This is a genomic window from Pseudomonas sp. P4_C8, from assembly GCF_056401975.1.
In genome coordinates this window covers 1-43,051 of record NZ_JBFUIH010000046.1, presented here as the reverse complement: position 1 = coordinate 43,051, position 43,051 = coordinate 1, and the positions used below count along the sequence as shown (strand labels likewise).

Annotated in this window: 38 protein-coding genes; 10 read left to right on the top strand and 28 right to left on the bottom strand. The window is 60.3% G+C overall.

Annotated features, from left to right (window positions below):
• Positions 1-102: 102 nt before the first annotated feature.
• Together AC1DWM_RS24315 and AC1DWM_RS24310 are read right to left on the bottom strand one after the other, a co-directional pair.
• Entirely contained in the window at positions 103-1,050 is a 948-nt protein-coding gene (locus AC1DWM_RS24315; protein WP_223514406.1) for a choline ABC transporter substrate-binding protein, read from the bottom strand.
• 24 nt (positions 1,051-1,074) lie between these two features.
• Positions 1,075-2,541, bottom strand: coding sequence for an aldehyde dehydrogenase family protein (locus AC1DWM_RS24310; RefSeq protein WP_477796334.1), 1,467 nt, complete (start codon positions 2,539-2,541; stop codon positions 1,075-1,077).
• Between the two features lie 203 nt (positions 2,542-2,744).
• Here AC1DWM_RS24310 and AC1DWM_RS24305 point away from each other — a divergent pair, with 203 nt between their 5' ends.
• Complete coding sequence (locus tag AC1DWM_RS24305) at positions 2,745-3,473, top strand: class II aldolase and adducin N-terminal domain-containing protein (protein WP_477796333.1); 729 nt, start codon at positions 2,745-2,747, stop codon at positions 3,471-3,473.
• 2 nt (positions 3,474-3,475) lie between these two features.
• Here the strand turns inward: AC1DWM_RS24305 and AC1DWM_RS24300 are convergent, their stop codons facing one another.
• From AC1DWM_RS24300 to AC1DWM_RS24280, 5 genes are all read right to left on the bottom strand, one after another.
• Complete coding sequence (locus AC1DWM_RS24300; protein ID WP_223514415.1) at positions 3,476-4,549, bottom strand: GlxA family transcriptional regulator; 1,074 nt, start codon at positions 4,547-4,549, stop codon at positions 3,476-3,478.
• A gap of 22 nt (positions 4,550-4,571) precedes the next feature.
• Positions 4,572-6,233, bottom strand: a complete 1,662-nt coding sequence (locus AC1DWM_RS24295) for a choline dehydrogenase (RefSeq protein ID WP_477796332.1) — start codon at positions 6,231-6,233, stop codon at positions 4,572-4,574.
• A gap of 148 nt (positions 6,234-6,381) precedes the next feature.
• Complete coding sequence (locus tag AC1DWM_RS24290; protein WP_223514419.1) at positions 6,382-7,551, bottom strand: aromatic ring-hydroxylating oxygenase subunit alpha; 1,170 nt, start codon at positions 7,549-7,551, stop codon at positions 6,382-6,384.
• Between the two features lie 162 nt (positions 7,552-7,713).
• A complete protein-coding gene (locus AC1DWM_RS24285) occupies positions 7,714-8,895 on the bottom strand; it encodes an acetyl-CoA C-acyltransferase family protein (protein WP_150778139.1) in 1,182 nt (393 codons plus the stop codon).
• The gene (locus tag AC1DWM_RS24280) at positions 8,895-9,674 is read right to left on the bottom strand and encodes an enoyl-CoA hydratase-related protein (RefSeq protein ID WP_477796331.1); all 780 of its coding nucleotides are present in this window, start codon (positions 9,672-9,674) and stop codon (positions 8,895-8,897) included. The genes AC1DWM_RS24285 and AC1DWM_RS24280 overlap by 1 nt, the downstream gene beginning before the upstream one ends.
• A 229-nt stretch (positions 9,675-9,903) precedes the next feature.
• On the opposite strand from AC1DWM_RS24280, the gene AC1DWM_RS24275 reads away from it, so the two are divergent.
• The 3 genes from AC1DWM_RS24275 to AC1DWM_RS24265 are packed head-to-tail and all read left to right on the top strand — an operon-like array spanning position 9,904 to position 13,344.
• Positions 9,904-11,010 carry a polyamine ABC transporter substrate-binding protein gene (locus tag AC1DWM_RS24275; RefSeq protein ID WP_477796330.1) on the top strand — a complete coding sequence of 369 codons (1,107 nt, stop codon included), beginning with the start codon at positions 9,904-9,906 and terminating at the stop codon, positions 11,008-11,010.
• A 31-nt stretch (positions 11,011-11,041) separates the two neighbouring features.
• Complete coding sequence (locus tag AC1DWM_RS24270) at positions 11,042-12,460, top strand: aminotransferase (protein WP_477796329.1); 1,419 nt, start codon at positions 11,042-11,044, stop codon at positions 12,458-12,460.
• Positions 12,457-13,344: a helix-turn-helix transcriptional regulator gene (locus AC1DWM_RS24265; RefSeq protein WP_223514434.1), complete on the top strand. Its 888-nt coding sequence runs from the start codon at positions 12,457-12,459 to the stop codon at positions 13,342-13,344. Before AC1DWM_RS24270 ends, AC1DWM_RS24265 begins: the two co-directional genes overlap by 4 nt.
• Positions 13,345-13,467: 123 nt before the next feature.
• Here the strand turns inward: AC1DWM_RS24265 and paaZ are convergent, their stop codons facing one another.
• From paaZ to paaF, 15 genes are all read right to left on the bottom strand, one after another.
• Positions 13,468-15,522, bottom strand: a complete 2,055-nt coding sequence (gene paaZ, locus AC1DWM_RS24260) for a phenylacetic acid degradation bifunctional protein PaaZ (protein WP_223514436.1) — start codon at positions 15,520-15,522, stop codon at positions 13,468-13,470.
• A 73-nt stretch (positions 15,523-15,595) separates the two neighbouring features.
• Positions 15,596-16,849 carry an OprD family porin gene (locus AC1DWM_RS24255; protein WP_477796328.1) on the bottom strand — a complete coding sequence of 418 codons (1,254 nt, stop codon included), beginning with the start codon at positions 16,847-16,849 and terminating at the stop codon, positions 15,596-15,598.
• Positions 16,850-16,883: 34 nt separating this feature from the next.
• A complete protein-coding gene (locus AC1DWM_RS24250; protein WP_223514440.1) occupies positions 16,884-18,530 on the bottom strand; it encodes a cation acetate symporter in 1,647 nt (548 codons plus the stop codon).
• Positions 18,527-18,835 carry a DUF485 domain-containing protein gene (locus AC1DWM_RS24245; protein WP_223514443.1) on the bottom strand — a complete coding sequence of 103 codons (309 nt, stop codon included), beginning with the start codon at positions 18,833-18,835 and terminating at the stop codon, positions 18,527-18,529. Before AC1DWM_RS24245 ends, AC1DWM_RS24250 begins: the two co-directional genes overlap by 4 nt.
• Positions 18,836-18,983: 148 nt before the next feature.
• The gene (paaE, locus tag AC1DWM_RS24240) at positions 18,984-20,060 is read right to left on the bottom strand and encodes a 1,2-phenylacetyl-CoA epoxidase subunit PaaE (RefSeq protein WP_452625654.1); all 1,077 of its coding nucleotides are present in this window, start codon (positions 20,058-20,060) and stop codon (positions 18,984-18,986) included.
• Between the two features lie 33 nt (positions 20,061-20,093).
• Positions 20,094-20,627 carry a 1,2-phenylacetyl-CoA epoxidase subunit PaaD gene (paaD, locus tag AC1DWM_RS24235; protein WP_223514449.1) on the bottom strand — a complete coding sequence of 178 codons (534 nt, stop codon included), beginning with the start codon at positions 20,625-20,627 and terminating at the stop codon, positions 20,094-20,096.
• Positions 20,614-21,375 carry a 1,2-phenylacetyl-CoA epoxidase subunit PaaC gene (gene paaC, locus AC1DWM_RS24230; RefSeq protein WP_477796327.1) on the bottom strand — a complete coding sequence of 254 codons (762 nt, stop codon included), beginning with the start codon at positions 21,373-21,375 and terminating at the stop codon, positions 20,614-20,616. Before paaC ends, paaD begins: the two co-directional genes overlap by 14 nt.
• An 8-nt stretch (positions 21,376-21,383) precedes the next feature.
• A complete protein-coding gene (gene paaB / locus AC1DWM_RS24225) occupies positions 21,384-21,665 on the bottom strand; it encodes a 1,2-phenylacetyl-CoA epoxidase subunit PaaB (protein ID WP_223514454.1) in 282 nt (93 codons plus the stop codon).
• A 27-nt stretch (positions 21,666-21,692) separates the two neighbouring features.
• Entirely contained in the window at positions 21,693-22,682 is a 990-nt protein-coding gene (gene paaA / locus AC1DWM_RS24220) for a 1,2-phenylacetyl-CoA epoxidase subunit PaaA (RefSeq protein WP_223514457.1), read from the bottom strand.
• A gap of 1,103 nt (positions 22,683-23,785) precedes the next feature.
• On the bottom strand, positions 23,786-25,111 hold the full coding sequence (paaK, locus tag AC1DWM_RS24215; protein WP_223514460.1) for a phenylacetate--CoA ligase PaaK: 1,326 nt from the start codon (positions 25,109-25,111) through the stop codon (positions 23,786-23,788).
• A gap of 99 nt (positions 25,112-25,210) precedes the next feature.
• Positions 25,211-26,422, bottom strand: coding sequence for a 3-oxoadipyl-CoA thiolase (gene pcaF, locus AC1DWM_RS24210; RefSeq protein ID WP_223514463.1), 1,212 nt, complete (start codon positions 26,420-26,422; stop codon positions 25,211-25,213).
• The gene (paaI, locus tag AC1DWM_RS24205; RefSeq protein ID WP_223514466.1) at positions 26,415-26,864 is read right to left on the bottom strand and encodes a hydroxyphenylacetyl-CoA thioesterase PaaI; all 450 of its coding nucleotides are present in this window, start codon (positions 26,862-26,864) and stop codon (positions 26,415-26,417) included. Before paaI ends, pcaF begins: the two co-directional genes overlap by 8 nt.
• Positions 26,857-28,374, bottom strand: coding sequence for a 3-hydroxyacyl-CoA dehydrogenase PaaH (gene paaH / locus AC1DWM_RS24200; RefSeq protein ID WP_223514468.1), 1,518 nt, complete (start codon positions 28,372-28,374; stop codon positions 26,857-26,859). The genes paaI and paaH overlap by 8 nt, the downstream gene beginning before the upstream one ends.
• A 3-nt stretch (positions 28,375-28,377) precedes the next feature.
• Positions 28,378-29,169 (bottom strand): 2-(1,2-epoxy-1,2-dihydrophenyl)acetyl-CoA isomerase PaaG, encoded by a 792-nt coding sequence (paaG, locus tag AC1DWM_RS24195; protein WP_223514487.1) that lies wholly within the window; start codon positions 29,167-29,169, stop codon positions 28,378-28,380.
• A gap of 39 nt (positions 29,170-29,208) precedes the next feature.
• Complete coding sequence (gene paaF / locus AC1DWM_RS24190) at positions 29,209-29,982, bottom strand: 2,3-dehydroadipyl-CoA hydratase PaaF (protein ID WP_223514471.1); 774 nt, start codon at positions 29,980-29,982, stop codon at positions 29,209-29,211.
• A gap of 372 nt (positions 29,983-30,354) precedes the next feature.
• Between paaF and paaY the strand changes: the two genes are divergently transcribed.
• From paaY to feaR, 3 genes are all read left to right on the top strand, one after another.
• Positions 30,355-30,951, top strand: coding sequence for a phenylacetic acid degradation protein PaaY (gene paaY, locus AC1DWM_RS24185; protein ID WP_223514474.1), 597 nt, complete (start codon positions 30,355-30,357; stop codon positions 30,949-30,951).
• Positions 30,952-31,103: 152 nt separating this feature from the next.
• Positions 31,104-32,027 carry a phenylacetic acid degradation operon negative regulatory protein PaaX gene (gene paaX, locus AC1DWM_RS24180; RefSeq protein ID WP_150778157.1) on the top strand — a complete coding sequence of 308 codons (924 nt, stop codon included), beginning with the start codon at positions 31,104-31,106 and terminating at the stop codon, positions 32,025-32,027.
• 85 nt (positions 32,028-32,112) lie between these two features.
• The gene (gene feaR, locus AC1DWM_RS24175; protein ID WP_477796326.1) at positions 32,113-33,027 is read left to right on the top strand and encodes a transcriptional regulator FeaR; all 915 of its coding nucleotides are present in this window, start codon (positions 32,113-32,115) and stop codon (positions 33,025-33,027) included.
• A 125-nt stretch (positions 33,028-33,152) separates the two neighbouring features.
• On the opposite strand, the gene AC1DWM_RS24170 is transcribed toward feaR, so the two are convergent.
• Complete coding sequence (locus tag AC1DWM_RS24170; protein WP_223519552.1) at positions 33,153-33,890, bottom strand: anti-sigma factor family protein; 738 nt, start codon at positions 33,888-33,890, stop codon at positions 33,153-33,155.
• Entirely contained in the window at positions 33,883-34,395 is a 513-nt protein-coding gene (locus tag AC1DWM_RS24165) for a sigma-70 family RNA polymerase sigma factor (RefSeq protein ID WP_223519554.1), read from the bottom strand. Before AC1DWM_RS24165 ends, AC1DWM_RS24170 begins: the two co-directional genes overlap by 8 nt.
• A 296-nt stretch (positions 34,396-34,691) precedes the next feature.
• On the opposite strand from AC1DWM_RS24165, the gene AC1DWM_RS24160 reads away from it, so the two are divergent.
• Both AC1DWM_RS24160 and AC1DWM_RS24155 read left to right on the top strand, forming a co-directional pair.
• The gene (locus tag AC1DWM_RS24160; RefSeq protein WP_477796325.1) at positions 34,692-35,660 is read left to right on the top strand and encodes a metallophosphoesterase family protein; all 969 of its coding nucleotides are present in this window, start codon (positions 34,692-34,694) and stop codon (positions 35,658-35,660) included.
• A gap of 15 nt (positions 35,661-35,675) precedes the next feature.
• Entirely contained in the window at positions 35,676-35,984 is a 309-nt protein-coding gene (locus AC1DWM_RS24155) for a cupredoxin domain-containing protein (protein WP_223519558.1), read from the top strand.
• Positions 35,985-36,134: 150 nt separating this feature from the next.
• Here the strand turns inward: AC1DWM_RS24155 and tynA are convergent, their stop codons facing one another.
• Positions 36,135-38,423 carry a primary-amine oxidase gene (gene tynA / locus AC1DWM_RS24150; protein WP_477796324.1) on the bottom strand — a complete coding sequence of 763 codons (2,289 nt, stop codon included), beginning with the start codon at positions 38,421-38,423 and terminating at the stop codon, positions 36,135-36,137.
• Between the two features lie 234 nt (positions 38,424-38,657).
• On the opposite strand from tynA, the gene AC1DWM_RS24145 reads away from it, so the two are divergent.
• Complete coding sequence (locus tag AC1DWM_RS24145; RefSeq protein WP_477796323.1) at positions 38,658-39,671, top strand: GlxA family transcriptional regulator; 1,014 nt, start codon at positions 38,658-38,660, stop codon at positions 39,669-39,671.
• 42 nt (positions 39,672-39,713) lie between these two features.
• On the opposite strand, the gene AC1DWM_RS24140 is transcribed toward AC1DWM_RS24145, so the two are convergent.
• From AC1DWM_RS24140 to AC1DWM_RS24130, 3 genes are all read right to left on the bottom strand, one after another.
• The gene (locus AC1DWM_RS24140) at positions 39,714-41,390 is read right to left on the bottom strand and encodes an MFS transporter (protein ID WP_477796322.1); all 1,677 of its coding nucleotides are present in this window, start codon (positions 41,388-41,390) and stop codon (positions 39,714-39,716) included.
• 284 nt (positions 41,391-41,674) lie between these two features.
• Positions 41,675-42,256: a hypothetical protein gene (locus tag AC1DWM_RS24135; protein WP_223519565.1), complete on the bottom strand. Its 582-nt coding sequence runs from the start codon at positions 42,254-42,256 to the stop codon at positions 41,675-41,677.
• A gap of 176 nt (positions 42,257-42,432) precedes the next feature.
• Entirely contained in the window at positions 42,433-42,954 is a 522-nt protein-coding gene (locus AC1DWM_RS24130) for a cytochrome C (RefSeq protein ID WP_477796321.1), read from the bottom strand.
• Between the last annotated feature and the right edge of the window lie 97 nt (positions 42,955-43,051).

The following is a 43,051-nucleotide window of genomic DNA, read 5'->3' as shown; positions in this document are numbered from 1 at the left end:
GTCGTGAAACCTGAGATTGCGGTCTTCCTGAAACACCGCATCGTCTGATTTCACGACTGCTGCGCAGCCGGACGCAGGCTTCGCCAGCTGCTACAGAGAGTGTTATGGCTTAACTGATCGAGGAGCCAACCGTGCACTGGCAACCTTAATCCCATCCTGCCCATCCCGACTGCTCACCCCTGTCAACCAAGCCTCCAGCACCTCCGGATTGGCCTTCAACCACGCCTTCGCCGCCGCTCTTGGTTTCTGATTCTGATTCAACACCGCGTCCATCAACTGGTTTTCCATGGCCAGTGTGAACTCCATGTTCTGCAGCAGTTTGCCGACGTTGCTGCATTCCTTCAGGTAGTCCTTGCGCACGTTGGTGTAGACCGTGGCCTGGCCATAGTTCGGGCCGAAGTATTCGTCGCCACCGCTGAGGTACTTCATCTTATTGCGGGTGTTCATCGGGTGCGGTTCCCAGCCGAGGAACACCATCCACTCGTTTTTTCGCGTGGAGCGTTTGAGTTGCGAGAGCATTGCCGCTTCGCTGGACTCCACGACTTTGAAATCCTTCAGGCCGAAGGCGTCTTTGTCGATCATGCTCTGGATCAGGCGATTGCCATCATTGCCGGGTTCGATGCCGTAGAGTTGGCCTTTGAGTTTGTCCTTGAATTTGGCGATGTCGGCGAAGTCGTGCAGCCCCGCGTCGTAGACGTAGTCGGGCACTGCCAAGGTGTATTTGGCACCTTGCAGGTTGGCGCGCACGGTTTCCACAGTGCCGGCGTCGCGGAAGGGCTTGATGTCGTTTTCGGTGGTGGGCATCCAGTTACCCAGGAACACGTCCAGCTCTTTACCAGAGGACAGCGCGCGATAGGTCACGGGAATCGACAGCAGGGTGGTTTTGGTTTTGTAGCCGAGCGATTCCAGTACTTCGCTGGCGATGGCGGTGGTGACGCTGATGTCGGTCCAGCCGACATCGGAAAAACGCACCGTGGCGCAGGACTCCGGTTCCGCCGCGTGTGCCAGCAGCGGCAGGGTGATCGACGCAAGCAAGAGCAAGGCTTTCATAGGGACGACTCCTTGGAGGTAGCGTCAGACACCGAACCAGTTCAGTGGCGCCGGTTCGGTATTGAGGTAGATGTGCTTGAGCTCGGTGAACTCATCCAGCCCGGCCCGCGACAACTCGCGCCCTATGCCGCTGGACTTGTAGCCACCCCACGGCGCCTGCGGGAACGCGGCGTTGTAGTCGTTGATCCACAAGGTGCCGACCCGCAGCCGCTTGGCCATGCGGTAGGCCTTGCCGATATCCCGGGTCCAGACGCCGGCTGCCAGGCCATAAGGCGTGTCATTGGCCAACTGCAGCGCCTGGGCTTCGCCGCTGAAACGCTCGACAGTGATCACCGGGCCGAAAATTTCTTCCTTGGCGATCTGCATCTCGCAGGTCACGTTATCGAGCAAAGTCGGGCGCAACCAGAAGCCGCGTTCGAACTGTTCGGGAATTGTGCCGCCAGTTCGCAACCTCGCGCCTTGCTCGACGGCACCGGCAATCATCGTCAGGATCTGGTCGCGCTGGCTGGCAGAAATCAGCGGGCCCATTTGTGTCAGCGGATCAAGGCCATCGCCCAGGCGAATCTTCTGGATGCGTTGCTGCAAGGCGTCGACAAAACGCTCGTGAATGCCGTCCTCCACCAGCAACCGGGAACCGGCGGAACAGATCTGCCCGGCATTGAAAAACACCGCATTGAGCGCCTGGTCCAGCGCCACTTCGAAGTCGGCGTCGGCGAACACGATGTTCGGATTCTTGCCGCCCAACTCCAGCGCCACACGTTTGAAATTGCCCGTGGCCGCGCGCATCACCTTGCCGCCGGCACCGGCGCCGCCGGTCAGTGAGACCAGGTCCACGTCAGGGCTGGCGGCGAGTAATTCACCGACCTCACCGGGGCCGCAGAGTAAATTGAACACGCCGTCCGGCAGACCGGCTTCAATCAATAATTCAGTCAGTCGATGCGCCGTCAGGGGCGTCAGGCTGCTGGGTTTGAACACCACGGTGTTGCCGGCGGCCAGGGCCGGGGCGATTTTCCAGACCGCTTGCAGCAACGGGTAATTCCATGGCGCGATCAAGGCGCACACGCCCACCGGTTCGCGCTGGTTGAAGCTGATGACATGGGCCGGGGCATGGCTGTTGACGCTGGCGCTTTCGGTTTCAAGCAAGGCCGCGTAGTAGCGAAACGTGGCGACTACATTGCCGATGTCGCCAAGGCTTTCAACCAAGGTCTTGCCGGCGTTAAGGGTTTCCAGACGTGCCAGATTCGAGGCGTCCTGTTCGATCAAGTCGGCGATCCGTTGCATCAGTTGCGCCCGTTTGGTCACCGCCATCGTCTGCCACGGCCCGGTGTCGAACGCCACCCGCGCGGCGTTGATCGCCCGTTGCGTGTCCACGGGACCGGCCACGGCCACTTGCGCCAATACATCCTCGGTGGCCGGATTGATCACATCGCGGTATCGCACCGCCTGTGGCGCTTGCCAAACACCGGCGATAAACAACGGAATCTGCTGCATCTGCGTCTCCAGCTCAGTGGGTCGTGGCCGTCACTATGGCGGTGGCGCTGGCGCTGCTCTTGATCAAACGCGGCATAAGCGCGCCGTTTTCCCACGATTGTGCGGCCGTGTCATAACGGCAACCCGTGTCGCTTCCCGTCAAGTGCGCGCAACCCGGCGCTCTACACTGCCAGCAACCGCTAAACGAGCCGAGAGGGGATGCGATGAATCAAGCTGTCGAGCAACTGAGAATCCGCCTGGCCTGCGCTTTTCGCTGGGCCGCGCGTTTGAACCTGCACGAATCCATCGCCAATCACTTCAGCGTGGCGGTGTCGGGGGACGGTCGAGAGTTTTTGATCAACCCTTACGGCAAGCATTTTTCCACGATCAAGGCCAGTGACCTGCTGCTGGTGAATGCCGACGACCCTGCCAGCCTCGACCGTCCAGACGCGCCGGACATCACTGCCTGGGCCTTGCACAGTGCCTTGCATCGCAACCAGCCGCACGCCCGCTGCATTCTGCATACCCATTCGAAATACGCGACCGCGCTGGCATGTCTGGCGGATTCACGGTTGCCACCGATTGAGCAAAATTCGATGCGTTTTTTCGAGCGTGTGGCCATCGACAACGGTTTCGACGGCATGGGTCTTGGGAATGAGGCCGAGCGTGTCAGCCACTTGCTGGGGGACAAACCGATTCTGTTGATGGGCAACCATGGCGTGCTCGTCGCCGCGCCGACCATCGCTCAGGCGTTCGATGATCTGTATTACTTCGAACGCGCTTGCGAGACCTACATCACCGCGCTTTCAACCGGCCGCGAGTTGCGCATCGTCAGCGATGAAATAGCGCGCAAGACCTGCCGGCAATGGCTCGACTATCCGGGCTTTGCCGACAAGCATTTCAACGCGTTGATGGGGATTCTTGATGAAGAGGAGGTCGGGTATCGGGCGTGAGTTCAGTCGGCCTCGACCTGACGATGCGCCTTGCTTAACGGCTGGCGCATCACCGGGGCGGTCCAGACCTGGCTGCGGTCTTCGCTGGGCGGGCAGCCAAAACGGGCGCGATAGGTGCGCGAGAAATGCTCCAGCGAACCGAACCCGGAACACGCCGCCACTTGCGCCACGCTCAAGCGGGTTTGTTGCAACAGGCTGTGGGCCTTGGCCAGGCGCAAAGTGATGTAGTACTTGAGCGGCGACAGCCCGGTCTGATGCTTGAACTGACGCTCCAGTTGCCGGCGCGAAAGGCCGACCTGGCTGGCAATTGCCTCGCAGTCCAGCGGCTCTTCCAGGGCTTTTTCCATCAATTGCACGGCGCGGCGAATCTTGCTGCCTTGCATCCCGGAGTTAGTCAGACCTCTATCGAGTTGATTGTCCGCCGGTGCACGCACCTGCCCCATCAGCAGGTGCATGCCGATCTCCCGAGCCAGATCGCTGTCGACGCTTTGCCCGATCCAGCTCAGCAGCATGTCCAGCGTTGTCGTCGCGCCGGCGCAGGTCATGCGCTGACGTTCCAGGGTGTAGAGCTGTGGCTTGGCGAGCACCCGCGGATAACTTTCCTGAAAGCCCTGAAGATTGTCCCAATGCACCGCCGCTTCATAACCATCGAGCACGCCGGCGGCGGCGAGCAGTTCAGTGCCGGTTTCCACGCCCATCAACACCGCGCCGAACAACGCCTGTTTGCGCAGCCAGCTCTTGAGCGCCAGGTTGCGGCTGTGTTTGTGCACATCGAAACTGGCGATCACCACGCACACATCAAACCCCTGATCGGCGCGCAGGCCGTGGTTCGCCACGGTGATCAAGCCGTTGCTGGCCTGCACCGGTTCGCCGTCCAGCGACAGCAAGGTCCATTCGAAAATCGGCCGTTGGGTCAGCCAATTGGCGATGGCCAAGGGTTCCAGCACAGCGGCCAGGCCGAAATTGGAAAACGATGGCAACAGCAACACCGCGACCCGCAACGGCGCACTGTCACCGCGCCGCCAGGTGAAGCGGGTTTCGGGGTGCTTTGCGCTGTCGGACAGTTGATTGCTCATGAGTGATCTCTGCGTTCAAACATCATCGTTGCCGTGTTTGCCATTGCGGATGAATCCATACCGGCGCGTCCATGGGCGGCAGTGGTTGCAGTCCGCGGATCATATCGCTGGCCTTTTCCGCGATCATCACCGTCGGCGCGTTGGTATTGCCGCTGACGATCACCGGCATGATCGACGCGTCCACCACGCGCAGTCCATCAAGACCGTGCACACGCAATTGCGGGTCGACCACCGCTTGCGGGTCGCCGGCCGGGCCCATCTTGCAGGTGCCGCTGGCATGGTAGCCGGTTTCCGTGACGCGTCTGGCCCAGGCGTCCAGCGCTTCGTCACTTTGCGCGGCGGGGCCGGGGACCAGTTCTTCACCTTTGAACGCGGCCATCGCCGGTTGCCCGATGATCTCGCGCACCAGTCGTGCCCCGGCACGCATGTCGGCTCGATCCTGCTCGGTTTTCAGGTAATTGAACAGGATGCGCGGCGGCTGTCGAGGGTCGGCGCTGTTCAGGGTCACGCTGCCCACGCTGGTGGGGCGCATCAGGTCGATGTGCACTTGAAACGCATGCCCCGGCACCAGGTCGACGCTACCGGGTTTGACCGCCAGCGGCATAAAGGTCAGCTGCAAATCGGGGTGTTCGACCCCGGCTCGCGAGCGGATGAATGCGCCGGCCTCGAAATGGTTACTCGCCGCCAGCCCGTCATGGGTGACAAACCAGCGCGCGCCGATCCACCACTTGCCCGGCGCGGTAGTCCACGGATAAAGCGATACCGGCCGCTTGCACAGGTACTGCACGACCGTGTCAGGGTGGTCGTTGAGTCGTTTGCCGACACCGGACAGGTCATGCTTCACGGTGATTCCGAGGTCGCGCAATTCAGCCGCAGGGCCGATGCCCGACAGCAACAACAACTGTGGCGAATTGATCGCGCCAGCCGTCAGCACGACTTCGCGCCGGGCGCGGGCGTGATGAGTCTTACCGCTCTGTTCGTACTCAACCCCGATGGCGCGTTTACCATCGAACAAAATGCGCAATGCCAGCGCGTCAGTGACTACCCGCACATTGCCGCGCGCCAGAGCCTCGCTCAGATAACCCCGCGATGTGCTCCAGCGTCGTCCGTTGCGCGTGGTGCGATCCACCGGCCCGAAGGCCTCCTGACGATAGCCATTCAAATCGTTGCTCAGGCCATACCCGGCTTCGGCGCCCGCCGCGAGAAACGCCGCACACAACGGCGTTTCGGTATCGCCCGGCGTAACGTGCAGATGCCCCGACGCCCCTCGGTAATCGTCTGCACCGTCGGCATGGGTTTGCGCGCGTTTGAAGTACGGCAGCACCTGCTGATAGCTCCAGCCGTCGCAGCCTTGTTCGGCCCAACCGTCGTAATCCCGGGCATGGCCACGGATGTACACCATGCCGTTGATCGACGATGAACCGCCCAGCGTCCGGCCCCTGGGCGTTCCGATCTGGCGACCGTCCAGATACGGTTCTGGTTGCGAAGTGTAGCTCCAGTTGTAGCGCGTTCCGCCGACCACAATACCGACGGCCGAGGGCATGTCGATGGTCCAGCTTTTGTCCGCCGGGCCGGCTTCAAGCAGCAGAATCCGCACGCTCGGGTCTTCGCCCAGGCGGTTGGCCAACACGCAGCCCGCAGACCCGGCGCCCACAATCAGGTAGTCAAACGCATGATCGGCCATGGTTCGCTGTACTCCATAAATGAAAGATCGCCCCACAAAACCTGTAGGAGTGAGCCTGCTCGCGATAGCGGTGTATCAGGCAGCACACCTGTCGACTGATTCACCGCTATCGCGAGCAGGCTCACTCCTACAGGGGTGCGATGTTGGCTCAGACGGCGGACGGCCCATGTATGCCGTTGAACACCAGCCGATGGAAGTGATGCACCAGGTGTTCACTCTCATTACTGCGCTGGGCATCGATCATGTATCGGCCCTGGTCGTAGCCCAGCGAATGCAGGCCTTTTTGCACCGAGATGTTCAGCGCGATGTCTTCTGGTCCCAGGTCCTCGTTCATCCATTTCATGCAGGATTCGCTGACCGCAGCAGTTTGTGCATTGTTGGTGTAGTAGCCAAAACGCAGCAGCGAGCGCTCGGCGTCCAGCGGGATCATGATGAACGAGCCCAGAAACTCCGAGAACGGGAAGGTGTAGAAGGTGTTGTTCGGCCACATGCCGATGTTGAAAAAGCATTCATCCGGGTTGACGTCGGGTTTTAACGGCACGCCATAAGCTTCGGTCACCGAGAGGTTGGCCGGGGCGATGTAAGTCCACCAGTTATCGCGTTTGGTCAACTGATAGCCTTTGAAGTCGATCAACTTCGCCAGGTCGATGTGGCACGGCCCGGACAGCTTGAAGTGATAACCCTCGATGGAGTTGTCCATGATCACCTTCCAGTTGGCCGGCACGATCACGTTCTGCTCCTCTATCAGGCGCATGTTGGCAAGGTCCGGAAACACCCGGTGCATTTCCTCATTGGCGCCGGGGAACAGATCACGCAACGACGGTGCCGTCGGGTCGAGGTTGAAGTAAATGAAACCGCCCATTTCTTCAGTGCGGATCTGCGGGATGTTGAACTGCTGCAACTCGAAGTTTTTCATCTTTTCGCAACGCGGTGCGCTGCGCAGGCTGCCGTCCATTTCGTAGCACCACGAGTGATAGGCGCAGCGCACCACGCCGCCGGTGGTGCCGCGACGTTCTTCGAGCAAGCGATTGCCACGGTGCTGGCAAACGTTGTGGAACGCGTGGATCTGCCCCTGACGGTTCTTCGCCACCACCACACTTTGATCAAACAGGTCCGTCACCACGTACTGGCCCGGTTCGGCGAATTCACTCACGTGCCCGGCGACGTGCCAGGCGTGCATGAAAATGTTGTCGCGCTCGGCCTTGAACAAGGTCTCGTCGTAAAAATAACGCGAGGGCAGGGTGAAGGCTTCTTCCGGGTCCTGATGATCCCAACCCTCGACGGGGCTTTGCTGTTTGCGGGCTTGGAAGTTTTGCATGGGGCGATCTCCACAGGGGCTGGCCGCACGGCACGGCAACTGGCTCTGGGAGTTAATCTAGGGCGCGAGGAAGGGGCGGTATTGATGGATTGCGACCAGTTGATGAAGGAAATCATCAAGCGGCTGCGATGCCCGGCATTGCACCGGGCATCGCGTTGACACTTAAGCGCGTTCGAAAATCGCTGCAATACCCTGACCACCACCGATGCACATGGTCACCAGCGCATAACGGCCGTTGGTGCGATGCAGTTCGTGGATGGCTTTGGTGGCGATGATCGCGCCAGTCGCACCGACCGGGTGACCGAGGGAGATACCCGAACCATTCGGGTTGACCTTGGCCGGGTCGAGGTCGAGTTCCTGGCTGACCGCACAGGCCTGGGCGGCGAAGGCGATGTTGGCTTCGATCACGTCCATGTCGGCGACGGTCAGGCCGGCACGCTTGAGTGCCAGGCGTGTGGCAGGAATCGGGCCGAGCCCCATCAGTTCCGGTTCAACACCGGCGTGGGCGTAGCTGACCAGACGGGCCATCGGGCGCAGGTTGTTGGCTTGCACGGCGGCGCCGGTGGCCATGACCAGCGCTGCGGCGCCGTCGTTCAGGCCGGATGCGTTGCCGGCAGTTACCGTGCCGTCTTTCTTGAACGCTGGCTTCATGCCCGCCAGTTGTTCCAGGGAGGTAGCGCGAGGATGTTCGTCGACGCTGAACAGCTTGGTTTCCTTGCGATCACGGATTTCCACCGCAGCGATTTGCTCGCTGAAGTAGCCATTGGCGATGGCGAACGCGGCGCGCTTCTGATCTTCCAGGGCCAGCGCGTCTTGCATCTCACGGGTGATACCGTTGCGTGCGGCGACGTTCTCGGCGGTGATGCCCATGTGGATGCCATGGAACGGGTCATGCAGGATGCCCAGCATGTAGTCGATGGCCTGGATGTTGCCCATGCGCGCACCCCAACGGGCGGCAGGCATCAGGTACGGGCCACTGCTCATGGATTCGGCGCCGGCACCGATGGCGATATCGGCATCGCCCAGCATCAGCGTCTGCGCGGCATTGATGATCGCTTGCAGGCCGGAACCGCACAGGCGGTTGACGTTGTAGGCCGGGGTTTCTTTCGGGATGCCGGCGTTCATCGCGGCGACCCGGGAGATGTACGCATCGCGGGTTTCGGTCGGGATCACGCTGCCCATCACCAGATGGCCAACTTGCGCCGGGTCTACGCCGGAGCGTTGCAGGGCGGCCTTGACAGCCGTGGTCGCCAGGTCGACCAGCGGAACGTCTTTGAGCGAACCACCAAAGGTGCCAATGGCGGTACGTGCGGCGCTGACAACAAAAATATCCGGGGTGTTCATTACGGCTTTCCTCTTGGTGAATGCTTTTCTGTACTGCGAATAAGGAGGGCGGTCAACGCTGTTTGCGCTTCAGGTGTTTTGAGGCGCTCGATGAACAACAGGTTTTCCTGACGAATAGTGGCTTTTAACTCCGGCAACGCCGCCTGTTTGAGCAACTGCCGGGTCTGACGCACGGAATCCTGCGGCAATGCCAACAGCCGTCGAGCCAAGTGCTGTGCGGCGTCGAGGCATTGTTGACCGTCGTCGAACAGTTCGTTGGCCAGTCCGCACACAACCGCCGCGGCGCCGTCGAGGCTGTCGCCCCACAGCAGCAGACGGGCGGCACGGGCGTGGCCGAGCAGGCGCGGTAACAACAGGCTCGCGCCGAATTCCGGGCACAGGCCCAGGTTCACAAATGGCACGCGCAGCTTGGCGTTTTGCGTCACCAGCACCTGATCGCAATGCAGCAGCAGCGTAGTGCCAATGCCGATGGCGGCTCCGCACACGGCGGCGATCAACGGTGTTTGCAGGTGAATGACGACGTTCATCAGACGAAACGCAGGGCTGTCCAGATGCGTCGGCGGATGCTCGAGAAAATCTGCCAGATCATTGCCACTGGTGAAACAAGTGGTGCCGCCCGTGAGTACGATCACGCCGATACTGGCGTCTTCGTCCGCGGCCAGCAGCAGATCAGCCAACTGCGTATACAGGCTGTTATTCAGCGCATTGAGCTTGTCGGGGCGATCAAGCGTGAGCGTCAAAACGCCTTCGTTTCGATTTTGTTTGATCAGCTCGCTCATGGAATGCCCCGCCTGTTTTTGTCCGGCAGCCACTCTAAGCGCCCGGCCGGCTTGGGAGCTATGACAAAACGAGTCAACGAAACTGCTGCTTTTTGCCATGTTTTGCCGCAGCACTGGCCGCGAAATGGCTCACACACCCATTCGGGGTATGGTGCCGTTGGCCCAATCACTCAATAGTGGGGGCAACCGGTCATCCAGAACCGACTTCGCTTGATAAGGTGAATTTGCTATGCGCAAGGCCCTCATGGTGATTTCCAGTCTGTTGCTTGTTCCGCTGACACTGAATGCTCAAGCCGCCGCCGACGTGAGCGAAAGCAATACGCTCAGGTTGTATAACTGGGCGGACTATATCGGCGAAAAAACCCTTGCCGACTTTGAGAAAGCCTCCGGTATCAAGGTGATTTACGACACCTTTGATGCTTACGAAACTGTCCAGGCGAAGTTGCTGACCGGGCACTCCGGTTACGATCTGGTGGTGTTGAATGCCTCACTTGCGCCACCGTTGATCAAAGCCAAAGTGTTCCAGCCGCTGGACAAGAAGTTGCTGCCGGGCTGGACCAATCTGGATCCGAAAGTCTTGCAGGACTTGCAGGGCTTTGATGCCGGAACCCTGTACTCCGCGCCTTACACCTGGGGCAGCAACGGCATCACCTACAACGTCGACAAGATCAAGGAGCGCATGCCGGACGCGCCGATTGGCTCGCTGGCGATGATTTTCGACCCGAAAATCGTCTCGCGTTTCGCCGATTGCGGCGTAACCCTGGTCGATGCGCCCACCGAAGTCATTCCACTGGCCTTGAAGTACCTGGGACGAGACCCGCGAAGTGCTTCGCCTGAAGACTTGAAAGCCGCGCAGGACTTGTTGCTGTCCGTTCGGCCGTACATTAAAAAATTCGACTCGGTCAATTACCTGACCAGCCTGCCCAATGGCGATGTGTGCATGGCCATGACCTGGTCGGGCGATTACGCCACCGCCATGGCCCGCGCCGAAGAAGCCAAGTTGAAAATCAAACTGGCCTATTTCATTCCCAAGGAAGGTTCGCTGATCTGGTTCGACAACATGTACATCCCCGCCGATGCGCCGCACGTGGCCAACGCGCACAAATTCCTTGAGTACTTGATGCAGCCACAAGTGATGGCCGACGTGACCGACTACATCCATTACGCCAACAGCAATGCAGCGGCCACGCCGTTGTTGAATGCCGATGTGCGCAGCAATCCGGCGATTTACCCCGATGACGAAACCCGCCAGCGGCTGTTTCCGCAAAAGACTCAGGACGCGAAGGAGATGCGCGCCATCACTCGCGTCTGGAGCACGGTGAAGAGCGGGATCTGATCGTTTAACCCCTTCGGTTTGAGGTTTTTGTATGGCTACTCCAACGTTGAAAGTACTGCCAGCGGTTGATGATGCCCGTTTGATCAAGGCCGACAAGGCCCACTACATGCACGGCTATCACATGTTCGACGAGCACGCCGAACAGGGCGCGCTGAACATTGTGGCCGGTGACGGCGCCTACATTTACGACGCTCAGGGCAATCGTTTTCTCGATGCGGTCGGCGGCATGTGGTGCACCAACATCGGCTTGGGCCGCGAAGAAATGGCGCTGGCGATTGCCGATCAGGTGCGCCAGTTGGCTTATTCGAATCCGTTTTCCGACATGTCCAACAACGTCGCCATCCAGTTGTGCGAAAAGCTCGCCAGCCTGGCCCCCGGCGATCTCGATCACGTGTTCCTGACCACCGGCGGCTCGACCGCCGTGGACACTGCGTACCGACTGATTCAGTACTACCAGAACTGCCGTGGCAAACCGGAAAAGAAGCACGTCATCGCCCGTTTTAATGCGTACCACGGCTCCACCACCCTGACGATGTCGATCGGCAACAAGGCCGCCGACCGCGTGCCGGAATTCGATTACGCCAACGACAGGATTCACCACGTCTCCAACCCCAATCCGTACCGGGCACCGGACGGAATGGACGAGGCACAGTTTCTCGAGTTTCTGGTCCAGGAGTTCGAAGACAAGATCCTGGCCATCGGCGCGGACAAGGTCGCGGGCTTCTTTGCCGAGCCGATCATGGGCTCCGGTGGGGTGATTGTTCCGCCCAAGGGTTACCTGAAACGCATGTGGGAAGTCTGCCAGCGCTACGACATTCTGTTTGTCGCCGATGAGGTGGTGACCTCGTTTGGTCGTCTGGGCAAGTTCTTCGCTTCTTATGATCTGTTTGATGTGCAGCCCGACATCATTACCACGGCCAAAGGCCTGACTTCCGCTTATCTGCCATTGGGCGCGTGCATCTTTTCCGACCGTATCTGGAAAGTCATCGCCGAGCCGGGCAAGGGCCGCTGCTTTACCCACGGTTTCACCTACAGCGGCCACCCGGTGTGTTGCACGGCGGCGCTGAAAAACATCGAGATCATCGAGCGCGAAAAGCTGCTGGAGCATGTCGACGTGGTCGGCGCTTATCTGGAAGAGCGGCTGGCGACCCTCAGCGACCTGCCGCTGGTGGGCGATGTGCGCTGCCAGAAGTTCATGGCCTGCGTGGAGTTTGTCGCCGACAAGCGCACCAAAGCGTTGTTCGCCGATGAGATCAACATTGGCGAGATGATTCACTCTCGGGCCCAGGCCCGAGGTTTGCTGGTGCGGCCGATCATGCACCTCAACGTCATGTCGCCGCCGCTGATCCTGACATGCGCCCAGGTCGACGAAATCGTCGAGATCCTGCGGGTGTGCATTCTTGAAGTGGCGGCCGAGCTTGAGAAAAGCGGTCAGTACTTCGGGCAATGAGTTCGGTCAATCGGCGGTTACCCGGCGTCGGTTCTCCCGCTAGACTGCGGGGCATGAGCAAACCCAACGACGATACGTTGATCGCATTGCCCTTCGGGGCCTTGCATAAATGGCACGGCGACATGCGCGAAGCATTCGCCCATGCCGACGCGCCTGATGCGCTGCAATACCTGGCGTCGGCGTTCGGGCATCTGGTGTCCATCGAGTCGGTGATGATCAGCCTCGAACACAAGGACCGTGCGCCGCAGTTGCTGTACCAGCGCGGTATACCGGAGGAGTATCGGGACTCGATCATCGACCGCTATTTTTCCGGTGGCTACTTGCTTGACCCGTTTTGCCTGGCGGTGGAGCAGGGGTTGGCCGAAGGGTTTTATCACCTGGAGGAAATCGCCCCGGACAACTTCTTCGACAGCGAGTACTACAAGACTTATTACTTGAAGGCCGGGTGTTCGGAAGACAGTTTTTACCTGATCGATACCGGCCATGACAGCCAGGTGTCGGTCAGCCTGTTTCAGGGGTTTGGCGGGGAAAGCCTGCGGGCGGAACAACTGAACCTGTTGCGCGCGGTTGAGCCATTGGTTCGGGAGTTCATCAGCGAGTTTGGCCGTCGCGGCCTGGTACATAGCGCAGTCATTGAAAGTGACGATCTGAAGCAACGCGTGCAGTCCGCTTTCGAAAATTTTGGCTGCGACGTGCTGACCGAGCGCGAGCGGGAAGTGGCGCACATGGTGCTCAGGGGGCATTCCGTGAAGTCCACGGCCAGCCAGATGAGCATCTCGCCGGAGACGGTGCGCATGCACCGCAAGAATCTGTATTTGAAGCTGGAAGTCGGGTCGCAATCGGAACTGTTTGCGCTGTTTATCGAGTGGTTGCGCCAGCACTGATCACAAATTTACAGCCACCCCAAACCCCCTGTGGGAGCGAGCCTGCTCGCGATAGCATCACCTCGGTCTTCCAGTTGCACCGAGGTGTTTGCATCGCGAGCAGGCTCACTCCTACAGGATCGCTTAGTCCTCGCGTTTAACGACCAGGGTCAGAATGTCGTAACTGGCCACCAGTTCCCCCAGTTGGTTAGTGACTTCCACATCCCACGCCACCACCCCTTGCGGAATGCCTTGCGGGCTCTTCTTCCCTTGGTCGATTTTGCGTTTGCACGTCAAACGCGCCTGAATCGTGTCGCCAATCCCTACCGGATTAATAAAGCGCAACGTATCCAGACCATAGTTGGCCAGTACCGGCCCAGGCGCAGGCGATACAAACAAACCCGCCGCCGCCGACAGCACGAAGTAACCGTGGGCAATACGTTTACCGAATTGCGATTCCTTGGCGGCGATGTCGTCGAAGTGCATGTAGAAGTGATCGCCGGACAGGCAACCGAAGTTCACCAGATCGGCTTCGGTCACGGTGCGACGGTGCGTCAGCAGCGATTCACCGATTTGCAAGTCCTGGAAGAACCGGCGGAACGGATGGACTTCGGTTTCGATGACCTTGGCGCCACGCACATATTCACCGGTCACCGCCGCCAGCATGGTCGGCGAGCCTTGTACCGCCGCGCGTTGCAGGTAGTGTTTCACCGCGCGCAGACCGCCGAGTTCTTCACCGCCGCCGGCACGACCCGGGCCGCCGTGTTTGAGTTGCGGCAATGGCGAGCCATGGCCGGTGGATTCGGCAGCGGACTCGCGATCCAGCACCAGCAAACGGCCGTGCCAGGCCGCTGCCACCGGGATCGCTTTGGCGGCGATCTGTGGATCCTTGGTGATCAAGCTCGCCACCAGGCTGCCTTTGCCGCGAGCGGCCAGAGCCAGTGCTTCGTCCAGATCGTCGTAGGCCATCAGGGTGCTGACCGGGCCGAACGCTTCGATGTCGTGTGCGCCACCTTCGGCATGCGGGTCGCGGGCTTGCAACAGGGTCGGCGCAAAGAACGCGCCTTGGCTGACGTTTTCACCACGCGGCTCGAAACCATCGCGAGCACCGAACAGCATGTCGCTGCTCTGCAATAAGCTTTCCAGACGCTCGGCGACGTCTTTTTGCTGGTCGTGGGAAGCCAGGGCACCCATGCGCACGCCTTCCACCGACGGGTCGCCGACCACGACTTTCTTCAGGCGATCACTCAGGCGGGTAGCGACCGCGTCGATGTGTTTGGCCGGCACAATGGCGCGGCGGATGGCGGTGCATTTCTGCCCGGCCTTGGTGGTCATCTCGCGGGCGACTTCCTTGATGAACAGCTCGAACTCTTCGTCATCCGGGGTCACGTCCGGGGCGAGGATCGCGCAGTTCAGCGAGTCGGCTTCGGCGTTGAACGGCACCGAGTTGCGGATCAGGTTCGGGTTGACCCGCAGTTTGGCGGCAGTGTCGGCGGAGCCGGTGAAGGTCACCACGTCCTGGCCTTGCAGACGGTCGAGCAAGTCACCGGTGCTGCCGATGATCAGCTGCAAGCTGCCCGCTGGCAGCAAGCCGGATTCATCCATCAGGCGCACCACGGCTTCGGTCAGGTAGCTGGTGGCGCTGGCCGGTTTGACGATGCACGGCATGCCGGCGAGGAAGCTCGGTGCAAACTTTTCCAACATGCCCCAGATCGGGAAGTTGAAGGCGTTGATGTGCACGGCCAGGCCGCCGCGTGGCACCAGAATGTGCGTGCCGGCGAAGGTGCCGAGTTTGCTCAGCTGCATCGCCGGCCCTTCGTGGACGATGTTGCCCGACGGCAATTCCCTCGAACCGAGGCTGGCGTAGGTGAACAGGGTGCTGTTACCGCCTTCGATATCGATCCAGCTGTCGGCACGGGTCGCGCCGCTGTGGTGGGAGATCGCGTAGAGCTGTTCCTTGCGCTCGCTCAGGTACAAGGCCAGTGCCTTGAGACGCTGGGCGCGTTGCTGGAAGTCCAGCGCCATCAAGCCACTGATGCCTTGACGGCGACCGTGTTCGACGGCTTCGGCAAAATCCGGACGCTCTTCGTGGGTGCGCGCAATCTCATGGCCGTCGATGGCGCTGCGCAGCACTTGGGCACCTTGTTGGCCGATCCAGCGACCGGCGATGAAACTTTGCAGGGTAGGGGCGTGAGGCATCACGATTGCTCCGCATGGTGTGAAAGTTGGGTATGAAAAAAGTGGGTGCGGCCGCAACCGCACGAGTTAGGGGTTACCAAAGGGCCAAGGTGTAACCGACAATCAGCCGATTCTCATCGAGGTCGGTGGTCAAGCCATTGCCGGAGCGGAAGGTCACGTTGCGCCAGCGAAAGTTGACGTTTTTGAGTACGCCGCTCTGGATGACGTAACTGATATCGGTGTCGCGTTCCCATTCGCGGCCGTTGTCGACGTTGCCGGCTTTGACGTGGTCGCCATCGGTGTAGCGGGTCATGAAGGTCAGGCCGGGAACGCCCAGGGCCACGAAGTCATAGTCGTAACGCAGCTGCCAGGAATCTTCATCGGCGCGGGTGAAGGTGTTGAAGGTCACCAGGTTGACCACGTACGGATCGCCGCCGTTGAGGAATGGAAAGGCGCTGTCGCCGGACAACTGCTGGTACGCGGCACTGACCTTGTGGGCGCCATGGGACACGCTGAACATGCTGTTGAAGTTACGGTTGTCGATACGCCCTGCACGCTCGGCGCCATCGCCGCGGCTGTCGAAGTAGCGGATGTCGCTGCGCAGGTTGAAACCGTTGCCCAGAGGCTGGGTATGCACCAGGCCGGCGAACTGCTGGCGATAAATCTGATCGAGCTCGCCGTAGTAATAGCTCAGGCTCAGTTGCGGGTTGAAGGCGTAGCTGCCACCGGCGAAGTTGAAGTAATCACTGCTGGCGGCAAGGTAGCCGACGTCCTGGTTGTTGGAAGAGTCCCGCAGATTGACCTTGGTCAGGCGCCCGGTATTGACGGTCAGGCCGTTGATTTCCTGACTGGTCAGCAAGCCGCCGGCAAAGGTCGAACCCAGCAGGCGGGTGTCGTTGTAAGTCACCACGGGCAGCAAGGGTTGCAGGGTGCCGAGCTTCAACACGCTTTTGGATACACGCAGCTTGCCGGTCAGCCCCAGTTCGCTGTACTCGTCCGCAGGTTCATGGCTGGTCGGCCCAAAGGGCAGCAGCCCGGTGCCACGGCTATCCGGGCTGGAGTCGAGTTTCAACCCCAGCTCCCCGAGCGCATCCAGACCGAAGCCGAAGGTCCCGTCGGTATACCCGGACTCGATGCGCGCCGTGAAGCCTTGCGCCCATTCCTCGGCCTTGGATTGCGGCGCGTTGACCTGGCGGAAATCGCGATTGATGTAGTAGTTGCGCATTTCAATACGGGCCTTGCTGTCGTCGACGAAGTCAGCCATGGCGCTTGGGGCAACCATGGGCAGACTCAATGCGGCGACTATCGAAAACAGTGATTCACAGGATGCTGTACGCGCGGGCTTCATTATTTTTGTTCCCTGACATCAGATCGATCGTTAATTAGTGCTTGCTGGCGCCAGAGGCACCGATGCCGGTCATGGAACGGATGAACTGCGCCAGATAACGGCCGCGCTCAAGGGCCGCACGGGGTGAGGTGTCGGTGACGGAAAACACCCAGGCGCTTACAAACGCCAGGCTCATGGAGAACAGCGCCGGGTTGGAGTAAGGGAACAGGGCCTTGTCGTGATGCAACACGTTGACCCACACCGCCGGGCTCAGCACCAGCAGGACAATCGCCGAGATCAACCCCGTCAGGCTGCCGGTCACCGCGCCACGGGTGGTCAGGCCTTTCCAGTACATCGAGAGGAACAGCACCGGGAAATTCACCGACGCGGCGATGGCCAGCACCAGGCCGGAGAGGAAGGCAATGTTCTGCGATTCGAACAACAGGCCGAGGATGATTGCCAGGACGCCGATGCACAGCGTGGCGATTCGCGAGACGCGGATTTCCTGCTGCTCAGTGGCCTGACCTTTGCGCATCACACAGGCATACAAGTCGTGGGACACCGCCGAAGCGCCGGACAACGCCAATCCCGCAACCACCGCCAGAATGGTGGCGAAGGCGACCGCCGAGATGAAGCCGAGGAACAGGTTGCCACCCACGGCCTGAGCCAGGTGCACGGCAATCATGTTGCCGCCGCCGATGATCGCGCCGCTGGCATCGCGGAACGCCGGGTCGGTGCCGACCATGACGATCGCGCCAAAGCCGACGATGATCAGCAGCAAGTAGAAGTAGCCGATAAAACCCGTGGCGTAGAACACGCTTTTGCGCGCTTCCTTGGCATCACTGACGGTGAAGAAACGCATGAGGATATGCGGCAGGCCGGCGGTGCCGAACATCATGCCCAGTCCCAACGAGATCGCATCGATGGGATTCGACAGTAAGCCACCGGGGGCCATGATTGCGTTGCCCTTGGCGTGCACAGCTGTGGCGCCGGCGAACATCGCTTCAGTGCTGAAACCGAAGTGCTTGAGCACCATGAAGGCCATGAACGTGGTGCCGAACAGCAGCATGACGGCCTTGATGATCTGCACCCACGTGGTGGCGAGCATGCCGCCGAAGGTCACGTAAAACACCATCAGCACACCCACGAGCATCACCGCGTAGAGGTAATCGATGCCGAACAGCAGCTCGATCAGCTTGCCGGCACCGACCATCTGCGCCACGAGGTACATCAGGGCCACGGTCAGGGTGCCGAAGGCCGAGGTCAGGCGCACCGGGGTTTGTTCCAGGCGATAGGAGACCACGTCGGCGAAGGTGTATTTGCCCAGATTGCGCAAGCGTTCGGCAATCAAAAACAGAATGATCGGCCAGCCCGCCAACACGCCCAGTGCGTACAGCAAACCGTCATAGCCATTGAGGAACATCATCGCGGAGATGCCGAGGAAGGACGCCGCGGAAATCATGTCGCCGGCAATCGCCAGGCCGTTCTGGAAACCGGTCATGCCACCGCCCGCGGTATAAAAATCGCTGGCGGAACGGGTGCGCAACGCGGCCCAGCGCGTCACGCCGAGGGTGAACAGCACAAACACCAGGAACATGCCGATCGCGTTCCAGTTCAGCGGACGGGACGCGCCGTCGGCCGCTGCCGCAAAGTCAGCGACAAAGGCCAGTGGCAGCAGGAATAACGCGTGAAGACGGCTCATCGGGCGCACTCCTGTTTCAGTTTTTCGTTGAGCGGATCGATCACGTTGTTGGCGCGATAGACGTAGAAACCGGTCAGTGCGAAGGCCAGCGCCACAATCACCACACCCACCAGCATGCCCACGGTGGTCACGCCGCCGCTCAGGGATTGGCCGAGGGTGGCGGGGGAAAACGCCACCAGCAAAACGAAGCCGAAATAGATCACCAGCATGATCAGCGACAGCGACCAATACAGGTTCTGTTTGCGGCGTACCAACTGGATGAAATCCGGGTTCTGGCGGATGAGTTCTACGTCTTGGGGGCTCATGGTGGCGTCCTTTGTTGTTTTTGTTGTGAGGTGGAACGGTGTTACTCCCCTGTAGGAGCTGGCTTGCCAGCGAAGGCGGCCTGAACATCAACGGTGATTTCAAGGGCCTCTTCGCTGGCAAGCCAGCTCCTACAGGGGTGGTGTTGGATTAGAGCTGGTCGAAATCCAGCACCACTTTGTTGCTGATCGGATATGCCTGGCACGACAGCACGTAGCCGGCGGCCACTTCGTAGTCTTCCAGGGCGTGGTTGCTGTCCATTTCCACTTCGCCTTCGATGACCTTGCACTTGCAGGTCGAGCACACGCCGGCCTTGCATGAGTAGGGCAGTTCGGCGCCTTGGGCATTGCCGGCGTCGAGGATGCTCTGGCTGTTGCGCGGCAGGTCGAACGCCAGGGCGCGACCGTCGCTGATGACAGTGATCTGGCTGACCGCCGCATCGATTTGCCGGGCCGCCTCGCGGGCTTCGCGTTTTTGCTGGCTACCGGCGACAGCAAACAGTTCGAAATGGATGCGCTCCGGCGCCATGCCCTTGGCTTTGAGGCTGTCACGCACGGTTTCCGTCATCTCCTGCGGGCCGCAAATGAAGGCCGCATCGAGGGCTTTGACGTCGAGCCAGCGGGAGAACAGTTGCTCGCATTTCTCGGCGTTGATTCGGCCGTTGTACAGGTCGACATCCTGCTGCTCTCGGCTGAACACGAAGATCAGATTCAGGCGTTGCAGGTAGCGGTTTTTCAGGTCTTCCAGCTGTTCGCGGAACAAGGCACCGGAACTGGAACGGTTGCCGTACAGCAGGGTAACGCGGCTGTGCGGTTCGGTTTCCAGGGTGGTCTTGATGATCGACAGGATCGGCGTGATACCACTGCCGGCCGCGACCGCCAGGTAGTTGCCATGGCGAGCCGGATCGAGCTCGACGCAGAAGTGTCCGGCGGGCGGCATGACTTCCAGGCTCTGTCCGGCTTTCAATTGCTCGTTGGCAAACGCCGAAAATCGCCCGCCAGCCACACGCTTGATAGCGACGCGCAGTTCACCATCGTTGACCCCGGTGCAAATCGAGTAGGAGCGGCGCACTTCTTCGCCATCCAGCTGCGTGCGCATCACCAGGTGCTGGCCCTGGGTGAAGTGAAAACTGTCTTGCAGGTGCTGCGGAATCTCGAAGGCGATGGACACCGCATCACGGGTCTCGGTGCGCACGTCCTTGATGGTCAGGCTGTGAAATTTACTCATTGTTGTTCTCCAGCTGGGACGGCCGATTGCCGCTCAGATGCACTTGAAATAGTCGAACGGTTCCCGGCAATCGACGCAGCGGTACAGCGCCTTGCACGCGGTGGAACCGAACTCGCTGAGCACTTCGGTGTGGGCGCTGCCGCACTGCGGACAGACGATCACCGGGCTTTCGCCGAGCAGGCTGCGCTTACTGGTGCTGCCCTCGGGCGGTGCGATGCCGTAGGCGCGCAGGCGTTCACGACCGCTGGCGCTGATCCAGTCCGTGGTCCACGCCGGGGTCAATTTGCGTTCCAGTTGCGGAGCCTTGAAACCGGCGAGTTCCAGGGCTTCGCGGATATCGCTTTCGATCACTTCGGTGGCGGGGCAGCCGGAGTAGGTCGGCGTGACCACCACGTGCAAGTGCCCGGCCTGCCAGTCGAGATCGCGCACGATACCGAGGTCGACCACGCTGACCACCGGCACTTCCGGGTCCATGACCTGCGCCAGGGTCGCCCACGCGGCGGCCAGGTCGGTCGGTTGCGCCGGCCGGGCACCTAGATCGCTGGCGATCAACTCACCAGGTCGCATCGGGGTACGCTCGTGGCAGGAACTGCATTTCGGCCAGCAGAATGCCGAGGTGTTCGGTGTGCAGCCCCTTGCGTGCATTCAGGTAGAAATAGCTGGGCGCGGCCGGCACGGGCAGGGTGGCGCTGGCAAAAATCGCGTTGACCTTGGCTTGCCAGGCAGCGGCGACTTGCGCGGTGTCCGGGGTGATGCCGGCGGCGCACAGGCGTTGTTCGCTGTCGTCGGCGGCGATCAGTTCAACAGTGAAGCGCCAAACCTCAGGAATGGCCGCGAGCATGCGCTTGTGGCTTTCCTCGGTGCCGTCTCCCAGACGCTCTACCCACTCGCCGGAGCGGCGCAGGTGATAGGTCACTTCCTTGACGGCTTTGGCGGCAATCCCGGCGATGCGTTCGTCACTGGACTGGCTGAGGCCGCTGAGCACTGGCAGGTGCCAGGCGTCATAGAGGAACTGCTTGAGGATGGTCACCGCGTAATCGCCGTTCGGCTGTTCCACCAGCAACAGGTTGCGGTAGGCGCGCTCGTCACGGCGGAACGCCAGGTCATCGGCATTGCGGCCGTCGTTCAGCAGTTCGGCGGCATATTCCAGCCAGTTGCGCGCCTGACCCACCAGGTCGAGGCCGACGTTCATCAGCGCCAGTTCTTCTTCCAGCGCCGGGGCCTTGCCGCACCATTGGCACAGGCGCTGGCCCTGGATCAGAGCGCTGTCGCCGAGGCGCAGCAGGTATTCGATCAGATCAGTCTGGTTATTCATGGTCGACCTCACATGTGCCCGACTTCGACCGGCAGCTCGTAGAAGCTGGCGTGGCGGTAGACCTTGTCGTCCGATGGATCGAACAGCGGGTCTTTTTCATCCGGCGACGAAGCGGTGATCAGCGCCGACGGCACGACCCACAGGCTCACGCCTTCACTGCGCCGGGTGTACAACTCGCGCGCATTCTCGATGGCCATGGTGGTGTCGGCGGCGTGCACGCTGCCGACGTGTTTGTGGTTGAGGCCGTGCTTGCTGCGCACGAAGACTTCAAAAAGGGTCCATTCAGACATTTCAATGACTCCACATCAGGTGGCCGATCAGGCGGCGTTCTTGTTCTGTTGTTTGCGGGCGTGGGCGACGGCTGCTTCACGAACCCAGGCACCGTCTTCAATCGCCTTGCGGCGGGTGGCGACGCGTTCCTGATTGCACGGGCCGTTGCCCTTGAGCACTTCGTAGAATTCGCTCCACTGGATCTCGCCGAAGTCGTAGTGGCCGGTTTCGGCGTTCCACTTCAAGTCCGGGTCAGGGCAGGTGCAGCCCAGCAGCTCCAGTTGCGGGATGGTCTGGTCGATGAAGCGCTGGCGCAGTTCGTCGTTGCTCTGGCGCTTGATTTTCCAGGCCATGGACTGTGCGCTGTTCGGCGAGTGTTCGTCGCTCGGGCCGAACATCATCAGCGCCGGCCACCACAGGCGGTTGATCGCGTCCTGGACCATGTCTTTTTGCGCCTGATTACCGTGGCGCATCATGGTCAGGAGGATTTCGTAGCCCTGGCGCTGGTGAAAACTTTCTTCCTTGCAGATCCGCACCATGGCCCGGGAGTAGGGGCCATACGAGGTGCGCTGCAGCACCACCTGATTGACGATGGCGGCACCGTCCACCAGCCAGCCCACCGCGCCCATGTCGGCCCAGTTCAGCGTCGGGTAATTGAAGATGCTCGAATACTTGGCCTTGCCGCTGTGCAGCTTGGCGATCTCTTCATCGCGGTCGGCACCCAGGGTTTCCATGGCGCTGTAGAGGTACAGGCCGTGGCCGGCTTCGTCCTGAATCTTGGCCATCAATTGCAGTTTGCGTTTGAGCGTTGGCGCGCGGGTGACCCAGTTGCCTTCGGGCAGCATGCCGACGATTTCCGAGTGGGCGTGCTGGGAAATCTGCCGGATCAGGGTCTGGCGATAGGCATCAGGCATCCAGTTTTTGGCTTCGATCTTGATTTCTGAATCGATTTTTTCCTGGAAGGCGCGTTCCTGTTCGGACATCTCCGACAGGTCTTTGATGCGCTTTACGCCGGTTTCTACGAGCTGTGCGTACATGGGGGTCTCCCGCCGTGAATCTGTTTGATGGCATGGAGAACTTTATAAGCGATACAGAATTTAATATCAAACATAAAATATGGTGTCGTATGTGTTTTTGTATCGCTTTGGGATGAGTGGTTGTTTTTTTGGGGGGCATATCCGTTTCTGCGGTAACGGCGACTGGCGGTTTCGCTCTTACAGCGAGTCCCTTTTGTCAAACGCCACAAAAGGAACCAAAAAGGCTCGCCCCGAGCGTCCGGCCCCTCGCTAAAGCTCGGCGTTCCTTCGCTCCGGTATCCATCCGGGGACACTGCCCTCCGGTCGGCTTCGCTTCGACCTACATGCAGCGTGTTCGACTGCGTCGAACGGCGCTGCGCGCCACTCCCCGGATGCACACCTCCACTCAGCCTCCCGAAGGGGCGGGTAGATCAAGATCAAAAGCTGCAGGCGAGCTAACGCTCGGCCTGATGAGTGGTGAGAAGCAAAAGCCGTACGCCGATCTACTGTAGGAGCTGGCTTGTCGGATCGCCGCATCGCAGCGAAGGCGGTCTGGCAGCCGACCCATCTCTCAGGGATGTACCCTGTCCAACTGTGGGAGCGGGCTTGCTCGCGAAGCTGTTGATCTTGCAGTTGCTGTTGCTTCGGCTTTTGATCTTGATCTGTTGCCCCTTTCCCAGAGGCCGAACGCAGGCGTTGTGTAGGGGGCACCGCGGCATGGATGCCGCGGTAGCCGCCCCCGGCCATGGATGGCCGATGGCGGCGGGCCCCCGGAGCAATGCCGGAGTGAGGGCATGCCGAGCCTAGGCGAGGCACCGAATGGAGGGGCAAAGCCTTTTGCTTACTTTTCGGCGTTTGGAAAAGTGAGTCGCTGTAAGAGCGAAACCGCCAGCTGTCGTTACCGCAGAAATGGATATGTACACCCGTTAGAAAATGGTCGGCTGACAGGCCGCCTTCGCTGCGATGCGGCGACCCGACAAGCCAGCTCCTACACGGGGCCGGGTACATTCTCGAAAGTCAGGTCGGCTGCCAGGTCGTCTTCGCTGGCAAGCCAGCTCCTACAGGGGCGTGTACGTTCAGCCCAAAAAAAACCCCGCATAAGCGGGGCCATAAAGGTGCAGCAGTCATGCTTTCGGGCGTTTGTCCATCACGTGACAAGCCTTGCCCTCAGAGCGCTTGATCGAATGCATTGGCTGCAAAACAACCCGCGTACTGATCCCGATGTACGTCTTGATATGCCGACTCAACTCGCCACAAACAGCCTTCTGCTGTTCATCGCTCAAATGTTGATGTTCGGCCTTGAGCTCCACATGCACATCCACACTGTCCAGGTTGCCGTTGCGATACAGATGGATCTCATAAGATTCTGAAAGTTGTTTTATTTTCAGAACCTGCTCCTCGATCTGCGTCGGGAACACGTTAACCCCACGAATGATCAACATGTCATCGCTGCGCCCGGTGATCTTGTCGATCCGTCGCATCGGCCGCGCAGTCCCCGGCAGCAGGCGCGTCAGGTCGCGGGTACGGTAACGGATCATCGGCAACGCTTCTTTGCTCAGCGACGTAAACACCAGCTCACCCATCTGCCCGTCCGGCAGCACTTCGCCAGTGATCGGGTCGATGATTTCCGGGTAGAAGTGGTCTTCCCAGATCGTCGGCCCGTCCTTGGTTTCAGCGCATTCCATGGCGACGCCCGGTCCCATGATTTCCGACAGGCCGTAGATGTCCAGCGCGGTGATGCCCAGGCGGTTTTCGATGGCGCTGCGCAGTTCGCCGGTCCACGGCTCGGCGCCGAAGATGCCCAGGCGCAGGGCCAGTTTGTGCGGGTCGATGCCCTGGCGCTCGATTTCATCGGCGATGTTGAGCATGTAGGACGGTGTGACCATGATGATGTCCGGCTGGAAATCCTTAATCAGTTGCACCTGTTTCTCGGTCTGGCCGCCGGACATCGGAATCACCGTGCAGCCCAGGCGTTCAGCACCGTAGTGGGCACCGAGACCGCCGGTGAACAGGCCGTAGCCATAGGAAATATGCACTTTGTCACCGCGACGACCACCGGCCGCGCGAATCGAGCGGGCGACCACGTTGGCCCAAGTGTCGATGTCGTTCTGGGTGTAACCGACGACGGTCGGTTTGCCAGTAGTGCCGCTGGAGGCGTGCAGGCGCACCACCTCGTTCATCGGCACGGCGAACATGCCGTAGGGATAGTTATCGCGCAGGTCGGTCTTGGTGGTGAACGGAAACTTCGCCAGGTCTTCCAGCGATTTGAGGTCGTCCGGGTGCACGCCCAGGGCATCGAAGCGCTGACGGTACAGCGGCACATTGTTGTAAGCGTGGTTCAGGCTCCAGCGCAGGCGATCCAGCTGGTGTTGACGCAATTCGTCGATGCTGGCGGTTTCCAGCGGGTCCAGCACAGGATCAAGCACGGCTTTGGCAATTGGCATGTTCATAACTTCACTCGAATTATTGTTGTGTTCCGGCCCCGCTACGGCGGGGCTTTGAGTGCATGCCCCAAGGATACCTCTCGGCTCCCCGGGAATCGCGGTTCTTTAGTCGGATAAGCGCTCAATGATCAGCGCAATACCCTGGCCAACGCCGATGCACATGGTGCACAGGGCGTAGCGGCCTTGACGTTCTTCCAGTTCATGCAAGGCGGTGGTCACCAGCCGTGCGCCGCTCATGCCCAGCGGATGACCGAGGGCAATCGCGCCGCCGTTAGGGTTGACCCGTGGATCGGTATCGCTCAGGCCCAGCTCGCGCAGTACGGCCAGGCCTTGCGCGGCGAAGGCTTCGTTGAGTTCGATCACGTCCATGTCGGCCAGGCTCAGGTTGGCCAGTTCCAGCACCTTGCGGGTCGCTGGCACCGGGCCGATGCCCATGATGCGCGGCTCGACGCCGGCGGTGGCCATGGCGACCACCCGGCCGCGCGCCTTCAGGCCGTGGCGTTTGGCAACTTCGGGGCTGGCCAGCAGCAGCGCACAGGCACCGTCGTTGACCCCGGAGGCGTTGCCGGCGGTGATGCTGCCGCCTTCGCGGAACGGCGTGCCGAGTTTCTGCAATTGTTCCAGCGTGGTATCGCCGCGTGGGTGCTCATCGTGCTCGACGACTTTGGCCGGGCCTTTGCGCTGGGGGATTTCTACCGCGACGATTTCTTTAGCCAGACGGCCGCTGGCCTGGGCCGCGCCGGCACGTTGCTGGCTACGCAGGGCGAAGGCGTCCTGGTCGGTGCGGGAGATGTTGAACTGCTCGGCGACGTTCTCTGCCGTCTCTGGCATGGAGTCGATGCCGTAGGCTTTCTTCATCAGCGGATTGACGAAGCGCCAGCCGATGGTCGTGTCGTACATCTGCGCGTCACGGGAAAATGCCTGCTCGGCTTTGCCCATCACCAGCGGCGCGCGGGACATCGATTCGACGCCGCCGACCAGCATCAGCCCGGCCTCGCCACAGCGAATGGCGCGTGCTGCGGTGCCAATCGCATCCAGGCCGGAACCGCACAAACGATTGAGCGTGGTGCCGGGTACGCTGACCGGCAATCCGGCCAGCAGCGCCGACATGCGTGCGACGTTGCGGTTGTCTTCGCCGGCCTGGTTGGCGCAGCCATAAATCACGTCATCCACAGCAGTCCAGTCGACCTGCGGGTGGCGGCGCAGCAGTTCGCGCAGCGGCACCGCACCGAGGTCGTCGGCGCGCACGCTGCTCAAGGCACCGGCATAGCGACCAATCGGGGTCCGCACCGCGTCGATGATCAAGGCGTCATTCATTCGGGTTCTCCTGCGGCAGTACTGCGCCGCGCACTTTGTAGGATTTGCCATGGAACAGCGCGATGAGCCGGCCCAGTTGGTTTTCAATACGAACGTCGTAGTTGCCGGTGCGACCGGAGCGGCTTTGCTGGGTGCAGTCGGCAGTCAAGGTGTCGCCCAGGTGTGCCGGGGCGATGTAGTCGATGCTGCAACCGATGGCCACCGTGGCTTCGTTGTAGCTGTTGCAGGCAAAGGCAAACGCCGAATCGGCAAGCGCAAACAGGTAGCCGCCGTGGCAGGTACCGTGGCCCTGGATCATGTCGGCACGCACGCTCATGCCGACGCAGGCACAGCCGGGTGCCGCCGAGAGCAGGCGCATGCCCATCGCCTGACTGGCGGTGTCGCGGTCGAACAGGGATTTTGCGCAGTCGCTGGCCAAGTTCATCGCTTCGTGGTTAGTCATGAAAAGTTCTCCCTTCGGCGACGCGACGACGCAACAGCAGCGACGGCCGATAGCGTTCTTCGCCGTAACTGGCTTGCAGGTTTTCCAGCACTTTGAGCACGTGCGAAAGGCCGATGGCATCCGCCCAGGCGAGTGGCCCTTGTGGATAGTTGACCCCGGCGCGCATCGCCAGATCGATGTCGGCGGCCGACGCCACGCCTTGCAGCACGGCGTCGGCGGCTTCGTTGGCGAGCATGGCAACGGTGCGCAAAACGGCGAGGGCCGGGCTGTCGCTGAGTGCGCTGACGGTGAATCCGGCCCGTTGCAGCAGCGCGATGCCGTGATCTAGCGCGGATGGCTCTATGCCGGCTGCGTAGCTGATCGCGATGCGGCTGGCCTTGCTGTAATCGAATGCGAGGTCAAGCAGGATCAGATTGCGCAACCCGTCTTCCTTGGCGCGTTGACAGGCCATGCGCCCGTCGCTCAGCGCCAGTACCGCGTCACCGACTCGCAGCAGGCCTTGGCCGTCGCGCTGAATGACCTCGACCTTGTGTTCATGCAGGCGTGGGATCAGCGCGTTGGCGATCCCAAGATCACCTTCGACCACACAGGTTTCAACGGTCTGTTCGCTGCTGAGGGTGGTCGGCTGCGGCCGCACGGCACCTTCGGCGTAGCTGTAAAAGCCCTGGCCGCTTTTGCGCCCCAGACGCCCGGCGTCCACCAGTTCTTTCTGGATCAATGAAGGCAAGAAGCGCGTGTCGCCGTAATAGGCGTCGAACACCGAACAGGTCACCGCATAGTTCACATCGTGGCCAATCAAGTCGGTCAGTTCGAAAGCGCCCATCGCAAAGCCACCGGCATCGCGCATCAGCGCATCCAGTGTCGGGCAGTCGGCAGCGCCTTCCTGAAGCAGGCGCAGGCTTTCGGCGTAGAACGGCCGGGCCACACGGTTGACGATGAAGCCCGGTGTCGAACGGGTGTGTACCGGTTTTTTGCCCCAGGCCTTGGCGGTGTCGTACAGGCACGCGGCCAAGACCGGATCGCTGGCCAGTCCCGAGACGATTTCCACCAGCGCCATGACCGGCGCCGGGTTGAAGAAGTGCAGGCCGAGCAGCCGTTGCGGGTGATTCAGCTGCGCGGCGATGCTGGTGATCGACAGCGACGAGGTGTTGCTGGCCAGAATGCAGCGCACACCGCAGATCTCTTCCAGTTGGCGGAAGAGGGCGCGTTTGACCTCAAGGTTCTCGACAATGGCTTCGATCACCAGTTCGCAATCCGCCAGCGCTTCGATGGCTTCCACGGCCAGCAAGCGGGCGAGGGTGGACGAGCGCGATTCGGCCGAGAGCTTGCCGTTGTCGACGCGTTTGCCCAGTTGTCGGGCAATGCCCTCGATGGCTTGCGCCGCCGCGCCGGGGCGATTGTCCAGCAGCAGCACGGTGTGGCCAGCCTGCGCCGCGACCTGTGCGATCCCGGCACCCATGGCCCCGGCGCCGATCACCGCGATGCGCGCATCAATGTTCAGTGCAGTCATGACTCAGCGCCCCTTGAAGCTTGGGCTGCGTTTTTCCATGAAGGCGCCGACGCCTTCACGGTAATCCTCGCTGCGCCCGGCCAGGCGTTGCAGGTCTTTTTCCAGCTCCAGCTGCTCATCAAAAGTGTTGCTCAGGCTGGCGTTCAGACTGCGCTTGATCAGTGCCAGACCGTAGGTCGGTTGCGTGGCCAGGTGTTGGGCGAGTTTCAGCGCTTCATCGCGCAGTTCGGCGTCTTCCACGCAGCGGTAGATCAAGCCCCATTGCTCGGCTTGTTCAGCGCTCAAGCGGTTGCCGAGCAAGGCCAATGCCTTGGCGCGGGCCATACCGACCAGGCGCGGCAAGGTCCAGGTACCGCCGGAATCGGGAATCAGGCCGATTTTGCAGAAGGCTTGAATGAAGCTCGCCGAACGCGCCGCCAGCACCAGATCGCAGGCCAGCGGAATGTTGGCGCCAGCGCCGGCGGCCACGCCGTTGACCGCGCAGATCACCGGCAGCGGCAGGTCGCGCAACTGGCGGATCAGCGGGTTGTAGAACTTCTCGATGGACTCGCCCAGATCCGGCACGGCGCTGCCCGGCGCCACATTGCGATCGCTGAGATCTTGCCCGGCGCAGAAGCCGCGACCTTCACCGGTCAGCAGCAATACACGCACATCCGGGTTTTGCCGGACCTGTTTCAGGGCTTCCTTCACTTCACCGTGCATCTGCGCGTTGAAGCTATTCAGCTGATCCGGACGATTGAGGCTGAGCAGGGCGACGCCGGCTTCGATGGAAAACAGGATGTGTTCGAAATTCATGGTCATGGCGCTCTTTGGGAGGTCGTTCGAATTCATTAATTACTGGCCAGTGAAGGTCGGCATGCGCTTTTCCTGGAAGGCCTGAATGCCTTCATCGCGGTCGCGGGTGCCGGCCAGCACGGTGAAGGCGTGGCGCTCGAAACGCAGGCCGCTGGCCAGGTCAGTGTCCATGGCCTTGAGCAGCGCTTCCTTGGCCAGACGCACCGCCAGTGGTGCTTTGCCAGCAATGCTGCGGGCGATCTGTAAGGCGCGTTCGACGGTGAATTCCGGCTGGGTTACTTCGCTGACCAGACCGGCGCGCTGCGCTTGGCGGGCGTCGATCGGTTCACCGGTCAGGACCATTTGCATGGCCATGGATTTGCCGACGGCGCGCAGCAGGCGTTGGGTGCCACCGGCGCCGGGCATGATCCCGAGGTTGATTTCCGGCTGACCGAAACGGGCATCTTCACCGGCAATGATGATGTCGGCGTGCATCGCCAATTCGCAGCCACCGCCCAAGGCGAATCCGTTGACGGCGGCGATCAGCGGTTTGTTGAAGCGGGTGATGGTTTGCCACGACGCCTGGCGCGGGTCGTCGAGGATGCCGACCAGATTGCGCTCGGCCATTTCCTTGATGTCGGCGCCCGCCGCGAAGGCTTTGCGGCTGCCGGTCAGGACCACGACGCGGGTATCGGGATCAGCTTGTGCGGCGTTCAGTTCATCGGCCAGTTCACCGAGCAATTCGGTGGTCAGGGCATTCAACGCCTGCGGGCGTTGCAGGGTAATCAGGCGAACGCCGGGCTCGATGATTTCGACAGCAAGGGTTAGAGGCATGGCGGATGCCCTCACGGTGTGTGCTCGGCTGCAATGCCGGCTCATTATTGGATCGGCGTAGTAGGCCGGTTTTGCCTGAGTATACCTACAACGTGATACGCAAATACAACAGCAAAACGCATTTATCGTGTCTTATTGACGAGTGGTTGTTCGCTATTGGTCCGGGTTTGGCGAAGCCTTATTTGCAGATAATTGCCGGTTTTATTGGCTTAAACGGCAAATGCAAACCCGTTAAACCGTCTTTCATTAAGGGCGTTACTAAGTGATACGGAGTTTTAATCTTTGTGCTGGTAAAAGCGATGTGATACAAGATGAGTCAATATCGGCATCGCTTTGCGAACACACCTGGCACTGCGCTTAAAGGAACGGCCCATGACCTGCTACAGCCTCGATGGCTTGACCCCGGTGGTTGATCCCACTGCTTACGTTCATCCGTCCGCAGTGTTGATCGGCGACGTGATCGTCGGCCCCCATTGCTACGTCGGGCCGCTGGCGAGCCTGCGCGGGGACTTCGGGCGGATCGTGCTGGAGGAGGGCGCCAATCTGCAGGACACCTGCGTAATGCACGGTTTCCCGGACAGCGACACGGTGGTCGAGCGCAATGGCCACATTGGGCATGGCGCGGTGTTGCACGGTTGCCGGATCGGCGCCGACGCGCTGGTGGGCATGAACGCCGTGGTGATGGACAACGCACGCATTGGCCCGCGCTCATTCGTGTCGGCGGCGGCCTTCGTCAAGGCCGGTTTCGAATGCCCCGAGCAGTCACTGGTCATGGGCGCACCGGCCAGTATCAAACGCGGCCTCAGCGATGAAGAAGTGTCGTGGAAGCAAGCGGGCACCCGCGAGTATCAGCAACTGGCCAAGCGTTGCCTTGAACAGATGCAAGTCTGCGAACCGTTGACCGAGCCGGAAGCGGATCGCCCTCGCATCAGCGACAACGGCTTTCGCCCCAAAGGCAGCGCCCAGTGAACACTGATCCCCTGTAGGAGCGGGCTTGCCCGCGAAAGCGGTCTGACATTCAACATCAATGGTGACTGACATACCGCTATCGCGAGCAGGCTCACTCCCACAGGGCGGCGTGCATTCGGTATATTCCTTTTCTTTTTCAGCCCGGTACGCCCATGTCGTCCCTGACACCCTTGAACCAACTGATTACCCGCTTCCAGGAGCAGACGCCGATCCGCGCCAGTTCGCTGATCATCACGCTGTATGGCGATGCCATCGAACCCCACGGCGGAACTGTCTGGCTGGGTAGCCTGATTCAATTGCTCGAGCCCATCGGTATCAATGAGCGGCTGATCCGCACGTCGATTTTCCGGCTGACCAAGGAAGGCTGGCTGACCGCCGAGAAAGTCGGGCGTCGCAGCTATTACAGCCTGACCGGCACCGGTCGCCGGCGTTTCGACAAGGCGTTCAAGCGCGTTTACAGCTCCACCGTGCCCGCGTGGGACGGTTCCTGGTGCCTGGTGATGCTCACGCAGCTGACGCAGGACAAGCGCAAACAAGTGCGCGAAGAACTGGAATGGCAAGGTTTTGGTGCGATTTCGCCTGCGGTGTTGGCATGTCCACGTAGCGACCGTACCGATCTCAACGCGACCTTGCTCGACCTCGGCGCCCAGGAAGAGACCATCGTCTTCGAAACCACGGCGCAGGACGTCCTGGCGTCCAAGGCGCTACGTTTGCAGGTGAAAGAAAGCTGGAACATCGAAGAACTGGCGACCCATTACAGCGAGTTCATCCAGCTGTTCCGACCGCTCTGGCAAGCGCTTCGCGAGCAAGAGAACCTGCAACCGTGCGACTGCTTCCTGGCACGGGTCCTGCTTATTCATGAATACCGCAAACTGCTGCTGCGCGACCCGCAACTGCCGGACGAGTTACTGCCCGGCGATTGGGAAGGTCGGGCAGCGCGTCAGTTGTGCCGCAACATTTACCGGCTGATCTACGCCAAAGCCGAGGAATGGTTGAACAGTGCACTGGAAACCGCCGACGGCCCGCTGCCGGACGTGGGTGAAAGTTTCTATCGACGCTTTGGCGGGCTGAAGTAGTCCGTCATTGCTGTGGGAGCGGGGTGGTTAGGGAGGACCTTGGGATTGGCGTAGACAATAAAAATAAGCCTGCGTGAGGCCTGACATGATTTCTGCAAGTGCACATCGCCGTGAAGGATTTGATCAGTGGATCCATCAGATCAACCAGATTTGTGGCGCTTTCAATGGGCAAACCCTGGGCGCCGGGTTTTCCGGGCAGATCCGCGAACACCGCAGCGGTGCGCTGAAACTCAGTTTTGTCGACGCCTGCCAGGCGCGGTTGTACCGCACGCCTGCGCAAGTCGCGGCGGGTGAGGACGGCAAATATTTTGCGGTGTTCCAACTCGACGGCACGGCGGGCATGGCCCAGGGCGACAACAAGGTGTTGCTCTGCGCCGGTGACATCACCCTGATCGACGCGTCGCGCCCCAGCGACTTCACCTACAGTGAAAACTCCCGTCAGTTGTCGCTGATTCTGCCCTCGCCGCTGATTGAGCAAACCTTGCGCTTCAACCAGGTCAAGTGCGGTCACCGCATCGCCGCGATGTCACCGATGGCAATGCTCTCTCACCGCCTGATTCTCGATGCCGTACAGCAAAACACTCTGAGCCTGCCGGAAAGCGAGGCTACGCTGGAAGCGATTGTCAGCCTGCTGCGCCCGGCCATCAGTCAAACCGAAGGCAGCAACGATTTGCACGAGCGCATCTTTCGCAAGACGCTGGAATGCATCGACGCGCACATTCGCTCCGAAGACCTGTGTCCGGAATGGCTGGCGCGGGAAGTCGGCATGTCGGTTCGGGGGCTGTACCGGATCTTTGCCAAGAAGGGGTTGGTGGTGGCGAAATACATCAAGAATCGTCGGCTGGACTTGTGCGCCGAGTCCCTGCGCCAATCGCGTACCGAACAGAAATTGTCGGTGCTGGGCTATTCCTGGGGTTTTTCCGATTCGAGCTACTTCTCCACCGCGTTCAAATCGCGGTTTGGCATTTCCCCCGGCGAATACCGTAAAACCCGCGCCTGAGATCCGCCTGAATCACACATAACCTCTGTAGGAGTGAGCCTGCTCGCGATAGCGGAGTGTCAGATAAATTAATGTTGTCTGACACTCCGCTATCGCGAGCAGGCTCACTCCTACAGGGTTTTGTACTACGGTTTGAGCAACTGGCTGAACGCCTCCAGTTCGCTTTTCTCCAGATCGGACACCAGCACAAACCGCATGTGATTCGCTTGCCAGGACACCACGTTAAAGCCACGAATCGTCTGGCTCTGTTGCGGCTTATCCGCCTCCGGCGTGGGCAGGATAAACACGTTGATAATGTGCTTGGCCCGCCCATAACTGAGGGCCGCCGTGGCCTGATGCTGCAGATAATCCAACCGCCCACCCAACAGCACAAACCCTTGTGCCGAGTAATCGATTACCGGTGGCGCGAAGTCGAGTTTGCCAGTGAACCAAGGCTTCACGGTATGGCGGTCGGAAGACACCACATCATTCAAATGCTCACCCATCAACGAGCGGACATGACTGGAGACGGCCTCGTCCATCAACGGTTGCTCGCTGGCCGGCGTGGCCACATAAAGCACCACCGCCAAGCCTAGCGCTGCCGCAGAAAAGGCCGGTGCGAACCATGTTCGCCAGAGCTCGAAAATATTTGGGCGCGGGGCAGCAGCGGCGAACACACTGGCCGTCAACGACGCCGGGGCCGTGTAATACGGCGCCTGGCGTTTCACGCCGAGCATCAGCAGCCTCGCCTGATCGTGCAACCGCGCGCATTCGGCGCACCCGGCCAAATGCCCGGCCACCGTTGCCGTCGTCGGCGGGTCAAGTTCCTTGTCCAGATAGCCATGCATCAACGTCTGGCAAACCGTGCAGTCGAGTTCATTCATGATCGTACAACTTCAGTAGTTCGAGCTTGAGCATGGCGCGCGCCCGGGCCAGTCTCGACATGACGGTGCCGATGGGAATGTCGACCACCAGGGCAATGTCCTTGTAGGGCAGGTCTTCGAGTTCTTTCAGAACAATCACCTCACGAAACGCCGGTGGCAGGGCGCACAGGGCTTGCTGGATAAGCGCCGAATTTTCCATATGGATGGCCAGTAGTTCCGGGGTCTGGCTGTGGCTCAGCATGGCGTCGTCTTCGCAAAGTTCGTCGCCGATAGCGACCCAGTGGTGTCCGGCCGAGGCCTTGAGCCACGTGTAGCTTTCGTTGCGTACGATAGTTAGAAACCAGGCCTTGGCGTTGCCGTCGGCGAAGCGGTGTAAGAAACGGAAGGCGCGCAGGGCGCTTTCCTGGACGACATCGCGCGCGGCGCTGTCGTTGCCCGTGAGCCAGCGCGCGAGGTTGTAGGCCGCGTCCAGATGGGGCGCAAACAGTTCCTCAAATCGCTTCATAGTGGTTCCCGCACTGTCCCACCCCTATAACCGCGCTGCTCCGCATTTTATTCCCGGAAAAAACAACTTTTCCAACGCACGACGCAATTCCCTGTAGCAGCTGCCGAGGCACGAGGCTGCGTTGGGCTGCGTTGGGCTGCGTAGCGGCCCCCGAAGGGCGGTCCTGCGGACACGCAACGCAGCCTCGTGCCTCGACAGCTGCTACAGACGTTCAATGTCGTGGAATAAAACTCCGTCCTGATTGGTTGTACCTCGTGTCAGCACCATTACTGTAGTTCGCCAGCGAGGGAAAACCGATGGACATTCAATCAAGGCACCCGCTTCGCACCGACGGCCCGCTGAACCCTGACCGCCGAACACTGCTGAAATGCTCGGCGTGGGCCGGGGCGGGGGTCATCTGGGCCCTGAGCGGCGGCATTCCCCGGGCCTTTGCCCTGGATGCGGCGGGCAACGTCTCCGACCCCAAGGCACTGGCCAGCACCTTCCACTTCGTGCAGATCAGCGACTCGCACATCGGCTTCAACAAGGAGGCCAACCCGGAACCTGTGAAGACGTTGCAGGTGGCCATCGACAAGGTCATCGCGCTGCCAAAACGGCCGTCGCTGATCCTGCATACCGGCGATATCACCCACCTGTCCAAACCCGAAGAGTTTGACACGGCCGCGCAACTGCTCAAGGGCCTGCCGTCCACGGTGCACTACGTCCCGGGGGAGCATGACACCCTCGACGAGGGCGGCGGCAAGCTCTACCTGGAGCGTTACGGCAAAGGCACCAAAGGCAATGGCTGGTACAGCTTCGATGACCACGGCGTGCATTTTGTTGCACTGGTGAATGTCTTCAATTTCCAGGCGGGCCACGAAGCGACCCTGGGTGCCGATCAACTGGCCTGGCTGGCCGATGATTTGCGCGCCGTGACCAGCAGCACGCCAATCGTGGTGTTTACCCATATTCCGTTGTGGACGGTTTATCAGCCGTGGGGCTGGGGCACTGAGGATGGCGATCAGGCGATTGCCATGCTGCGCAAGTACGGTTCGGTGACGGTGTTGAACGGGCATATCCACCAGGTCATCCAGAAAGTCGAAGGCAACATCACCTTCCACACCGCCCGTGGCACCGCTTATCCACAACCTGCACCAGGTGCGGCACCGACACCCGGGCCGATGACGGTGGCGGCTGATCAATTGCGCAATTATTTGGGGATCACCGATGTGCGAGCGACGCAGGGCGATCATCCGCTGGCGCTGATCGACTCGACACTGGTTTAGGGGGAGGGCACTCGGATGAAAAAGCGACTGTTGGCCGTGGCCTGCCTGCTGCTGTCGATGCCGGTGTGGGCTCAGGAGGTGAAAATCGATATCAGGGAGTTCATGTTCGGGCCCAAGGATTTGAATGTGGCCGTGGGTACCAAAGTGACATGGGTGAACGATGACCAGATTCCGCACACGGTGGCGGAAACCCACAAGGTATTTCGCTCTGGGGCGCTGGATACCAATGACAGCTTTTCCTGGGTGTTCAACACACCGGGGGAATTCGAGTATTTTTGTGCGCTGCATCCACAGATGATCGGGAAGATTGTGGTCAGCCAGTAATGCCGCAAGCACCTGCGACCAATCCACCTGAAGAAACCCGCCCCCCTGTAGGAGCATGGCTTGCCCGCGATGGCGGTGTGTCAGATGACTGCGATGTCGACTGACACACCGCCATCGCGGGCAAGCCATGCTCCTACAGGGGGCGTGTGGTTATTTGGGGGCGCTGAGGTTCAACGTCGGCGTCTCGTCAAAGAAGTTCCACGGCTTCAACAGCACATGCACCCATTCGGTCGGCATGATCGGCCATTCCTCGGCCCGCGCGATGTGCGTGGTGCCGGTGGTCAGCCAGACCACGTCGTCAGAGTTTTCAATCGGCTGGTTATCCGCGGTGAACTGCCCAAGCCCCGAGTCTTTGTCCGAACGGTTCGGGTATTTGCCTTCCGGGTACTTTTCCTCCGGGTTATAGCGCGTTACCCACAGTTGCTTGTCCATGAAGCTGAGGCGGTGATAGAGCCATTCATCCTTGCCGAAGTTCGCGCCCTTGGCCACCGGATGCGTGCCGCCGGCATACGGAATCAGTTGATAGGAAACCGGGTTGCCGACTTTGTTTTCCTTGCTGAAGTTGGTCATCAGGCGAACAGTCGAAGGGTCGAACTTCTGTGCGCCTTGCTGTTCGGTGCTGACCACGTTGTGCTCGGTCTGCATCGTGCTGGTGCGCGGGCCGCCACGGTCATTTGGCAGCACCACCGGGTTCACTTCAACCAGCGAGTTGGTTTCACCGTCGACGTCCATGTCCAGGCGGAAGTTGTAGATGTGCTGGTGCGTGGTGCCGACGATGTTGTGGTCCAGCAAGGTGCCGTAGCGCGTGTCTTCCTTGGCCGTGGCTTCGTGCATGGTTTTCGACTGCACGCCTTTGACCGCTTCGATACCGGTGGCGCCGGCATCGATGCCGATGGTGCCGTTTTGCTGGAAGACCCAATCGACGATGTAATCGTAGTTGCCGACGGTGCTGATCCACCGCACCACCAGCTCACGCCGCTCGGTGCTGAGGTTGGGCTGGCCCATTTCCTGGTGTTTGTATTCCGGGCCGGCGTAGCGTTCGAACACCGCCATGGCACGAGGAATCGAAGTCGGCGCGCCGGTGTAGTCGGCAATCGTGGCGTCGAGCAGCACGGCGTTTTCCGGAGCGTCTTTGCCGCGTGCAATTGGCGAGGTCAGGGTACCCATGCCGTACTCGCCTGAGTCCAGGTAAGCCTTGAAGTACCAGCCGGCGTCAGGGTCGCCGTAAGGCACGATCATCCCGCCCAGCGAGCCTTCGTACATGATTTTGCGTTTCTTGCCCTTATCGTCATACGTGACGGTGGACAGGATCGGGCCGACCCGCGAATCGAGGCGAACATGGAAGTTCCAGTTCTGCCAGTGAATACTGTTGCCGGTGATGGTGTAGTTTTTCCCCTCCGGCTCAATGATTTCCAGCGGCTTGACCTGCACGCCCTTGCGGCCACGGCCGTCATACGGCGTCGGTTTCATCGGCACCGGGATCAAGGCTTCGTCTTCGATCTTGATCAGTTTCTTTTGCTCAAGGTCGACAATCGCCACCAGGCCCTCGATCGGGTGCGCCCAGTAATTGCCGTCACCGGTATTGAGGTAGCTGACGATTTTCAGCAGCCGTTTGTCCTGCTCCAGTCCGTCCTTGCCGTCGAAGTAGCCGACGGTCAGCGGCGTGGCCACGACTTTTTTCACATCGGTGATGCCGCGCTTGGCCAAGGCCTGCGCGTACTCGGGGCTGGTTTCCACAGCCGATTGCACAGTGGCGAAATCGTCCAGCAGGACCATCCCGTGCGCACCTTCGATAGGCTTCCAGGACTTGAGCGCCTTGGCGTCGAGGTCGACCAGAGCTTCGATCACGTGCTTGCCATCCAGCACCACGATGTTGGCCTGGCGCGGCTGTGTGACGTTCTGACCGGTCAAGGCGAAATTCCAGACCTGATCCTTGGGCGGCGCATTGACCGAGACTTCGGTGAAACGAAAACCGGGTTGGTAGTGCTCGGACTGCTTGACGATATCCACCGCCGCCTTGATTTCGTCCGCGCTCAACGGGTTGAGCGGGTTAGGCCGGGTTTCGACGACAAAGGTTTTGTCCAGGCCGGACTGGAACACCTGATTGATGAAGTCCTTCGGCATGTAGGCGGTTTTGTGTTTGAACACCACCGGGACCGCCAGCTTCATGGGCTTGCCATTGAGCATGGCGACTTTGCTGTCCGGTTTGACCTTGAGGTAAACCCCGTCCTTGGCAATGACGAACAGGTTGGCGTAACTGTCCCATTTGACCGTGGCCCCGAATTCCTCAAGGGTCGACTGCAAAGGCACCATTTCGGCGGCCCCGCCATGGGCCTGTGCGGTGGACATCCAGCCCGGCAAACCGAAGGTGCCCAGGGTGATGGCCAGCGCGAGTCGGGCGAGCGGTTTTCTTTTTAACGAGGCAATGGACGTGAACATTTCTGAGTTCCTTGGGAAACCGGTGACAGCACACCACACTGTGCTACAGCCAATGAAAGGCTTCTTGTGAATTCCTGCCAGATTCCTGTTGCTGCGTGCCTAAATGATCGTTGCCCAAGGTTAATCCACAAATAAACAACTTGGCGTCGACCGGCTTTCACCTCGCCTGATCTGTCGCATAATGAACCCGCTGGTTTTGACTTTTGTAGTTAACGTAATCGAGTGGGTCGGACATTGATCGAACGACGGCAATTCAGCGGAGGGATGAAGGGTAAAAACCTCCGCTATCTAAACGAGCCTGCTGACAAGCCTGCGCCAATCACGCGCACAGGCTTTTTGCTGCTCGAACACTTCTCGCTGCCTGCGTTCACGCAAGCACTGGACACGATTGTCACCGCGAATCTGCTGCGTCCCGGCTTGTTCGCTTCCCGAACGTTTGGCTTGAACGATGGAGAGGTCGTCAGTGACCTGGGCCTGGTGATCCGGCCGGACGCACGCTTCGATGCGTCAGCGATTCAGCAACTGGACCTGTTGGTCGTGTGTGGCGGCTATCGCACAGAACTGAAGGCCGCCGATGAGTTCATCCACCTGTTGAGAACGGCGGCAGAGCGGGGCGTCACCCTGGCCGGGCTGTGGAATGGCGCGTGGTTCCTCGGCAGCGCTGGCTTGCTCGATGGCTATCGATGCGCCATTCACCCGGAGCATCGGCCCGCACTGGCAGAGATTTCCAAAGCAGCGCATGTCACCAGCGAGCCCTATGTGATTGACCGCGACCGCCTCACGGCGTCCAGTCCTGCGGGGGCCTTCCATATGGCACTGGACTGGATCAAAGGGCTGCACGATAAAGCCCTCGTCGAGGGGATCGAGGACATTCTGGCGTTTGAAGAGTCTCGCTACCGGCGCATCAAACCGGCGGAAAATATCTGTGTCAGCGCGCCGTTGCGCGAGGTGGTCAAGCTGATGGACGCCAATCTCGAAGAACCGCTGGAGCTGGAGCAGCTGGCGGTCTACGCCGGCCGTTCACGTCGACAACTCGAACGCCTGTTCAAGGAACAACTGGGCACTACGCCGCAACGCTATTACCTGGAACTGCGGATCACCGAGGCGCGTCGACTCCTGCAGCACACCGAACTGTCCCAAGTGGACGTGCTGGTGGCCTGCGGTTTTGTTTCGCCAAGCCATTTCAGCAAATGCTATAGCTCGTATTTCGGCTACCGGCCGTCCAAGGAAACCCGGCTCGTCAAATAAACAGCCATGCCCTCTCCCGAAAGGAGAGGGTGGCTGCCCATTTCAAGTGTGACGAATTTCCCGGTCCTTGGTTTCCGGCAGGAAGAATGTGCCCAGAATCGCCGTCATCACCGCGATCACGATCGGGTACCACAGCCCGTAATAAATATCCCCCGTGGCCGCGACCATGGCGAAGGCCACCGTCGGCAGAAACCCTCCGAACCAGCCATTGCCGATGTGATACGGCAGCGACATCGAGGTGTAGCGGATGCGCGCCGGAAACAGTTCCACCAGCCACGCGGCAATAGGCCCGTAGACCATGGTCACGTAGATCACGAGGATGGTCAGCAGTAGCAACACCATCGGGTAGTTGGTCTTCGCCGGGTCGGCCTTCTCGGGGTAGCCGGCTTCCTTGAGGGCAGTGCCGAGGGTGGCGATGAAGGTGTCGTTGCTGGTTTTGAATTCAGCGGCCGGCAGGCTGGTGCCCTCGAAGCTCTGGATCACCTTGTCGCCGATGCGAACTTGCGCGACGGTGCCCGGTTCGGCCTTCTCGTTTTTGTAGGGGATCGCTTTCTTCGCCAGCACGCTCTTGGCGAGGTCGCAGGAACTGGTGAATCTGGCCTTGCCCACCGGGTCGAACTGGAACGAGCACTGGCCGGGATCGGCGATCACCGTGACCGGGTTCTTCTCCTGTGCCACGAACACGTCGGGGTTACCGTACTGGGTCAACGCATGGAAGATCGGGAAGTAGGTCAGCGCTGCGAGGATGCAGCCGGCCATGATAATGCCCTTGCGGCCGATGCGGTCGGACAGGCTGCCGAAAATGACGAAGAACGGCGTGCCAATCAGCAGCGAACCAGCAATCAACAGATTGGCGGTTTGCGGGTCGATCTTGAGTGTTTGCAACAGAAAAAACAGCGCATAGAACTGCCCGGTGTACCAGACTACCGCCTGACCGGCCGTACCGCCGAGCAAGGCCATGATCACAATTTTCAGGTTGCCCCAGCGGGCGAAGGATTCCGTCAGTGGCGCCTTGGAGGCTTTGCCTTCCTCCTTCATTTTCTTGAACACCGGCGACTCGCTGAGCTGCAGGCGGATGTACACCGAGACGATCAGCAGCAGGATCGATAGCAGGAACGGAATCCGCCAGCCCCACGCCTCGAACGCTTCCGTGCCGAGCAAGGTGCGGCAGGCGAGGATCACCAGCAGCGACAAAAACAGCCCGAGGGTCGCGGTGGTCTGGATCCACGAGGTGAAGTAACCGCGCTTGCCTGGCGGTGCATGTTCGGCCACGTACGTCGCCGCGCCGCCGTATTCACCACCCAGCGCCAGGCCTTGCAGCATGCGCAGGCTGATCAGGATGACCGGCGCCGCCACGCCGATCGTGGCATAGCCCGGTAGAAAACCGACGATGGCGGTGGAGATACCCATGATGACAATGGTGATGAGGAAGGTGTGCTTGCGCCCGATCATGTCACCCAACCGGCCAAACACGATGGCGCCGAAAGGCCGTACGGCAAAGCCTGCGGCGAAGGCGAGCAGGGCGAAGATGAACGCCGTGGTCTCGTTGACGCCCGCGAAGAAGTGCTTGGCTATGATGGCGGCGAGGGAACCGTAAAGGTAGAAGTCGTACCATTCGAATACGGTGCCCAGGGACGAGGCGAAAATGACCTTGCGCTCTTCCTTGGTTATCCCGCGGTTGGGCATGCTACCCGTGGTTGTGCTGTCGATTACGGCCATGAGTGTTCTCCGTTTTGCTCTTGTTATAGGCCGGAGTACCTCTCATCAGTTGCCGCACCCAGGCCCTGGGGCTGATGTCATCGGATTGCAAATTGCACGAATCAGGGAAGCAGCTGACGGCCTCGCAGGTGTGCCGGGATAGTTGAAGCATAATCACCTTCGCGCAGATATCCACTCGCCATCACGCTTCAATCTCAAGTCGATGAAACGCCGCGGGTGGCCGACAAACAAGTGCCCCGCAGAAAACCGAAAACGTTCGGATTTTGCGTGTTCAGTGGCGAGCCTTAAAAAACGCAGAAGCTGGCATAAACCATCATCATCACAGTAGCGACACCAAACGCGCCCAATGCCTTTGCCATGTCATGGTGTTCAGGCACATGCTCGGCCATTGGCTGCCATGGAGGAATCGAGGACGCTGAACTTTTGCTGTGGTATTGGCGGTGGACCCTGTAGGTGTATCGCAAGCCAATCAGCAGAAACAGCGCGACCAGACCGAGTACGGCCATGCAAGTAATGGCGGGTTTAGCCTCGGCCCGGGTTTCGTGAGCACAGGCCGCGCTATTGAGTTCCAGAATGCTGATTTGTCCATAACCCATCTGGGGCTGCGGGGTAACCGTGCGGATCGCTGCCTGTTGTTGCAGGTCCAGCACCTGATACTTCCAGAGCGTTGTCGAGCCTTCCCGGCAGTAGGTGAACGTGATGGGGTCCGGGGCATCAATAATGCAACCATCGTTGATGTTGAGTTTTTTCAGCGTTTGATCCGCTGCTCTTGTGAAATCCAGGTCGAAGACCGGAATAATCCCGGTGGCTGAAGCTGCCATCGAAAACAGCACGCTGCCCGCGACGATGATTATCGAAGCTTTCAAGGTTATGTTTCCTTGTTTTTAATCAGCGTATAGAAACGCACGCGGAGCGTGGCTCCCCCTGTTTCGATGAGTCTAGAAGACCGGTAGACGCCTGAAGCCTCTCAGGAAAAATAGCGTAGATAATGGCAGGAATGACACTCGTTTACAGTCAGGTACCCTTGCGGCGCCTGGCCGAATCAGTCACTCATGCCGTCTTCAATCGCGATTCCTTGTGCACGCATTGCCTTGATCAACTCTGCCCGAGTACCCGGTAAATTGAGCATAGTCACGTGACGCAATTCAGCCACCTCTTCAGCGCTGTAAGGCTGATACTCGGCAGGCGTGCTTTTACCGGCCAGGCCGCCGTCGCGCATCAACCAGTTAAGCAGGTCAGCCAACTGCGCGTTGTTCAGCGCCGATTGCGACATGCCGGGTACACGCACCAGAAATTCGCGGCCGCCGGGGACCTTGAGGAAGTTGCCGACAAACCCTGTGAGCCGAGGCGTGTCATTGGCTGCCGAGCCCATGCCGTTGCCCAAATGGCAGCCGGCGCATTGCAGCTGGTAGTTCACGCCAACGCTGTAACCGGCCTGGGCGATGGGTTTTTGCAGTTCTTCATTGCCCGGCGCATGCCGCTGCGTCGGGTCGGGAATGGCCCGGGCATAGGCGAGCGGGGCGGCAACGACGCAAACCAGACCGAGAAATAGCAACCTACGCATGACAAGCACCTCTACGGTAAAACACACTTTTCGAAACCACCGCCGAAACCTGTGTAGGAGTGAGCCTGCTCGCGATAGCGGTGTATCAGGCAACACA

Coding starts and splice junctions, on each gene's coding strand:
- AC1DWM_RS24315 (WP_223514406.1), bottom strand. CDS start 1,050: ATGAAAGCCTTGCTCTTGCTTGCGTCGATCACCCTGCCGCTGCTGGCA.
- AC1DWM_RS24310 (WP_477796334.1), bottom strand. CDS start 2,541: ATGCAGCAGATTCCGTTGTTTATCGCCGGTGTTTGGCAAGCGCCACAG.
- AC1DWM_RS24305 (WP_477796333.1), top strand. CDS start 2,745: ATGAATCAAGCTGTCGAGCAACTGAGAATCCGCCTGGCCTGCGCTTTT.
- AC1DWM_RS24300 (WP_223514415.1), bottom strand. CDS start 4,549: ATGAGCAATCAACTGTCCGACAGCGCAAAGCACCCCGAAACCCGCTTC.
- AC1DWM_RS24295 (WP_477796332.1), bottom strand. CDS start 6,233: ATGGCCGATCATGCGTTTGACTACCTGATTGTGGGCGCCGGGTCTGCG.
- AC1DWM_RS24290 (WP_223514419.1), bottom strand. CDS start 7,551: ATGCAAAACTTCCAAGCCCGCAAACAGCAAAGCCCCGTCGAGGGTTGG.
- AC1DWM_RS24285 (WP_150778139.1), bottom strand. CDS start 8,895: ATGAACACCCCGGATATTTTTGTTGTCAGCGCCGCACGTACCGCCATT.
- AC1DWM_RS24280 (WP_477796331.1), bottom strand. CDS start 9,674: ATGAGCGAGCTGATCAAACAAAATCGAAACGAAGGCGTTTTGACGCTC.
- AC1DWM_RS24275 (WP_477796330.1), top strand. CDS start 9,904: ATGCGCAAGGCCCTCATGGTGATTTCCAGTCTGTTGCTTGTTCCGCTG.
- AC1DWM_RS24270 (WP_477796329.1), top strand. CDS start 11,042: ATGGCTACTCCAACGTTGAAAGTACTGCCAGCGGTTGATGATGCCCGT.
- AC1DWM_RS24265 (WP_223514434.1), top strand. CDS start 12,457: ATGAGTTCGGTCAATCGGCGGTTACCCGGCGTCGGTTCTCCCGCTAGA.
- paaZ (WP_223514436.1), bottom strand. CDS start 15,522: ATGCCTCACGCCCCTACCCTGCAAAGTTTCATCGCCGGTCGCTGGATC.
- AC1DWM_RS24255 (WP_477796328.1), bottom strand. CDS start 16,849: ATGAAGCCCGCGCGTACAGCATCCTGTGAATCACTGTTTTCGATAGTC.
- AC1DWM_RS24250 (WP_223514440.1), bottom strand. CDS start 18,530: ATGAGCCGTCTTCACGCGTTATTCCTGCTGCCACTGGCCTTTGTCGCT.
- AC1DWM_RS24245 (WP_223514443.1), bottom strand. CDS start 18,835: ATGAGCCCCCAAGACGTAGAACTCATCCGCCAGAACCCGGATTTCATC.
- paaE (WP_452625654.1), bottom strand. CDS start 20,060: ATGAGTAAATTTCACAGCCTGACCATCAAGGACGTGCGCACCGAGACC.
- paaD (WP_223514449.1), bottom strand. CDS start 20,627: ATGCGACCTGGTGAGTTGATCGCCAGCGATCTAGGTGCCCGGCCGGCG.
- paaC (WP_477796327.1), bottom strand. CDS start 21,375: ATGAATAACCAGACTGATCTGATCGAATACCTGCTGCGCCTCGGCGAC.
- paaB (WP_223514454.1), bottom strand. CDS start 21,665: ATGTCTGAATGGACCCTTTTTGAAGTCTTCGTGCGCAGCAAGCACGGC.
- paaA (WP_223514457.1), bottom strand. CDS start 22,682: ATGTACGCACAGCTCGTAGAAACCGGCGTAAAGCGCATCAAAGACCTG.
- paaK (WP_223514460.1), bottom strand. CDS start 25,111: ATGAACATGCCAATTGCCAAAGCCGTGCTTGATCCTGTGCTGGACCCG.
- pcaF (WP_223514463.1), bottom strand. CDS start 26,422: ATGAATGACGCCTTGATCATCGACGCGGTGCGGACCCCGATTGGTCGC.
- paaI (WP_223514466.1), bottom strand. CDS start 26,864: ATGACTAACCACGAAGCGATGAACTTGGCCAGCGACTGCGCAAAATCC.
- paaH (WP_223514468.1), bottom strand. CDS start 28,374: ATGACTGCACTGAACATTGATGCGCGCATCGCGGTGATCGGCGCCGGG.
- paaG (WP_223514487.1), bottom strand. CDS start 29,169: ATGAATTTCGAACACATCCTGTTTTCCATCGAAGCCGGCGTCGCCCTG.
- paaF (WP_223514471.1), bottom strand. CDS start 29,982: ATGCCTCTAACCCTTGCTGTCGAAATCATCGAGCCCGGCGTTCGCCTG.
- paaY (WP_223514474.1), top strand. CDS start 30,355: ATGACCTGCTACAGCCTCGATGGCTTGACCCCGGTGGTTGATCCCACT.
- paaX (WP_150778157.1), top strand. CDS start 31,104: ATGTCGTCCCTGACACCCTTGAACCAACTGATTACCCGCTTCCAGGAG.
- feaR (WP_477796326.1), top strand. CDS start 32,113: ATGATTTCTGCAAGTGCACATCGCCGTGAAGGATTTGATCAGTGGATC.
- AC1DWM_RS24170 (WP_223519552.1), bottom strand. CDS start 33,890: ATGAATGAACTCGACTGCACGGTTTGCCAGACGTTGATGCATGGCTAT.
- AC1DWM_RS24165 (WP_223519554.1), bottom strand. CDS start 34,395: ATGAAGCGATTTGAGGAACTGTTTGCGCCCCATCTGGACGCGGCCTAC.
- AC1DWM_RS24160 (WP_477796325.1), top strand. CDS start 34,692: ATGGACATTCAATCAAGGCACCCGCTTCGCACCGACGGCCCGCTGAAC.
- AC1DWM_RS24155 (WP_223519558.1), top strand. CDS start 35,676: ATGAAAAAGCGACTGTTGGCCGTGGCCTGCCTGCTGCTGTCGATGCCG.
- tynA (WP_477796324.1), bottom strand. CDS start 38,423: ATGTTCACGTCCATTGCCTCGTTAAAAAGAAAACCGCTCGCCCGACTC.
- AC1DWM_RS24140 (WP_477796322.1), bottom strand. CDS start 41,390: ATGGCCGTAATCGACAGCACAACCACGGGTAGCATGCCCAACCGCGGG.
- AC1DWM_RS24130 (WP_477796321.1), bottom strand. CDS start 42,954: ATGCGTAGGTTGCTATTTCTCGGTCTGGTTTGCGTCGTTGCCGCCCCG.